The sequence below is a fragment of the Salmonella sp. 741265073_HBA genome (assembly GCF_046569105.1).
Taxonomy (GTDB): domain Bacteria; phylum Pseudomonadota; class Gammaproteobacteria; order Enterobacterales; family Enterobacteriaceae; genus Salmonella; species Salmonella enterica.
This window is the reverse complement of sequence record NZ_JBKFRY010000001.1, coordinates 341260-398930: the sequence shown is the minus strand read 5'-3', so window position 1 is coordinate 398930 and position 57671 is coordinate 341260. Positions and strand designations below refer to the sequence as shown.

The 57671-nt window shown below is 50.5% G+C and carries 54 protein-coding genes, 1 other RNA gene and 1 other annotated feature (2 of these 56 only partly in view); of the genes, 21 read left to right on the top strand and 34 right to left on the bottom strand.

From position 1 onward, the window contains the following. The 9 genes from sseD to spiC form a co-directional block, all read right to left on the bottom strand. Positions 1 to 269 carry the start of an SPI-2 type III secretion system translocon protein SseD gene (sseD, locus tag ACLD3P_RS02020; protein ID WP_411006361.1) on the bottom strand. 319 nt of this gene lie to the left of the window's left edge, so only the first 269 of its 588 coding nucleotides appear in the window; it begins with the start codon at positions 267 to 269; the stop codon falls past the left edge of the window. Positions 270 to 284: 15 nt separating this feature from the next. Beyond that, complete coding sequence (sseC, locus tag ACLD3P_RS02015) at positions 285 to 1739, bottom strand: SPI-2 type III secretion system translocon protein SseC (protein WP_411006360.1); 1455 nt, start codon at positions 1737 to 1739, stop codon at positions 285 to 287. Positions 1740 to 1742: 3 nt separating this feature from the next. Further along, positions 1743 to 2216 (bottom strand): SycD/LcrH family type III secretion system chaperone SscA, encoded by a 474-nt coding sequence (sscA, locus tag ACLD3P_RS02010; protein ID WP_220569225.1) that lies wholly within the window; start codon positions 2214 to 2216, stop codon positions 1743 to 1745. Next, entirely contained in the window at positions 2213 to 2803 is a 591-nt protein-coding gene (gene sseB, locus ACLD3P_RS02005) for an SPI-2 type III secretion system translocon protein SseB (protein ID WP_076935180.1), read from the bottom strand. Before sseB ends, sscA begins: the two co-directional genes overlap by 4 nt. A gap of 6 nt (positions 2804 to 2809) precedes the next feature. Next, positions 2810 to 3136, bottom strand: coding sequence for an SPI-2 type III secretion system chaperone SseA (gene sseA, locus ACLD3P_RS02000; protein WP_411006359.1), 327 nt, complete (start codon positions 3134 to 3136; stop codon positions 2810 to 2812). 210 nt (positions 3137 to 3346) lie between these two features. Beyond that, entirely contained in the window at positions 3347 to 3589 is a 243-nt protein-coding gene (gene ssaE, locus ACLD3P_RS01995; RefSeq protein WP_000210202.1) for a YscE family type III secretion system co-chaperone SsaE, read from the bottom strand. A 7-nt stretch (positions 3590 to 3596) separates the two neighbouring features. Continuing rightward, complete coding sequence (ssaD, locus tag ACLD3P_RS01990) at positions 3597 to 4808, bottom strand: SctD family type III secretion system inner membrane ring subunit SsaD (RefSeq protein WP_411006358.1); 1212 nt, start codon at positions 4806 to 4808, stop codon at positions 3597 to 3599. Then, entirely contained in the window at positions 4789 to 6282 is a 1494-nt protein-coding gene (gene spiA / locus ACLD3P_RS01985; RefSeq protein ID WP_411006357.1) for an SPI-2 type III secretion system protein SpiA, read from the bottom strand. Before spiA ends, ssaD begins: the two co-directional genes overlap by 20 nt. Position 6283: 1 nt before the next feature. Continuing rightward, a complete protein-coding gene (gene spiC / locus ACLD3P_RS01980) occupies positions 6284 to 6685 on the bottom strand; it encodes an SPI-2 type III secretion system protein SpiC (protein ID WP_411006356.1) in 402 nt (133 codons plus the stop codon). Between the two features lie 400 nt (positions 6686 to 7085). Between spiC and ACLD3P_RS01975 the strand changes: the two genes are divergently transcribed. The 4 genes from ACLD3P_RS01975 to mlrB all read left to right on the top strand — a co-directional run bounded on the left by ACLD3P_RS01975 (position 7086) and on the right by mlrB (position 12556). After that, a complete protein-coding gene (locus ACLD3P_RS01975; RefSeq protein ID WP_076935177.1) occupies positions 7086 to 9848 on the top strand; it encodes a two component system sensor kinase in 2763 nt (920 codons plus the stop codon). Between the two features lie 30 nt (positions 9849 to 9878). After that, a complete protein-coding gene (locus ACLD3P_RS01970; RefSeq protein ID WP_000666334.1) occupies positions 9879 to 10517 on the top strand; it encodes a two component system response regulator in 639 nt (212 codons plus the stop codon). Between the two features lie 178 nt (positions 10518 to 10695). Beyond that, a complete protein-coding gene (locus ACLD3P_RS01965; protein WP_000122318.1) occupies positions 10696 to 11424 on the top strand; it encodes a MerR family transcriptional regulator in 729 nt (242 codons plus the stop codon). 172 nt (positions 11425 to 11596) lie between these two features. Next, positions 11597 to 12556: a transcriptional regulator MlrB gene (gene mlrB / locus ACLD3P_RS01960; RefSeq protein WP_114047180.1), complete on the top strand. Its 960-nt coding sequence runs from the start codon at positions 11597 to 11599 to the stop codon at positions 12554 to 12556. A 95-nt stretch (positions 12557 to 12651) separates the two neighbouring features. On the opposite strand, the gene fumD is transcribed toward mlrB, so the two are convergent. The 3 genes from fumD to ttrS form a co-directional block, all read right to left on the bottom strand. Continuing rightward, positions 12652 to 12864: a fumarate hydratase FumD gene (gene fumD, locus ACLD3P_RS01955; RefSeq protein ID WP_411006355.1), complete on the bottom strand. Its 213-nt coding sequence runs from the start codon at positions 12862 to 12864 to the stop codon at positions 12652 to 12654. 97 nt (positions 12865 to 12961) lie between these two features. Further along, positions 12962 to 13582 carry a tetrathionate respiration response regulator TtrR gene (gene ttrR, locus ACLD3P_RS01950; RefSeq protein ID WP_000190927.1) on the bottom strand — a complete coding sequence of 207 codons (621 nt, stop codon included), beginning with the start codon at positions 13580 to 13582 and terminating at the stop codon, positions 12962 to 12964. After that, positions 13557 to 15335, bottom strand: a complete 1779-nt coding sequence (gene ttrS, locus ACLD3P_RS01945) for a sensor histidine kinase (RefSeq protein ID WP_411006354.1) — start codon at positions 15333 to 15335, stop codon at positions 13557 to 13559. Before ttrS ends, ttrR begins: the two co-directional genes overlap by 26 nt. 181 nt (positions 15336 to 15516) lie before the next feature. On the opposite strand from ttrS, the gene ttrB reads away from it, so the two are divergent. The 10 genes from ttrB to ACLD3P_RS01895 all read left to right on the top strand — a co-directional run bounded on the left by ttrB (position 15517) and on the right by ACLD3P_RS01895 (position 27627). Beyond that, positions 15517 to 16251, top strand: coding sequence for a tetrathionate reductase subunit TtrB (gene ttrB / locus ACLD3P_RS01940; RefSeq protein ID WP_001523928.1), 735 nt, complete (start codon positions 15517 to 15519; stop codon positions 16249 to 16251). Then, positions 16252 to 17274 (top strand): tetrathionate reductase subunit TtrC, encoded by a 1023-nt coding sequence (ttrC, locus tag ACLD3P_RS01935; protein WP_000149757.1) that lies wholly within the window; start codon positions 16252 to 16254, stop codon positions 17272 to 17274. Further along, positions 17267 to 20329: a tetrathionate reductase subunit TtrA gene (gene ttrA / locus ACLD3P_RS01930; protein WP_134944828.1), complete on the top strand. Its 3063-nt coding sequence runs from the start codon at positions 17267 to 17269 to the stop codon at positions 20327 to 20329. Before ttrC ends, ttrA begins: the two co-directional genes overlap by 8 nt. A gap of 322 nt (positions 20330 to 20651) precedes the next feature. Beyond that, complete coding sequence (locus tag ACLD3P_RS01925; RefSeq protein WP_000471823.1) at positions 20652 to 21878, top strand: PfkB family carbohydrate kinase; 1227 nt, start codon at positions 20652 to 20654, stop codon at positions 21876 to 21878. An 11-nt stretch (positions 21879 to 21889) separates the two neighbouring features. Further along, positions 21890 to 22627 (top strand): glutamine amidotransferase, encoded by a 738-nt coding sequence (locus tag ACLD3P_RS01920; RefSeq protein ID WP_023238413.1) that lies wholly within the window; start codon positions 21890 to 21892, stop codon positions 22625 to 22627. Between the two features lie 58 nt (positions 22628 to 22685). Further along, positions 22686 to 23579, top strand: a complete 894-nt coding sequence (locus ACLD3P_RS01915; RefSeq protein ID WP_115286070.1) for a proline iminopeptidase-family hydrolase — start codon at positions 22686 to 22688, stop codon at positions 23577 to 23579. Positions 23580 to 23600: 21 nt separating this feature from the next. After that, positions 23601 to 24944, top strand: coding sequence for an APC family permease (locus ACLD3P_RS01910; RefSeq protein ID WP_000756089.1), 1344 nt, complete (start codon positions 23601 to 23603; stop codon positions 24942 to 24944). Between the two features lie 401 nt (positions 24945 to 25345). Beyond that, a complete protein-coding gene (pykF, locus tag ACLD3P_RS01905; protein WP_000751447.1) occupies positions 25346 to 26758 on the top strand; it encodes a pyruvate kinase PykF in 1413 nt (470 codons plus the stop codon). Positions 26759 to 27068: 310 nt separating this feature from the next. Then, positions 27069 to 27305: a murein lipoprotein Lpp gene (lpp, locus tag ACLD3P_RS01900; RefSeq protein WP_001082307.1), complete on the top strand. Its 237-nt coding sequence runs from the start codon at positions 27069 to 27071 to the stop codon at positions 27303 to 27305. 82 nt (positions 27306 to 27387) lie between these two features. After that, positions 27388 to 27627, top strand: a complete 240-nt coding sequence (locus ACLD3P_RS01895) for a major outer membrane lipoprotein (protein ID WP_023136894.1) — start codon at positions 27388 to 27390, stop codon at positions 27625 to 27627. Between the two features lie 66 nt (positions 27628 to 27693). Here the strand turns inward: ACLD3P_RS01895 and ACLD3P_RS01890 are convergent, their stop codons facing one another. The 7 genes from ACLD3P_RS01890 to sufA form a co-directional block, all read right to left on the bottom strand. After that, on the bottom strand, positions 27694 to 28695 hold the full coding sequence (locus ACLD3P_RS01890) for a L,D-transpeptidase family protein (protein WP_183052709.1): 1002 nt from the start codon (positions 28693 to 28695) through the stop codon (positions 27694 to 27696). A 154-nt stretch (positions 28696 to 28849) separates the two neighbouring features. Further along, positions 28850 to 29266 carry a cysteine desulfuration protein SufE gene (gene sufE, locus ACLD3P_RS01885; RefSeq protein ID WP_000729470.1) on the bottom strand — a complete coding sequence of 139 codons (417 nt, stop codon included), beginning with the start codon at positions 29264 to 29266 and terminating at the stop codon, positions 28850 to 28852. A gap of 12 nt (positions 29267 to 29278) precedes the next feature. Next, positions 29279 to 30499 (bottom strand): cysteine desulfurase SufS, encoded by a 1221-nt coding sequence (gene sufS / locus ACLD3P_RS01880; protein ID WP_000143859.1) that lies wholly within the window; start codon positions 30497 to 30499, stop codon positions 29279 to 29281. Beyond that, on the bottom strand, positions 30496 to 31767 hold the full coding sequence (sufD, locus tag ACLD3P_RS01875) for a Fe-S cluster assembly protein SufD (protein WP_024798036.1): 1272 nt from the start codon (positions 31765 to 31767) through the stop codon (positions 30496 to 30498). The genes sufS and sufD overlap by 4 nt, the downstream gene beginning before the upstream one ends. Then, the gene (gene sufC / locus ACLD3P_RS01870) at positions 31742 to 32488 is read right to left on the bottom strand and encodes a Fe-S cluster assembly ATPase SufC (RefSeq protein ID WP_220569236.1); all 747 of its coding nucleotides are present in this window, start codon (positions 32486 to 32488) and stop codon (positions 31742 to 31744) included. The genes sufD and sufC overlap by 26 nt, the downstream gene beginning before the upstream one ends. A gap of 16 nt (positions 32489 to 32504) precedes the next feature. Then, positions 32505 to 33992 carry a Fe-S cluster assembly protein SufB gene (gene sufB / locus ACLD3P_RS01865; RefSeq protein WP_000089383.1) on the bottom strand — a complete coding sequence of 496 codons (1488 nt, stop codon included), beginning with the start codon at positions 33990 to 33992 and terminating at the stop codon, positions 32505 to 32507. Between the two features lie 8 nt (positions 33993 to 34000). Next, positions 34001 to 34369, bottom strand: a complete 369-nt coding sequence (gene sufA, locus ACLD3P_RS01860) for a Fe-S cluster assembly scaffold SufA (RefSeq protein WP_000418969.1) — start codon at positions 34367 to 34369, stop codon at positions 34001 to 34003. 426 nt (positions 34370 to 34795) lie between these two features. On the opposite strand from sufA, the gene ACLD3P_RS01855 reads away from it, so the two are divergent. After that, on the top strand, positions 34796 to 36142 hold the full coding sequence (locus ACLD3P_RS01855; protein ID WP_131046368.1) for an L-cystine transporter: 1347 nt from the start codon (positions 34796 to 34798) through the stop codon (positions 36140 to 36142). A gap of 287 nt (positions 36143 to 36429) precedes the next feature. Here ACLD3P_RS01855 and ACLD3P_RS01850 read toward each other — a convergent pair whose 3' ends face one another. From ACLD3P_RS01850 to ACLD3P_RS01840, 3 genes are all read right to left on the bottom strand, one after another. Then, positions 36430 to 36618, bottom strand: coding sequence for a YdiH family protein (locus ACLD3P_RS01850; protein WP_001537749.1), 189 nt, complete (start codon positions 36616 to 36618; stop codon positions 36430 to 36432). A gap of 98 nt (positions 36619 to 36716) precedes the next feature. After that, the gene (menI, locus tag ACLD3P_RS01845) at positions 36717 to 37127 is read right to left on the bottom strand and encodes a 1,4-dihydroxy-2-naphthoyl-CoA hydrolase (protein ID WP_097362304.1); all 411 of its coding nucleotides are present in this window, start codon (positions 37125 to 37127) and stop codon (positions 36717 to 36719) included. Continuing rightward, entirely contained in the window at positions 37124 to 40180 is a 3057-nt protein-coding gene (locus ACLD3P_RS01840) for an FAD-binding and (Fe-S)-binding domain-containing protein (RefSeq protein WP_076935168.1), read from the bottom strand. The genes menI and ACLD3P_RS01840 overlap by 4 nt, the downstream gene beginning before the upstream one ends. 264 nt (positions 40181 to 40444) lie before the next feature. On the opposite strand from ACLD3P_RS01840, the gene ydiK reads away from it, so the two are divergent. The 3 genes from ydiK to aroD all read left to right on the top strand — a co-directional run bounded on the left by ydiK (position 40445) and on the right by aroD (position 42672). Beyond that, positions 40445 to 41563 (top strand): AI-2E family transporter YdiK, encoded by a 1119-nt coding sequence (ydiK, locus tag ACLD3P_RS01835; RefSeq protein WP_000248615.1) that lies wholly within the window; start codon positions 40445 to 40447, stop codon positions 41561 to 41563. 182 nt (positions 41564 to 41745) lie between these two features. Then, positions 41746 to 41853, top strand: an RNA gene (rprA, locus tag ACLD3P_RS01830) — antisense sRNA RprA. A 60-nt stretch (positions 41854 to 41913) separates the two neighbouring features. Then, positions 41914 to 42672, top strand: coding sequence for a type I 3-dehydroquinate dehydratase (gene aroD / locus ACLD3P_RS01825; protein ID WP_000860215.1), 759 nt, complete (start codon positions 41914 to 41916; stop codon positions 42670 to 42672). 99 nt (positions 42673 to 42771) lie between these two features. Here aroD and ppsA read toward each other — a convergent pair whose 3' ends face one another. Then, positions 42772 to 45150 carry a phosphoenolpyruvate synthase gene (ppsA, locus tag ACLD3P_RS01820; protein ID WP_000069340.1) on the bottom strand — a complete coding sequence of 793 codons (2379 nt, stop codon included), beginning with the start codon at positions 45148 to 45150 and terminating at the stop codon, positions 42772 to 42774. Between the two features lie 336 nt (positions 45151 to 45486). Between ppsA and ppsR the strand changes: the two genes are divergently transcribed. From ppsR to hemP, 3 genes are all read left to right on the top strand, one after another. Beyond that, the gene (ppsR, locus tag ACLD3P_RS01815) at positions 45487 to 46320 is read left to right on the top strand and encodes a posphoenolpyruvate synthetase regulatory kinase/phosphorylase PpsR (RefSeq protein WP_000370992.1); all 834 of its coding nucleotides are present in this window, start codon (positions 45487 to 45489) and stop codon (positions 46318 to 46320) included. Between the two features lie 155 nt (positions 46321 to 46475). Beyond that, positions 46476 to 47522 (top strand): 3-deoxy-7-phosphoheptulonate synthase AroH, encoded by a 1047-nt coding sequence (gene aroH / locus ACLD3P_RS01810; RefSeq protein WP_001082196.1) that lies wholly within the window; start codon positions 46476 to 46478, stop codon positions 47520 to 47522. A gap of 156 nt (positions 47523 to 47678) precedes the next feature. Then, complete coding sequence (hemP, locus tag ACLD3P_RS01805; protein WP_000089115.1) at positions 47679 to 47870, top strand: hemin uptake protein HemP; 192 nt, start codon at positions 47679 to 47681, stop codon at positions 47868 to 47870. 34 nt (positions 47871 to 47904) lie between these two features. Here the strand turns inward: hemP and selO are convergent, their stop codons facing one another. The 11 genes from selO to rplT all read right to left on the bottom strand — a co-directional run. Next, positions 47905 to 49347, bottom strand: a complete 1443-nt coding sequence (gene selO / locus ACLD3P_RS01800) for a protein adenylyltransferase SelO (RefSeq protein ID WP_131046369.1) — start codon at positions 49345 to 49347, stop codon at positions 47905 to 47907. A gap of 61 nt (positions 49348 to 49408) precedes the next feature. Then, on the bottom strand, positions 49409 to 50122 hold the full coding sequence (ydiV, locus tag ACLD3P_RS01795) for an anti-FlhDC factor YdiV (RefSeq protein ID WP_131046370.1): 714 nt from the start codon (positions 50120 to 50122) through the stop codon (positions 49409 to 49411). 313 nt (positions 50123 to 50435) lie between these two features. Further along, positions 50436 to 50900 carry a C40 family peptidase gene (locus ACLD3P_RS01790; protein ID WP_001213256.1) on the bottom strand — a complete coding sequence of 155 codons (465 nt, stop codon included), beginning with the start codon at positions 50898 to 50900 and terminating at the stop codon, positions 50436 to 50438. 76 nt (positions 50901 to 50976) lie between these two features. Beyond that, positions 50977 to 51726 (bottom strand): vitamin B12 ABC transporter ATP-binding protein BtuD, encoded by a 750-nt coding sequence (gene btuD / locus ACLD3P_RS01785; protein ID WP_079846151.1) that lies wholly within the window; start codon positions 51724 to 51726, stop codon positions 50977 to 50979. After that, positions 51726 to 52277 carry a glutathione peroxidase gene (locus ACLD3P_RS01780; RefSeq protein ID WP_076741529.1) on the bottom strand — a complete coding sequence of 184 codons (552 nt, stop codon included), beginning with the start codon at positions 52275 to 52277 and terminating at the stop codon, positions 51726 to 51728. Before ACLD3P_RS01780 ends, btuD begins: the two co-directional genes overlap by 1 nt. Positions 52278 to 52368: 91 nt before the next feature. Beyond that, positions 52369 to 53349: a vitamin B12 ABC transporter permease BtuC gene (btuC, locus tag ACLD3P_RS01775; protein ID WP_000954977.1), complete on the bottom strand. Its 981-nt coding sequence runs from the start codon at positions 53347 to 53349 to the stop codon at positions 52369 to 52371. Between the two features lie 202 nt (positions 53350 to 53551). Further along, positions 53552 to 53851 (bottom strand): integration host factor subunit alpha, encoded by a 300-nt coding sequence (gene ihfA, locus ACLD3P_RS01770; RefSeq protein WP_001229266.1) that lies wholly within the window; start codon positions 53849 to 53851, stop codon positions 53552 to 53554. Between the two features lie 4 nt (positions 53852 to 53855). Next, positions 53856 to 56243 carry a phenylalanine--tRNA ligase subunit beta gene (pheT, locus tag ACLD3P_RS01765; protein ID WP_131046372.1) on the bottom strand — a complete coding sequence of 796 codons (2388 nt, stop codon included), beginning with the start codon at positions 56241 to 56243 and terminating at the stop codon, positions 53856 to 53858. A gap of 15 nt (positions 56244 to 56258) precedes the next feature. After that, a complete protein-coding gene (gene pheS, locus ACLD3P_RS01760) occupies positions 56259 to 57242 on the bottom strand; it encodes a phenylalanine--tRNA ligase subunit alpha (protein ID WP_000018570.1) in 984 nt (327 codons plus the stop codon). Positions 57243 to 57304: 62 nt separating this feature from the next. Further along, positions 57305 to 57428 (bottom strand) — a sequence feature (Phe leader region). Continuing rightward, entirely contained in the window at positions 57379 to 57423 is a 45-nt protein-coding gene (gene pheM / locus ACLD3P_RS01755) for a pheST operon leader peptide PheM (protein WP_001386830.1), read from the bottom strand. Its footprint overlaps the feature before it by 45 nt. A gap of 115 nt (positions 57429 to 57543) precedes the next feature. Beyond that, on the bottom strand, positions 57544 to 57671 hold the end of the coding sequence (gene rplT / locus ACLD3P_RS01750) for a 50S ribosomal protein L20 (protein ID WP_000124850.1). It continues 229 nt past the right edge of the window; the window shows 128 of its 357 coding nt (coding positions 230-357); its start codon lies beyond the right edge, outside the window — the gene reads right to left on this strand; the stop codon is at positions 57544 to 57546.

Genomic DNA, 57671 nt, shown 5'->3' with positions numbered 1-57671 from the left:
ATTGATGCTTTAAACGCTTCATCAATTGTTTTCATTTGCGTCTGTAAAACATTGACTTGTAGTTCCCAGCCCAGCCGTTGTTTTACTACGTTATAGCTGCGCATGATATCGCGCAACTTTTTGGCAAGCTCCATTAGCTTCATCCAGATATCATCAAATAACAGAAGCATTGATTCAGTACCCATTCCCTCCCCGGAGGGAGATTGAGTGGAAGAAGACGTTACCAAGGAAGGCGCTGGTAATACCAGTGCTACATTACTCGCTTCCATATTTTTATCCTCAGATTAAGCGCGACAGCCAGCTATTCTCGCCTGAACGCTACTATAGTGATCAATGGTATCTAATACATCTCTAAGCGCTGTACCGCTCCCCTTATAAAGCTCCTCTAAGCGTTTTTGTTCCATCTTTTTTTGGTTTTCCGTTTGTTGCATTATGAAATCCAGAAACCGTTGCTGAGTTATTAATTGCTCTATTTTCTTTTCGAGCTTCGTTTTCTCTGCGTTAATCACGCCAGTATTCGTCTGACTGGCGCCCTCGGTTGCACATCTGATAGCCTGTAAGCCTTTAAATGAACAATCCCTCAGTAAGGCATACAGGATTTTTTTGAACATATTCCAGAGAACTTTCTTACGAAAATTTTTTAACAGAAATTTTTCCCCTTCTTGCGCATATTTTTCCAGGGCTTCTTTTGCCGCTTCTTTTGCCATGGCTTTCACCCCCTCTTTCGTAAAGCTTTTTCCCGCGCTTCGCGTCATATTATTTTCTACCTCACGAGAAAACTCGGCAGACTCCTCTGCCATCTCATTCGCCATAGCCATTTCACGTTCAAGCGGCTCAAATTGTTTGGAAAAACTTTCGCTCACTTCTTCGCCAAACTTTTCAGCCAACTCCTCTATTTCTGCTTCCCCTGCACCAACCATACGCTCAACCACTTCCTCGCCAAAACCGGAGTCAAGCACTTTTGCAGCTGCGCCAGATAAACCTCTCGTCGCCATAAAAGCACGGCCAATCTGGAAAACATCCAGTGCCAGCGCGACGGCTTCACAACCAAATTGAATCTTACTTGTCACGTCAATAATTGCCTGACAGGTATCGTGGTCAGCACCGCACATCATTGCCGTTTCGGCTCCGGCTTTAACCATTCCTGCACAACCTGCGGCTATATAAGCTACGCCGCTAGCCATTTCTGCGGGATTACCGGACAGAAAACCCTCCACAACTTTTAAGGCGCCAATCACAGTTTCAAATATGCCGGTAATCCAGTCAAAAATAGCGCCAAAAATGCCCGCTTTACGCGCTTTATCCTCCTGCTCTATCGCTTTCTGGATCTGCTCCTGATACTCCTTTACCTGCTTATCACGTAATGCATTTTGCACCTCAGTTGCCCGCTCAAGCTGTTGGCATAACGATTGAGCGTTATTACCAAAGACGCTGAGTATTAATGTCGTCATCAACATTGATAAAACCGCGGGATTGGTCTGCAAAAAGTCAGGCAATGATGGACGCTTATGATTTCCGGGTACGGCATCAAGCAGTTGCTTCAACGCATTGCTTGCCTCCTGAAGACTAATTTTCCCTGATAACAGGCACGCGGCGTTGCCATCGCCAAAAGTAGAATTCACGCGATGCTGGCGCTTTCCCAGCGAACCCGAGGAAACGCAACTGACATTGCTTAAGTGATGATGTGTTAAGGCGGTTACTCCCGCGGCGCTATCGCTATTACTGGGAATTCGATTCATTTTTTAGCTCCTGTCAGAAAGTTGCTGTAACATCTTTTCTGCACGCAGTCGGAGGATTTGATGTTCACTGACCTCGCCGCAAATACGCACCACGGCCTTTAACGCTTTTATTGCATAACAAACGTTATCACACGCGAGGTAGCATTCCGCTGCGGCCCACGGCGCCTGCGGCGCATCGAGCTTAATCTGCGCCGCGCGTCCATAGGCGTATATCGCTTCCCCCCAATGTTTTTGAGCCTGGCAGCATTCCCCTAACCGAAACCAGTAGTCAAATGACCAGGCATCATATATCGTCAGTAATTGAAAAAGTCGCGCTGCGCCGGCGAACTCTTTTACATCCATAAGCTGCATGGCATAGCGATACAGAGTATTAAGCGGCTGTGTAACATCGTCATCCAACAACATACGCAGCGAGCCGCCACGCCGGAAAAACCGCATCGTTTCATGTGCCTGTTGTAGGGTCGGGTCTTTTTTCATGAGTACGTTTTCTGCGCTATCATACTGGAAATTTCCCCCCACTTACTGATAAGCCCTGTCAGTTGGGTAAGGACAGCGTTAAGCTCCTGAGACATTTTTTGAATTGTTATCTGCCCCTGACTCATAAGATCGGTATTCCGGTTGGCATCGTTATCCAAAGCCGCTTTGACCGCCTGTAGACCACCTTTATCCAGCTTCCCATGATCGCCATATTTAGCCATATATTCATCAATGGTCAGACCATCGATGAGTATACCGTGTTCACGCATGTATTTAATTACGTCATCAGGCACTTCCTCTTTGGTTTTAGCATCTCCCTTGGCTGCTTTAGCAATCACTTCATCCATCTCATTTGATTTTTCCTGGGTATTTCTGGCACGTTCAGCGTTCTTCTGGACTTCAATAAATTTATCGTTTGCGATAGCCTGAATAACCATAAGAAGAATAAGCAAAACACCATACCCTTCGGCAAACGGATTTTGCTGGGATAAGTCATCCTGACTCCCGGTATCAGCGTTGCTGACGCCGAAGCTATTTTTAAACACAATAGGGTTTTGACTTCCCCATAAGATGTTTCCTGAAGACATTATGCTTTACCTTTTTGTTTTTCCTGACGGTATCTCCACCGGGGCTTGAGCATTCAGTTGTTTCAGTCGTACTTCAAGTTGTTTAAACAAACTTACTATTTTCTTTAAATCCTTCTCGGCCTCCTGGTTAACCCCGGCAACGCCTTGTGGAAATAGGTTATGAAGAATACTCTCTGTCTCTCTGCTCTTTTTGGGGCTCACTGCTCTTTCAGCAAGCTGTTGACTCACCTTAGCCCGAATTTGGTGAAACTTTTTAAGACTGTGATTTAGCTGCATGTAACTTTGCTCTAAATCACGATATTCACTAAACGCAGCCTTTTTCTTTATCATCATTCCCCTCCATATACACGATAGATAATTAACGTGCTAACTAAGAGCCTATCCCACTATCCCATTAGGGCTATTTTACTTGCCATTTTGGACCTGGGCAGTGCTCAAAATCCTCACGTACTACGTGTACGCTCCGGTTTTTGCGCGCTATCCGTGTCCAAACTGGCTGCGCCAATTAACGCCTGGTGGGATAGGCTCTAAGATATTTTTACTTTACTCTTGCTCACTCACTACAAGTGCGCTGTTATGGTAACGATAATAAATAATGTTGATGATATTTTCGGCCTGCTCGATCGCTTCAAGCAATAAGGTGTTTTGCTGATATTGCTGCGGATCCTGTAACTTGCCGTTGTTCTCTTCTAACTGTTTCCGGGCAGCCCTTAATTGTAAAATTATGCCTTTGGCCTCTTCACGCGAATGAAGCAGCAAATCTTCTAACCGGGTCAAAGTTGTCATTTTCCACTCACTTAAAATCTAATGGATAGTTAATCAAAGTATCATAATGTTTAATCGTTACCACATCGGCACTCAGATGGACAATTTCTCCCCCATTGGGTAACAATGCCCCTACACGTAAACGCTCTTTATTCGTCAGTAATAAGTAATTACCATGGCGACTCTGTACAAAGCCAGCCACTGGCGCAGGCAGATACTTGCTTTCATCATGGGAAGGCGCAATATCCTGATAAATTAAAGAAAGAGCGGGATCCTTTTTCTTTAATGCTGCTAACGTTTCTTGCAAAATGCGTTGATGAGATTCATCCAGTACACCACTGATAACAAAAGAGCGCCGCATTGGCGTAACATTGACAAGCCCCACTAAACCGTTCTCTATTATCGCAGAAATAATATCATCCCCCTGAGACTGATGAGAGTGACTAATCTGCCAGTGCAATAACCCGGGAATATCTGCAAGTAATGGTTGAACCTTACGCCATTGCTGATCCATTTGTATATCATCATGAATTAACACGCTCCCCGGCCCTTCGCTGGATACTTCAGCATGCGGGTAACCCATTTTTATCAAAACATCCTGCACTTCTCGTACCAATAAGTCATCACAGATTACACCATCCCGATACATGACCCCCCATGATTCGAGAGTCGCTCTCACCTTTTGCATCTGTTCGCTTGACGAGCAATAACCGGACAACTGCAGGCTGCCATCTTCTTTCCATTGCGCCCGCACATAATGAATATTGCTTTTGTCTAATAAAAACTTAACCCGCAAAGGTAAGTCATTTACCGTTTCAGGCTGACCACTAATACTTAACAGGATCCCCATTCCACCGATAAAAATCAAGAATACGCCAGCCAACCACCAGTAGCCTGATCTGGAAACGGGTATTTGATAATCAGCAAGTTCACAATCCTGTTTACCAAACGCGATAGCCACTCCCGCAACCTGCAAAACCCCACTGGATGGTAGCGGCTTATTTGGATTAAATCTGCGACCGTTAACTTTAACTCTGGCTTTCCCGGCATCAACAAATAAACTATCTGCCTGTTCTCTCAGAATAATTTTTTCATTTATAGTAAGCGGAATACAAATATCGCATCCTTTCTCCCCCAGTGACAGGTTACCTTCATTCAGCCATACTTCCCGGCCTTGTAAAACGTGACCTAAAAAACGTATTTTCCAGGAGCTCTTTGGATTAACCATGAGATATGCCATTATTTACTACTGAGGCTTTAATCAAAAAAAGCCTGATTACACTATGTACTTGAGTCGTATCATTGCGAAACAAATGACCTACGACAGGAATATCGCCCAATAAAGGGATTTTGTTTTGCGAGTGGATTTGTTTACCTTGTTTAAACCCTCCCAGCAATAGACTTTGTCCGGCCAATAATGTGGCTTGCGAAGCAATTTCAGAATTTTGCACTTCGGGTAGCGGATCTGTTTCGCTTTGCGTATCACTTTGTTGTCCATCCTGAATATTAAGATTAAGCATTATTTTTTGCGTGCCATTGTCATTTAACAAGCGAGGTGTAACGCGCAACAAAGAACCCGTAGTGATGGATTCAAGTTTAGCCACTTTTTCTCCCTGCAGTTTGGTATAGAAAGTAATATTTTTATCCAGCACAGCCTGGATATTATTTAAAGTCACCACAGATGGCTGGGAAAGTACATAAGCCTGAGAGCTTTTTTCCAGGGCATTCAAACGCACCATAAAGTTTGAGGTATCGCTGATTACCGTTGAAAAACCGCTAGCACCACTGTCATTCAAACCTGTATTGAACGCAATTTTCTTGCCACCCAGCGACACTGCCGTTCCCCAGTCGATGCCTAACTGGTTAATATCTCCAGCATTAACATCGATAATTTTCACCGAAATCTCTATCATCTGCTGGCGTTGATCTAATTCTGTGATGAGTTTCCGATACCCGGCCATATTGGCCGCATAATCACGAACGATCACTGCATTCTGGCGTGGGTCGGCAGCAAACATGGGCAATGCCTGTGTAGCGGGTGAACCATTGGTCGTCGATGACGCCGGTACGCTGGTTTTACTCATCTCACGCAATACACTCACGACCCCTGGAACCACGACGGACTGATCGCGATATTGGTATTGGGTATCCATCGCAGTGGCATACTTAAGCGTGTATATACTTACACTCACCGCACTGTCTTTTCGTTTGATTAACGCATTATCCAACACCGAAGCTAATTGACTAATACGAGTCAGGCAACTGGGAACACCGCTCACCTCCACAGCTCTGGTACCGGTAATTTCTTTAACCTCGCATCCCGGTGATGAAAGGATATTCTGGCTGCGTAAGTAATGAATGAACCGTCCAGTAGATAAAATATTGAAAGTGATAACCTGATGTTTTAATAACGATGCAGGATATACATATAACATGCTGCCATCAAACCAGGTAAGCAAATCATATTGTGCTGCCAGGTTATTCAAAATATCGACCGGTGGTCCAGGCGGAATTTTCCCACTAAATGTAGCGGTTATCAATGGGCTAATAGTAATAGCCGTATCATAGTTCTCTGAGAGCAGATGTAAAACCTCTGCTAATGGCATTTGTCTGGCATAAAGGGTGAAGTCATTACCTTTCCATGATAACTCATCACTCTTTGCCGTATTGAGTATAAATAGTAAAATTAAGATTAAATGTTTATTTACTACCATTTTATACCCCACCCGAATAAAGTTTATGGTGATTGCGTATTACATTTTTTAAAATGCAAGTTAAAGCCAGGTGTTTTTCTATCTCAATAGCAATAAGCTCAGAGCTACTACTTGTGGTATAATAACCGTTTAACCATCCCCCATCCGCTGTGAGCTGTATAGCATAATCATGGGCATCCGGGTGTGCTGCAAGCAGTAGTGTCACATAGGCAAGACAAGGCTTAGGTAAGCTTTCCAGGTCATTTAAGAACAAAGAAATAGAAAATGCTTCTGAGAAAATTTCTCCTCTGGCAGGATGCCCATCAATAGTCATTATCCAGGATCGGCTATTACCTTCGGCCTTGATATCCTGAATTAATGGAATGCCTTTTAAAACTGCCAGCATGAATCCCTCCTCAGACATAAATGGGAGTTTCTATCAAATTCGCTCACAACCACATCCGTAAAAAGCCTGATTCACATTTATTTCGACTATACTCTTCTTGTACAATATCAGGATGCTGTCTACATATACCTTGTCACAGGCGATTCTATCATTCGGATTTTCCGATAAATTCACAATTACACTTTCAGTATTGACACAAAAAATTACAATTTGAAAAATTATTTATTAAATAAACTGTTACGATGTTTTTACATCACCGCCTTATTAAAAATTAATTGTAGTCATCGACTGGGTTATATATGAAGAAATTTATCTTCCTAATGATAACACCATCGATTAATCTTCTGATGAAACTATATGTACTGCGATAGTGATCAAGTACCAAAGATTTTGCAACAGGCAACAGAAGGAAAGCATTATGAATTTGCTGAATCCCAAGAATACGCTGCAAACATCTTTAGTAATCAGGCTAACATTTTTATTTTTATTAACAACAATAATTATTTGGCTGCTATCTGTGCTTACTGCAGCTTATATATCAATGGTTCAGAAACGGCAGCATATAATAGAGGACTTATCCGCTCTATCCGAGATGAATATTGTACTAAGCAATCAACGATTTGAAGAGGCTGAGCGTGACGCTAAAAATTTAATGTATCAATGCTCATTAGCGACTGAGATTCATCATAACGATATTTTCCCTGAGGTGAGCCGGCATCTGTCTGTCGGTCCTTCAAATTGCACGCCGACGCTAAACGGAGAGAAGCACCGTCTCTTTCTGCAGTCCGCTGATATCGATGAAAAAAGCTTTCGTCGCGATAGTTTTATTCTTAACCATAAAAATGAGATTTCGGTATTATCTACTGATAACTCTTCAGATTATTCAACTCTACAGCCTTTAACGCGAAAAAGCTTTCCTTTATACCCAACCCATGCCGGGTTTTACTGGAGTGAACCAGAATACATAAACGGCAAAGGATGGCACGCTTCCGTTGCGGTTGCCGATCAGCAAGGCGTATTTTTTGGGGTGATGGTTAAACTTCCTGATCTCATTACTAAGAGCCACCTGTCATTAGATGATAGTATTCGAGTATGGCTGGATCAAAACAACCACTTATTGCCGTTTTCATACATCCCGCAAAAAATACGTACACAGTTAGAAAATGTAACGCTGCATGATGGATGGCAGCAAATTCCTGGATTTCTGATATTACGCACAACTTTGCATGGCCCCGGCTGGAGTCTGATTACGCTGTACCCATACGGTAATCTACATAATCGCATCTTAAAAACTATCCTTCAACAAATCCCCTTTACATTAACAGCATTGGTGTTGATGACGTCGGCTTTTTGTTGGTTACTACATCGCTCACTGGCCAAACCGTTATGGCGTTTTGTCGATATCATTAATAAAACCGCAACTGCACCGCTGAGCACACGTTTACCAGCACAACGACTGGATGAATTAGATAGTATTGCCGGTGCTTTTAACCAACTGCTTGATACTCTACAAGTCCAATACGACAATCTGGAAAACAAAGTTGCAGAGCGCACCCAGGCGCTAAATGAAGCAAAAAAACGCGCTGAGCAAGCTAACAAACGTAAAAGCATTCATCTTACGGTAATAAGCCATGAGTTACGTACTCCGATGAATGGCGTACTCGGTGCGATTGAATTATTACAAACCACCCCTTTAAACATAGAGCAGCAAGGATTAGCTGATACCGCCAGGAATTGTACACTGTCTTTGTTAGCTATTATTAATAATCTGCTGGATTTTTCACGCATCGAGTCTGGTCATTTCACATTACATATGGAAGAAACAGCGTTACTGCCGTTACTGGACCAGGCAATGCAAACCATCCAGGGGCCAGCGCAAAGCAAAAAACTGTCATTACGTACTTTTGTCGGTCAACATGTCCCTCTCTATTTTCATACCGACAGTATCCGTTTACGGCAAATTTTGGTTAATTTACTCGGGAACGCGGTAAAATTTACTGAAACAGGAGGGATACGTCTGACGGTCAAGCGTCATGAGGAACAATTAATATTTCTGGTTAGCGATAGCGGTAAAGGGATTGAAATACAGCAGCAGTCTCAAATCTTTACTGCTTTTTATCAAGCAGACACAAATTCGCAAGGTACAGGAATTGGACTGACTATTGCGTCAAGCCTGGCTAAAATGATGGGCGGTAACCTGACACTAAAAAGTGTCCCCGGGGTTGGAACCTGTTTCTCGCTAGTATTACCCTTACAAGAATACCAACCGCCTCAACCAATTAAAGGGACGCTGTCAGCGCCTTTCTGCCTGCATCGGCAACTGGCTTGCTGGGGAATACGCGGCGAACCACCCCACCAGCAAAATGCGCTTCTCAACGCTGAGCTTTTGTATTTCCCCGGAAAACTCTACGACCTGGCGCAACAGTTAATATTGTGTACACCAAATATGCCAGTAATAAATAATTTGTTACCACCCTGGCAGTTGCAGATTCTTTTGGTTGATGATGCCGATATTAATCGGGATATCATCGGCAAAATGCTTGTCAGCCTGGGCCAACACGTCACTATTGCCGCCAGTAGTAACGAGGCTCTGACTTTATCACAACAGCAGCGATTCGATTTAGTACTGATTGACATTAGAATGCCAGAAATAGATGGTATTGAATGTGTACAATTATGGCACGATGAGCCGAATAATTTAGATCCTGACTGCATGTTTGTGGCGCTATCCGCTAGCGTAGCGACAGAAGATATTCATCGTTGTAAAAAAAATGGGATTCATCATTACATTACCAAACCAGTGACATTGGCTACCTTAGCTCGCTATATCAGTATTGCCGCAGAATATCAACTTTTGCGAAATATAGAGCTACAGGAGCAGGATCCGAGTCGCTGCTCAGCGCTACTGGCGACAGATGATATGGTCATTAATAGCAAGATTTTCCAATCACTGGACCTCTTGCTGGCTGATATTGAAAATGCCATATCGGCTGGAAAAAAAATCGATCAGTTAATTCACACATTAAAAGGCTGTTTAGGTCAAATAGGGCAGACTGAATTGGTATGTTATGTCATAGACATTGAGAATCGCGTAAAAATGGGGAAAATCATCGCGCTGGAGGAACTAACCGACTTACGCCAGAAAATACGTATGATCTTCAAAAACTACACCATTACTTAATATTATCTTAATTTTCGCGAGGGCAGCAAAATGAAAGAATATAAGATCTTATTAGTAGACGATCATGAAATCATCATTAACGGCATTATGAATGCCTTACTACCCTGGCCTCATTTTAAAATTGTAGAACATGTTAAAAATGGTCTTGAGGTTTATAATGCCTGTTGCGCATACGAGCCTGACATACTTATCCTTGATCTTAGCTTACCTGGCATCAATGGCCTGGATATCATTCCCCAATTACATCAGCGTTGGCCAGCAATGAATATTCTGGTTTACACAGCATACCAACAAGAGTATATGACCATTAAAACTTTAGCCGCAGGTGCTAATGGCTATGTTTTAAAAAGCAGTAGTCAGCAAGTTCTGTTAGCGGCATTGCAAACAGTCGCAGTAAACAAGCGTTACATTGACCCGACGTTGAATCGGGAAGCTATCCTGGCTGAATTAAAGGCTGACACGACCAATCATCAACTGCTTACTTTGCGCGAGCGTCAGGTTCTTAAACTTATTGACGAGGGGTATACCAATCATGGGATCAGCGAAAAACTACATATCAGTATAAAAACCGTCGAAACACATCGGATGAATATGATGAGAAAGCTACAGGTTCATAAAGTGACAGAGTTACTTAACTGCGCCCGAAGAATGAGGTTAATAGAGTATTAACCAGGGGCATCCGATGGTATTAAGCATTGGTCATATTTTGATGAGCCTTACGCCACGCAGTATTGCTCATCATCGACAAAATCCATACGGATGCCCTGGTATGCCGCACCATTTATCACTACCTTAGTCTTCATTTAATCATGATATAGTAGAATCCCCTTATTTAACGGGCTTTACCATGTCGTATTCTATCGGCGAATTTGCCAGACTATGCGGTATCAATGCCGCCACGCTAAGGGCATGGCAGCGACGCTATGGTTTATTGAAACCGCAGCGTACTGATGGCGGACATCGCTTATACAGCGATGACGATATTCGACAAGCGCTTAGCATCCTCGACTGGGTGAGAAAAGGCGTACCGATAAGCCAGGTCAAACCCTTACTGTCGCGTCCGGTCATTCGCCTGGGCGATAACTGGATAACGATCCAGGAGACGATGCTTCAACATCTCCACGAAGGGCGAATTGACGCGCTGCGGCAGTTGATTTATGACTGTGGCCGGGAATATCCCCGCGCAGAACTGGTGACCCATTTATTGCGTCCGTTGCGCAGCAAAGTGTCCGCGCACCTTCCCGCCGTGATGACGCTGCGCGAAATACTGGATGGCATCATTATTGCCTACACCTCTTTTTGCCTTGAAGGCGACAGAAAAGCGCCTGGCAACAATGCATTTATTAGCGGATGGCATCTCTCGGATCACTGTGAAATCTGGCTGGAAGCGTTGACTCGTACCGGACAAGAGCTGCGGCTCAATGTGCTTCCCTCTCCACCAGCCATGCTGGCGCCCGAGCTGTTCGCCCAGAGAAAATGGTTCCTGGTGACCACCGGAAAGCTCACTGCCGGGCAGAAAAAACAGCTTGCCCAGTGGCGCAACGTGGTCGCTTCGCTGGAGGTTATCACACTATAAGCGCTGAAATAGATTTCTTCCCCTCATTCTATCTTATTGATATTTAACTACGTCAAAAAAAATCCCCGCGAAAACTTAGACAAAAAAACAAAGTTGTGTAAGTTTTAAATCAGCGTGAGATAACATTTTGCGCCATTGGCGTCAGTCGTCGTACTTTCAATAAGGGGGAATCATGAATAACAAACCCGTAGTCGGCATTAGCGGATGTCTGACTGGCGCCGCGGTACGCTTTGATGGCGGACATAAGCGTATGGATTTTGTCATGAACTCTCTGGCACCGTGGGTGGACTACAAACCGATCTGCCCGGAGGTGGCAATCGGCCTGCCCGTGCCTCGCCCTGCGCTGCGTCTTATCCAGACGACCTGCGGCGACATTCGGATGCGCTATAGCCATGCCCCGCACGATGACGTCACCGAGCGAATGAATGCCTTTGCCGATCGGTTTCTGCCAACAATAGGCGAACTGGCGGGGTTTATTGTGTGTGCAAAATCGCCCAGTTGCGGAATGGAGCGCGTTCGCCTGTATGATGAAAAGGGTAACAGGGGCCACAAAGCTGGCACGGGGCTGTTTACCGCCGCGATGATGGAGAAATATCCCTGGCTGCCGATAGAGGAAGATGGTCGCCTGCACGATCCGGTACTACGCGAGAATTTCATCGCACGTATCTTCGCGCTACATGAATTAAATGCGCTACGCGCGCAGGGCTTGAGTCGTCACAGTTTGCTCGCGTTTCATAGCCGATACAAACTTCAGCTTCTCGCCCACCACCAGGCCGGCTACCGCGAAATTGGCCCTTTCGTCGCGCGTCTGCATGAGTGGGACGATCTGGATGCCTTCTTTGTCCGATACAGAGAAAAACTGATGGCTATCCTGCGACACCCCGCTTCACGTAAAAATCACACCAATGTGCTGATGCATATCCAGGGCTATTTTCACCGCGCGTTGAACAGCAGGCAACGCGCGGAATTACGCGAGGTGATTCTCGGCTACCGGGCGGGCCGACTACCTATCCTGGCACCGTTAACGCTGCTGAAGCACTATCTGGCGGAACATCCAGATGACTATCTACGCAGCCAGAATTATTTTGAGCCGTACCCTGATACATTAGGGCTGCGCTTAGCCATCAACTGATAACCCTGCGCATCGCTAATGGCGGGCAACCCGCCCGCCATGGTGACAATCGCGACAATTCAAAGGCGATTTCGTTATTGCCCCCCTGATAGCGGCTATGACCGCGCCAGAGCGTTAATCGCGGTTTCCATAGCCTGTTTTTCTAACGCGCTACGTTGGATGCGTTGATTCGCCAGCGCGGTTCTTAACACGCCCGCAATAACAATATATTTAGGCTCCTGCCCCAGATCGCGCATTTCCAGCACGACCTTGCCCACCACCCGGCACATCTCGCGGTACAGTTCGTCATCTTTTGTCGGTTTTGTCATACGTTTTACTCGTCGCCAGCTCAAACCAACAGAATATAACAGTCTTCTCTATTAAACAAAATTTGATGCAAATCAAAGAAATAACGCGGTTTATTATTCATGGCTCATACGTTGTTCGTATTCTGGTCTCTGGCGAGGCCATTTTTTCGAAACGCCTAATCAGTTCCGCCAGACTACCGGCCTGCATTTTTTCCATGACTCTGGCGCGGTGCACCTCTACGGTACGCACCGCGATATTCATCGCTTCCGCAATTTCACGGTTCATAAATCCTTTTGCCACCAGGCTGGCCAGCTCACGCTCTTTCGGCGTCAACTGCTGGTAACACAGTATAATCTCACGGCGCGCCACCGCTGCCGATGAAACCGTCAGCGCACGCTCCAGCGCCGCCTGTAGCGGTTTTACCGATACCGGTTTTTGCAGAAAATCGACGGCGCCGCGTTTCATCTGCTCCACGGCCATCGGTACATCGCCATGCCCGGTAAGAAAAACAACCGCCAGGGTACTTCCGCACTGGCGCAACGCATCATGAACGCCCTGCCCATCCAGTACCGGCATTCGCATATCCAGTAATACGACCCCGGCCTGATACAGACTGGCCTGCGCCAAAAAATCCGCCCCCTGCGTCCAGCATTTTACGTCATATCCCAGGCTTTCCAGTAAAAACGCGCACGCGTTAGTGACCGCCGTATCATCATCCAGTAGATGAATTGTCGCCATCCCTGCCCCCATGTTCATGTAAGAAATGTATCGTGACCACCGTTCCCGACAGACCGTCCGGCGCGGTGTGGTTCCTGATGCTGATATCGCCCCGCCCATACCGCACCAGCCGCTGGCAAATCGCCAGCCCTAAGCCCATCCCCTCTTTGCGGGTTGTCATAAACGGCTGAAACGCCTGACGTAATAGCGCCTCATCGATTCCCCCGGCGTTATCCTGTAAAACGATGCTGATGCCGTTTTCAGTATGTTCAGCAACGACCCATAAATGGGTGGCGCCCGCCTGAGCCGCATTAAGAATGATATTCGCCAGCACCTGTTCCAGCAGCATTGACGGCAGCGTTACGCGCAGCGCAGCGCTAACCTCGGTATGCAGAGTCACTGTCGGAAACTGTTGCGCCATACGCAACAATTGCCAGACATGATCAATCGCCTCGCGAATGGCTATGGCCTTCCACGCTTCGGTTAGCACCGGGTTGCCCTGCGCCTGGCTGACCCAGTGACGCAGGTTACGCAGAGTATCCGCACCGCGTTGCGCCTGCTGGTCAATCTGCTCCAGCGCCGGCAGCAAGGGATGCTGTTCATCTGCAACGCGCAGTCGAATCAGGCACCCCTGGGCATAATGTCGAATCGCGGAAAGCGGCTGATTAAGCTCATGGGCAAACCCGGAGGTCATTTCACCCAACACGCTCATTTGCCGGGCGGTTTCCAGCGCCCGCTCATGCTGATGAAGGACTACGCTATTACGTTCCAGTTGCTTTCCACGTCGACGCACCAGCAGCATGACCCAAATATAATTGAGCGTGAGCAACAGGAACGCCAGAATCACGCCGCCGACCATTAGCTGGTGCTGGATTAACCAACTTTTGACATCCAGCCACAGTCGACGCTGCTGAGGGTGCTGACGAACATCACGCAGCAACGCTTCCACCTGACTGGTCGACGCTGGCGCGCCCCAGTGAAATGACGCGGCGGCGGGCGCGTTGAATAGCGCTCGCGTTACGCGATCCGCCAACGCATCGCTTACCGCAGGTAGCGCCGCGAACGACCAGTCAGGATATAACGGCGTACTGGTTAAGCAAGGCAGGGGCGTCGGTCGGGAAAGCAGCGCGATAAAGTCCTTTTTATTAATCAATCCTTCCTGATCCATATTTTCTAACAGGCACACTGGCACAATTGCCGCCTGCACCGCTTTTTCGCGCAGCATATAGACTAAGGCATCGCCAGGAAATCCGGTAAAACGAAGATGAAAATCGCGCTCCGGGCGTAAGCCCGCGTCGCTGAGCGCTTTATAGCCTAATAAATAGCCGCCAAACGCCTGAGCATCAATCGCGCCGACTGTCTTACCGATGAGATCATGCGCCGTGGTGATGCCGCTATCGCGCCGGGTCAAAATCACGCTGCCAATAACATTACTCACCGCTTTCCCATCGCGCGTGGAGCGCAGGGAAGCTAACCAGCGCAGCGGCGCATGGCTGTTCAGTTGGACAAATTGAGCCGGGTTGGTTATCACAAACTGCACGGTTCCCTGGTTAACGGCCTCCTGCATTTGATGCAGATCCAGCGGCTGGATGTGAAAGGTTTCGCCTGGAAGCTGTTGGCTTAATGTCTTTGCCAACGGTTGCCAGTGGCTACGCGTAGACGCCTCGCCGCGCATGGCCAAAATACCGATATTCCACGTCCCTGCCCACGCGCCATGACAAAGTAGCCCTACTGCCGCCAACACCGCCAGGCGCCTTACGGTTTTACCTCTCACCCCAATATCCCTGTCAATTATGTTGTTTTAGATCAACAACAAGCCGGGTATGTGGTTAACCACAATAGAGCGCACCCCGTCTCGATTTTTACACTGTAAATCATCAACATTTTTTATTCATTACACATGAACCAACATCGTGACAAATGTTTCATTGTTGGCAATGTGGACGGGAGTCAATATGGACAGCAGTAAACGGCAATTTCTCCAGCAGCTCGGCGTCCTGACCGCTGGCGCCTCGCTGGTTCCGCTGGCTGAAGCGAAATTTCCTTTTTCGCCGGAGCGGCATGAAGGCTCTCCCCGACACCGTTACGCCATGCTTATCGACCTGCGGCGTTGTATCGGCTGTCAGTCCTGTACCGTAAGTTGCACTATTGAAAACCAAACGCCGCAGGGCGCGTTTCGTACGACCGTGAACCAATACCAGGTCCAGCGTGAAGGTAGTCAGGAAGTCACGAATGTGCTATTGCCGCGTCTGTGCAACCATTGCGATAACCCCCCCTGCGTGCCGGTCTGCCCGGTACAAGCCACCTTTCAGCGGGAAGACGGCATTGTGGTGGTGGATAACAAACGCTGCGTCGGCTGCGCCTATTGTGTCCAGGCGTGTCCTTACGACGCCCGATTTATCAATCATGAAACGCAAACTGCCGATAAATGCACGTTTTGCGTCCATCGTCTGGAAGCCGGACTGTTACCCGCTTGCGTAGAGTCCTGCGTCGGCGGCGCGCGTATTATTGGCGATATCAAAGATCCCCATAGCCGCATCGCCACCATGCTTCATCAACATCGCGACGCTATCAAGGTATTAAAGCCGGAAAACGGCACGTCGCCCCATGTTTTCTACCTGGGTCTGGACGACGCCTTTGTCACCCCATTAATGGGCCGTGCGCAGCCCGCGCTTTGGCAGGAGGTCTGAATGACGCATTCACTCATCATTGAAGAAGTGCTGGCTCACCCGCAGGACATTAGCTGGCTGCCGTGGGCGGTACAATATTTCTTTTTTATTGGTATTGCCGCCTGCGCCGCACTGTTTGCCTGTTATCTTCACTGGCGGAAAAAAGACGCCGCAACAGAAGAAAATCGGGCATTACTGATTGCCATTACCTGTGCGATTACCGCACCGCTGGCGTTGACGGCGGATCTGCACCAGACCGCCCGCGTCTGGCATTTCTATGCCTGGCCGACGCCCTGGTCGTGGATGCCCTGGGGAGCGTTGTTCCTGCCGCTGTTTACCGGGTTTCTCGCTCTGTGGTTCCTGGCGCAGCAGATAAAACGATTATTCAATAAAAGTTACAACGTCACTAAATGGTTGGCGTTAGCCAGCGCACTTTGCGCGGTGGGCCTGTTGATTTATACCGGCCGCGAAGTCTCCGTTGTGCTGGCGCGTCCAATCTGGTTTAGCTACGCCTTCCCCGTGGCGATGTTTCTTAGCGCCTTACAGGCGTTCTTCGCGCTGATGATTGTCGCCGCCCGACGCGACTCGGTAAGGCTGCCAAAAATATTGTGGGGACAAATCTGGACGCTGGCGGCGCTGGGGCTGGTTGTGGCCATGTGGGTTAGCGGCGATACGCTTTCCGGCACGGCAATCCGTCAGTGGATTACTGTCGCCCTGTCAGCCAAATATTACGCTGTCGGCTGGCTAGCGCTGTGGGTATTCACGCTGCTGTTCTGTAGCCTGGCGCTACGTCATCCGTTATCGCAACTAAGACGCGTCCTGCTGGTTCTGAGCGCGCTGGCGCTATGTTGGCTGATGCGCTGGACATTGTTGATTCAGGTACAAACCGTACCCAAGTTCAACGCGCAATTTAACCCTTACTCGTTACCAGGCGGAACGGATGGCTGGCTGGCTATTCTCGGCACCTTCGGCCTGTGGATAGCGCTACTGATTATTATTCGTGAAACGCTGAACGGACTCACCAGGAGATTACAACATGGCTAATTTAACCCGTCGTCAGTGGCTAAAAGTCGGTCTCGCCGTCGGTGGGATGGTCACTTTTGGTCTGAGCTACCGTGATGTGGCGAAACGCGCAATTGATGGCCTGTTAAACGGGACGTCCGGCAAGGTAACGCGCGACCGCATCTTTGGCAATGCGTTAATTCCGGAGGCGCAGGCGCAAACGCACTGGCAGCAAAATCCACAACAAACCATCGCCATGACGCAATGCTTCGGCTGTTGGACACAGTGCGGTATCCGCGCCCGGGTTAATGCCGATGGCAAAGTGATACGCATCGCCGGCAATCCCTATCACCCCTTGTCGCAGGAACACCCGATTGACTCATCCGTGCCTTTTAGCGAAGCCATGGAGCAACTGGCGGGAGAAAGCGGTCTTGACGCCCGCTCAACCGCCTGCGCGCGCGGCGCCACGCTGCTGGAAAGCCTGTACAGTCCGCTGCGACTGCTTGAACCAATGAAACGCGTGGGTAAACGCGGAGAAGGGAAATGGCAACGCATCAGCTTTGAGCAGCTTATTGAAGAAGTCGTGGAAGGCGGCGATCTGTTTGGCGAAGGTCATGTGGACGGACTGCGCGCTATTCATGCGCCGGATACGCCAATTGACGCAAAGCATCCCAGTTTCGGGCCCAAAACCAATCAGTTACTGGTCACGAATACCAGCGACGAAGGCCGCGATGCGTTTCTGCGTCGTTTTGCGCTAAATAGCTTCGGCAGCAAGAATTTCGGCGCGCATGGCGCCTACTGTGGACTAGCTTACCGGGCCGGCTCCGGGGCGCTGATGGGCGATCTGGATAAAAACCCGCATGTCAAACCCGACTGGGAAAACGTGGAGTTTGCGCTCTTTATGGGCACCTCCCCGGCACAGTCCGGTAATCCCTTTAAACGCCAGGCGCGTCAGTTGGCGAGCGCCCGGCTGCGTGAGAATTTTCAATACGTCGTGGTCGCCCCCGCCCTCCCCTTATCAACGGTGCTCGCCGATCCTCGCGGTCGCTGGCAACCGGTCATGCCCGGCAGCGATTCGGCGCTGGCAATGGGAATGATCCGCTGGATCATGGATAATCAACGTTATAATGCTGATTATCTGGCGATTCCCGGCGTACAGGCGATGCAGCAGGCCGGCGAGCAAAGTTGGACCAACGCCACGCACCTGGTCATTGCGGATGAACTGCCGACGCTTGCCGGACAACACCTGACGCTACGCCATCTTACGCCCGATGGCGAAGAGACCCCTGTCGTACTGAATACCGACGGCGAGTTGGTCGATGCCTCCACTTGCCGACAGGCACGGCTTTTCGTGACGCAGTACGTTACGCTCGCCGACGGCCAACGGGTCACGGTGAAGAGCGGGTTGCAACGCCTGAAAGAGGCGGCAGAAAAGCTCTCGTTGGCGCAATACAGCGAACAGTGCGGCGTGCCGGAAGCGCAAATTATCGCGCTGGCGGAAACCTTTACCGGTCACGGACGTAAAGCCGCGGTCATCAGTCACGGCGGCATGATGGCCGGCAATGGGTTTTATAACGCCTGGTCGGTCATGATGCTTAACGCGCTGATCGGCAACCTCAGCTTGTCCGGCGGCGTCTTTGTCGGCGGCGGCAAATTCAACGGCGTTAGCGACGGCCCCCGCTACAACATGAACAGTTTTGCCGGAAAAGTGAAACCGTCCGGGTTAAGTATTGCCCGTAGCAAAACCGCTTATGAAGCATCGGAAGAATACCGCGACAAAATTGCCGGCGGGCAATCCCCTTATCCAGCCAAAGCGCCGTGGTATCCCTTTGTGGCAGGCCAGCTTACCGAACTGTTGACCTCCGCGCTCGAAGGCTATCCTTATCCGCTTAAAGCCTGGATTTCCAATATGAGCAACCCGTTTTACGGTGTTCCCGGTCTACGCGCCGTCGCGGAAGAAAAGCTAAAAGACCCTCGCCGACTGCCGCTCTTTATCGCAATTGACGCCTTTATGAATGAAACGACGGCGCTGGCGGATTACATTGTGCCGGACACGCACAATTTTGAGAGCTGGGGCTTTACGGCGCCCTGGGGCGGCGTAGCCAGTAAAGCCACTACCGCCCGCTGGCCAGTTGTCGCCCCCGCCACTCACCGAACGGCGGACGGGCAACCTGTCTCAATGGAAGCATTTTGTATTGCGGTAGCAAAACGGCTCCATCTGCCCGGCTTCGGCGACCGGGCGATAACCGATCCGCAGGGCAATGCTTTTCCACTGAACCGGGCGGAAGATTTCTATCTGCGCGTAGCCGCTAATATCGCCTTTATGGGCAAGACGCCGGTCGCGCCGGCAAATCAGGAAGATATTTCGCTTACCGGCGTCAGCCGCATTCTGCCAGCAATTCAGCACACGCTTAAAGCTGATGAGGTCGGTCGTGTGGCGTTTATCTACTCGCGTGGCGGCCGGTTTGCGCCCGAGGATAGCGGCTATACGGAGCAACGGTTAGGTAACGCGTGGAAAAAACCCTTACAGATCTGGAATGCAGATGTCGCCGCCCACCGTCACGCCATCACCGGGGAGCGTTTCAGCGGTTGCCCGGTCTGGTATCCGGCGCGTTTGTCAGATGGTCGTGCGATTGACGACCAGTTTCCCATTGGGCAATGGCCGCTGAAACTGATTTCATTTAAATCAAATACCATGTCCAGCTCAACAGCCGTCATCCCGCGCTTACACCATGTGAAGCCAGCAAACCTGGTGGCGCTGAATCCGCAAGACGGCGAGCGTTATGGGCTGCAACATGGCGATCGGGTACGGATCATTACGCCGGGCGGTCAGGTCGTGGCGCAAATCAGTTTGTTAAATGGCGTGATGCCAGGCGTCATCGCCATCGAACACGGATATGGTCACCGCGAGATGGGCGCAACGCAGCACTCTCTGGATGGCGTGCCTATGCCGTATGATCCACAAATCAGGGCAGGCATAAATCTTAACGATCTGGGCTTTGCCGATCCGACAAGAACCATTACCAACACCTGGCTCGACTGGGTTTCTGGCGCGGCGGTACGTCAGGGGCTACCGGCAAAAATCGAGCGTATATAACCCCAGGGCCGGAGAGCGATATCGTCTTATTTCGTCGAGGGTAGCGACTGATAAGCGAACGCTGTCCGGCTGCATATACTCACTGAATCGTGCAAGCCCAACTATTTTACGTTCACCCCGTCATATTACATAGAAAATATATGACAACACTCACAAAACTATTTTCCCCTTCTGTAAGCAATTAATATTTAACACATTGGCTGCGCTTCTGATTATTGACATTCATTTGGGGTTACTTCCGGTTGACCGCATAATCTGTGATTGAATTCACCGCATGACAACATTGCCATAAATACAATTCAACTCACTACCCGGAGGCAATATGTTTAAAGAAGAAAGACGTCATGCCATCATTAATTTACTGATAAAGGATAATAGTGTTAGCGTCAGTAAACTTTCAGACCTTTATAAGGTTAGCCAGGAGACTATTCGTTCCGATCTACGCTATTTCCAGAAATCAGGTATGCTTCAGCGTTGCTATGGCGGAGGGATTTTAAACCGTGACGCGCTGAGTAAGCTTATCACTGAAAATAAGATTGATATCTCCAGCACTATCGCCACGCCAATCCATCAGGATGCAAAACTGCGCCGGGAAAACACAAAAAAAGCAGGCAAGGTGTGTGTTTTAGGCTCATTCAATATTGATGTTTCAGCAACCGTGCCGTGGTTTCCACAAAGCGGAGAATCCATTCTGGCCAGTCAATTTGGATTCTATCCTGGCGGTAAAGGAGCCAACCAGGCTTTAGCGGCAAACAATGCCGGCGCTGCGGCGCATTTTATTTTTAAAGTGGGCAAAGATCAGTTCAGCGCATTTGCTATGAATCATATTATTCAATCAGGCATCACCTCATACAGCGCGTATCAAACAGATAAAGCGCCCACCGGTAGCGCATTGATCTATGTCTCCGCCGTGGATGGCGATAATATTATCGCCATCTACCCTGGCGCCAATATGATGCTCACCACGCAAGAGATTAACGAGCAACACCGTTATATCGCCGAGTCTGACGTTATGTTAATGCAGCTCGAAACGAACATTGAAGCGTTGACTGAATTTATTCGTCTGGGCAAACAAGAAAATAAAATGATCATGCTGAATCCTGCCCCCTATACGAAACAGGTGACGCATTTATTATCTGATATTGACATCATCACGCCGAATGAAACTGAAGCCTCTTTTTTATCCGGCGTAACCATTACTGATATTAATGATGCGAAAAAAGCCGGAAATATTATTCTGCAATCCGGGGTGAAAAAAGTCATCATTACCCTTGGCGCCCGTGGTTCTCTGCTCTGTGAGCACGCCCGCACGTTGTATATTCCTGCGTGGAGCGCCGTGGTAAAAGATGCCGCCGGGGCCGGTGACGCTTTTAATGGCGCCTTAGCCGCCGCGCTGGCGCGACAAGCAGACATGGTCGCAGCCATTCAATATGCCTCCGCTTTCGCTTCTCTGGCGGTGGAACAAGTCGGTGCGTCGAGTATGCCTCAGCACTTGCAGGTTTTACATCGAATGCGTACCCAATCTAATAAAGTCATTAACATTAATTAACAGGTGACATAATGAAAATCTTATTTATTGGCGAATCCTGGCACATTCATATGATTCACTCTAAAGGTTTTGATAGCTTTACATCGAGCAAATACGAAGAAGGCGCAGACTATTTATTATCCTGCTTACGCCAGGGTAATATCGATGTGGACTACATGCCTGCCCATATTGTGCAAACTCATTTTCCACAAACCGCCGAAGCATTAGCCTGCTATGATGCGATCGTCATCAGTGATATCGGTAGCAATACGTTCCTGCTACAAAACAGAACGTTTTATAATATGGACATTATTCCTGATGCATTACAACTTATCGCCGATTATGTTGCTGAGGGCGGCGGTCTGTTAATGATCGGCGGGTATTTATCCTTTACGGGAATAGAAGCAAAAGCCAATTATAAAAATACGGTTCTGGCGGAAGTATTGCCGGTTGATATGCTGGATGTAGATGACCGCGTAGAACTACCGCAAGGATGTAAAGCAGTAAATACTGCGGTAGAGCATGTTATTACCCAGCCATTTAGCGAATGGCCGCCGCTGTTGGGCTATAACAAGCTTATCGCCAAAGAAAATAGTCAAGTCCTTGCTGAAATTAATGGCGATCCACTGTTAGTTATGGGTACTTACCATAAAGGGAAAGTATGTTGCTTTGCCAGTGATTGTTCGCCGCACTGGGGAAGCCCGCAGTTTCTGCAATGGGAACATTACGCCACCTTCTGGTGTAATGTTTTACACACAATAAAAAAATAATATTATCCAGGCGAATATAAATTTCGCCTGCCCTGCCACACACTGAGTCATTAAGAATATGAATGATACTTATCTCTATGGCGAAATGTTTTCTGAAAACATATTGACAAGCTATCGGATTTATGGAGACAGAAAATCATTACTCACGCCGCTCATTATCCTTCACGGCGGCCCTTCTGGCGGCTTTGATTATTTATTAAATTATCGCCGTCTGGCTGATGACGGGCGCATGGTAATATTTTACGATCAATATGGTTGCGGTCGTTCAACGCATTTTCCTCATGCCGACGCGTCTTTCTGGACTATTGCGCGTTATCTCCGTCAATTAACCCAATTAATTCATCACCTGGGTATTGGGCACGGGTATTCGATACTGGGACATTCCTGGGGCGGAATGCTTGCCGCAGAGCACGCCTGCTTACAGCCTGCCGGGCTTCGCGGGACGATACTGGCCAGTTCGCCGGCCAGTATCGCCCTGTGGCAACTGGAAGCCATACGGCTCTTTAACGCTCTGACGCCAATGTCCGATGACGATATCAAAAACGTCATTATGCCCGCCGTCATTTATCAAAACCCACCGGAACAGCTGGTCGCTTATTATGCCAGGCACGTTTATACCCTCGCGGAAGAAGCCGTTCATGTTCAGCGATCTAATGCGCAGTTCGCCGCCGACCCTACGGGTTATCACATTTTATGGGGAACCAATGAACTGGCGGCAAATGGCAAACTTGCCGACTGGGATATTACGCCCCATTTGTGCCAGATACGCTGTCCTGTTCTGGTACTGCGCGGCGAAAACGATCAGGCAACCGAGCGCGTCGTCTCTCCGCTTCTCTCTCACATTTCAGACTGCCGCGCGGTCACTATTCCCGGCAGCAGCCATAACCCGCATGAAGAAAATATCGCGCCCTGCCTCGCAGCGGTAAGCGCGTTTTTACGCGATCTGGCATAAAAAGCCATTAAGGTATTTATCATGAAAAAAGTCAAAAAATTGTCTCTTACCGATTTAGTGCTTTATGGTCTGGTGTTTATGGTGCCTATCGCGCCAGTCTCTCTTTATGGCGTCGTTTATAATCTTTCGCACGGTATGGTTGCGCTGGTTTATATTATTGGCGCGATCGCGATGTTTTTTACCGCGTACAGCTACTCTACCTTATCGCAGCATATCTCCTCGTCGGGTTCGGCCTATGCGTATGCTGGCGTATGCATTAATCCCGCCGTAGGGTTTCTGACCGGATGGATATTACTGCTGGATTATCTTTTGTTCCCTACGCTCGTAGCTGTGCTGGGCGGTGTCGCGGTCCACGCTATTTTACCGCAAATCCCGGTCTGGGTCTGGCCGTTGATTTATGTGGCTATTGGCACCGGAGTCAACTATCTCGGGATACAGCAAACGGCGAAATTTGATAAGTTACTGGTCTTTATTCAACTCGGTATTCTGGCGATTTTCGTGCTACTCATTGTCCGTCTGATGCTGCTGGACAGTAGTCAGATAACGCTTTCCTTCCGGCCTTTTTTCGATTCACAGTGGTTCACCCCAGGGCTCATCGCGACGGCGATTTCGGTGGCTGCGCTGAATTTTCTCGGCTTTGACGCTATCAGTACATTAAGTGAAGAAAGCGAAGGCGGGGGACGCGCCGTCAGTAAAGCAACGCTGTTGGCGTTAGTTTTGGCGACGGTATTGTTTATTATCGTTGTAGCGTTTGCGGCGTTCGCCACCGGTAATGTCGACCGCTTCGCGGAAGGTAATGCGACGAATGAAGCATTTTTCACCATTGCCGGCAACGTTGGCGGTATCTGGCTCAAAGTGGCATTTTCCATCATTGTGGCGTTTGTGTGCGCCGTCGGCAACATTATTACCGCGCAAACGGCGGTGTCCAGAGTGCTATTTTCAATGGGGCGCGACCGAATGTTGCCCGCCTTCCTCGCTCACGTCCATACCACGCGTAAAACGCCGGATTATGCCATTCTGTTTACCGGCGGCGTCACCCTGCTGCTCAGCTACCTGTTTTCCGGCAAGATTGAATCTATCTCCACGCTGGTGAACTTTGGCGCGCTTTTCGCTTTTTTTGTCGTGAACCTGTGTGTGTTTATCCTGTTCAATTTCCGGATGAAAGCCCAGCGGCGCATTTTCGCCCATGTCATTTCGCCGATCATGGGGATGATCGTCATCGGCTACGTCTGTTTAAACATGAACATTCACGCTCTGATACTCGGAATTAGCTGGGCGGCGATCGGGATAGCGATACTGTGCTACCGAAAAGCACACAACCAAAACATCGCCATCGACCTGGAAGGCAAAAAGTTGCTCGATTGACATTATGCGCAACAACACCAGCTGTTGCGCAACGCCGCCCCTGTTCGGGCGGCGTCATCGCCAGCGACATCGTAAACAGCGTAATAACAAACCGTTGTGAATCTGCACAGATGTCTTTTGAAACAGGGTTTTCATTTTCCTTTTTTGTAAATTTCAGCGTATAATGCGCGCCAATTGTCTCTTGAATGGTTTCAGCGCATTGGACTGTAAAACTCAACGACTAAAATTATCCCCTTCCCGTTGGGCTGAAACGCGAGCACACATTCCTCTGCACGCTCTTTCGATGTCACCTATCCTTAGAGCGAGGCATCATCACTTTAGCAACACAGGCTTAGCTTCCGGGCCGTGCGCGCCCGAAGCCAGATTTCCATATCCTCCTCAACTTAAAGACTAAGACTGTCATGAAAAAGACGAAAATTGTTTGTACTATCGGTCCGAAAACCGAATCCGAAGAGATGTTAAGCAAAATGCTGGACGCGGGCATGAACGTGATGCGTCTGAACTTCTCTCATGGCGATTATGCAGAACACGGTCAGCGTATCCAGAACTTGCGCAACGTGATGAGCAAAACTGGTAAAAAAGCCGCTATTCTGCTTGATACTAAAGGACCAGAAATCCGCACCATTAAACTGGAAGGCGGTAACGACGTTTCGCTGAAAGCGGGCCAAACCTTTACTTTTACCACCGACAAATCCGTGGTCGGTAATAATGAAATCGTTGCCGTCACCTATGAAGGCTTCACCAGCGACCTGAGCGTTGGCAACACCGTCCTGGTTGACGATGGTCTGATCGGTATGGAAGTGACCGCCATCGAAGGCAATAAAGTCATTTGTAAGGTGCTGAACAACGGCGATCTGGGCGAGAACAAAGGCGTTAACCTGCCGGGCGTTTCTATTGCTCTGCCGGCGCTGGCTGAAAAAGACAAACAGGACCTGATCTTCGGTTGCGAACAGGGCGTTGACTTTGTTGCGGCGTCCTTTATCCGTAAACGTTCTGACGTTGTCGAAATTCGCGAGCATCTGAAAGCCCACGGTGGCGAAAACATCCAGATTATCTCTAAGATCGAAAACCAGGAAGGCCTGAACAACTTCGATGAAATTCTCGAAGCTTCCGACGGCATCATGGTTGCGCGTGGTGACCTGGGCGTAGAAATCCCGGTTGAAGAAGTGATTTTTGCGCAGAAAATGATGATCGAAAAATGTATCCGCGCACGTAAAGTCGTGATCACCGCGACTCAGATGCTGGATTCTATGATCAAAAACCCGCGTCCGACCCGCGCAGAAGCAGGCGACGTTGCGAACGCCATCCTCGACGGTACGGATGCGGTTATGCTGTCCGGCGAATCCGCAAAAGGGAAATACCCGCTGGAAGCCGTTTCTATCATGGCGACCATCTGCGAACGTACCGACCGTGTCATGAACAGCCGTCTGGACTACAACAACGACAGCCGTAAACTGCGCATTACGGAAGCGGTATGCCGCGGTGCGGTAGAAACTGCCGAAAAACTGGAAGCGCCGCTGATCGTGGTAGCGACCCAGGGCGGTAAATCCGCTCGCGCCGTGCGTAAATACTTCCCGGACGCCACCATCCTGGCATTGACCACCAATGAAGTGACCGCCCGTCAGTTAGTACTGAGCAAAGGCGTGGTATCGCAGCTGGTGAAAGAAATCAATTCTACTGATGATTTCTACCGTCTGGGCAAAGATGTCGCCCTGCAAAGCGGCCTCGCCCAGAAAGGCGACGTCGTAGTGATGGTCTCCGGCGCGCTGGTTCCAAGCGGCACCACTAACACCGCCTCTGTTCACGTACTGTAATAATTGTTGTGTGAATTAATTTGTTTAAAAAAGCGCCCTTCCGGCGCTTTTTTTATTTAATCGATAGCCACTATTAATAAAAAAATCAAATCGGATTTTACTATCTAATTGCGGATTATCTAAGAAGAATCCGATGGAAGCCCCCTGTTTTCTTTCGGTTTTTTAGGGACTTTCATGCATTTCGATGCTTCTTTGAGCGAACGATCAAAAATAAGTGCATTCCCATCAAAAAAATATTCTCAACATAAAAAAGTTTGTGTAATACTTGTAACGCTACATGGAGATTAACTCAATCTAGAGGGTATTAATAATGAATCGTACTAAACTGGTACTGGGCGCGGTAATCCTGGGTTCTACTCTGCTGGCTGGTTGCTCCAGCAACGCTAAAATCGATCAGCTGTCTTCTGACGTTCAGACTCTGAACGCTAAAGTTGACCAGCTGAGCAACGACGTGAACGCAATGCGTTCCGACGTTCAGGCTGCTAAAGACGACGCAGCTCGCGCTAACCAGCGTCTGGACAACCAGGCTACTAAATACCGTAAGTAATAGTACCTGCGTAATAAAAATGGCGCACGATGTGCGCCATTTTTTTTACATATATAACCACACAAAATATAATGTTATTATTATGAACCGTACTAACAGGCTGATCTTAGGTGCAGTAGTTCTGGGTTCCACGTTACTGGCAGGTTGTTCCAGCAACGCTAAAATCGATCAGTTGTCTTCCGATGTACAGACGCTGAGCGCTAAAGTTGAGCAACTGAGTAATGACGTAAATGCAATGCGTTCCGACGTTCAGGCTGCTAAAGACGATGCTGCTCGCGCGAACCAACGTCTGGACAACAAAGTATTCCGCATCTGTAAATAATTTGACGCACAATATAAAATGGCGCACATCGTGCGCCATTTTTTTGTCCGTCGTTTGCTGCGAAGACTACTGCGTCGCGCGTGTTTGCCCCTCTTCCCCGACAAAACCGTTCTGAGCGGATTCGACTGCGGTCGTATTTACCGCTGGCGTCTGCCCGGAGCTCACGCTGACTGGATACCCGGCTCGCCGGTATAGCGCCTTATCGACCAGGCGACTATCCACCCCTTGCGCGTTTCTGAACGCGGTAAATTCCGCAGGCAACACGTAAGGCATTGTCTGCACGTTTTGCTCTTCTTCCGGCGATAGCGGCCTGTGTACCTCTACATAACGAATGCCATTCGGCTCGACAGAGAATTTCACCGGCTGGTTAATCACTTTTACCGGCGTCCCCGTTCTGACCTGCGCAAATAACGCTTTGATGTCCGGCGCGTTCATGCGAATGCAACCGGAACTCACGCGCAGACCTACGCTATCCGGCGCGCTGGTACCATGAATGAGATATTCCCCATTACCGTGCGCCAGACGCAGCGCATAGCGTCCCAGCGGGTTATTTGGCCCGGCAGGGATCACCGGCGGCAGCGTGATCCCCCGCTCAAGCGAACGTTGGCGTATGCCCGCCGTCGGCGTCCACGTCGGGTTGGGGATCTTTTGCCCTATCCGGGTGTCCATGACGGGAGTTTCCAGCCCCTGCAAACCGATGCCGATGGGATACACCTGAACGCGGTTTTCTCCCGGCGGGTAATAATACAACCGTAGCTCCGCGAGGTTGACGATGACGCCTTCCCTGGGCGCATCCGGCAATAGCATCTGCGAGGGAATGGTAATTAGCGTACCGGGCTTAGGCACCGGCGCAATCGTATTGTTCGCTTCAAGAATGAGCATCGCCGCCGTATCAAAACGCCGGGCGATAGCCTGCAGGTTTTTATCACCTTCCTGTACGGTATAGGTTTGATTCTGACCAATAAGACGGCTGCCTTCTGGCGGTAATGGATAATCAACCGCCCAGGCTGCCTGTAACGCGCTATACGCGCCGATAATAGTTAGCGTAATGAAAGACGCACGTTTCATACCAAACCTCCTGTATTCCTGGTGCTGCCCTCTGCGACGACTGGTAGCGCTTCGCTTATCAGAATAACAAAATACACGCTCTATCCACTCTGGATAAAGCGACGTCGCCGTCCGACAAAGGATTTGACATCAGGTAGAACGCTGTCTGTACAGTTTAGCTAAGAGTGGCGGCCTTAGCGCGAATTGCGCGAATCATTGCTTCCAGCCCCTGAGAACGAGAAGGCGTGAGGTGCTGTGTAAGCGCCATTTTTTCGAACCATGGCCGGACATCAAAATGCACAATATCCTGCGCCGTCATTTGGTGGTACAAAATAAATACCACCGCCATAAGGCCTTTAACGATCGCCGCGTCGCTGTCGCCCTGCAATTCGATAATGCCGTTGGCGTTTCGCCGCATCACGATCCACACCTGGCTCTGACAGCCATGAATCGTATTTTGCGGATTGCGATCCTGCGGATTTAACTCCGCCAGGCGCTGCCCCAACTCAATAATATATAAATATTTCTCTTCCCAATTAGCGCAACGCGTAAAGTTACGCAGCAATTTTTCTTTATCCGGTAGCGCAGCCATAAAACCTCACTGTTATCCCAATAAGCGGTGGATACGCGTTAATCCTGCCACCAGTCGGTCCACTTCTTCATGGGTGTTATACATCGCCAGCGAAGCCCGGCACATTGCTGGCACGCCATACCAGGCCATGAGCGGCATCGCGCAGTGATGCCCCGTTCGTACCGCGATACCGTAATTATCAAGAAAGCTGCCAACGTCGTAAGCATGGTGTTTACCCAGATTAAACGCGATGACGCCCAACCGCTGCGCCGGGCCATATAGCGTGATATCAGGCACCTGCGCCAGTTGCTCCAGCGCATAGCGCATCAGCATCTGCTCATAATCGCCAATCTTATCCAGTCCCAGCGACGTCACATAGTCAATTGCCGCGCCCAGACCGATGATGCCGCCAGTATTCGGCGTTCCCGCCTCAAAACGCCAGGGCGCTTTCGCCCATGTCGTTCCCTGCGTCAGGCTGACGGTCGAAATCATCGACCCGCCCCCTTCCCACGGCGGCATTTCTTGCAGCAACGCCTCTTTAACATACAGAATGCCGATGCCGGTCGGCCCGTAAAGTTTATGGCCGGAGAAAACGTAAAAATCGCAGTCCAGCGCCTGGACGTCAACAGCATGGTGCATCACGGCCTGGGCGCCATCCACCAGCACTTTCGCTCCATGCTGGCGCGCCAGCGCAATCATGTCCGGCAGTGGGTTTTCCGTCCCCAGCACATTGGAAACATGGGTAATGGCCAGCAGTCGGGTCCGGTCATCGAACAGCGCAGCTAAGGTCTCCAGCCGCAGCGTACCGTCAGGATGCAATGGGATCACGCGCAGTTCAGCGCCTTTGCGCTCACACAGCATCTGCCAGGGAACGATGTTAGCGTGATGCTCCATCTCGCTGATGATAATGTTATCCCCGGCGCGAATATTTTCCGTTCCCCAACTGTTGGCGACAAGGTTAATGCCCTCCGTCGTACCGCGCACGAACACCAGTTCTTCTGCGGAGCGGGCGTTAATAAACCGCGACGCCTGCTTACGCACATTCTCCATGCTTTCGGTCGCCTGTGCGCTTAACGTATGGATACCTCGATGTACCGCAGCATAGCCGTGACGGTAGAAGGCAGATTCAGCGTCAATCACCTGATTGGGTTTTTGAGCGCTGGCTGCACTGTCCAGGTAAGCCAGCGGCAGGCCGTTAACTTCACGCTGCAGTATGGGAAAATCCGCCCGTACTTTTTCTACAGGAAATGTCATACCAGGCCTCCGGGCAGTCGCTGGCCGATTCGCGCCAGCACCTGCTGTTTAAGGGCGCTATCATGGATAGCTTCCGTTAACTCTGCGGCAAACGCGTAAAGAATCATGTGCCGCGCCTCCTGCTGTCTGATGCCGCGTGATTGCAGATAAAACATCTGCTCATCGTCAATACGCCCGATCGTCGCGCCGTGGCTGCACTTCACGTCATCGGCATAGATCTCTAATTGCGGTTTGGTATCGACTTCGGCCAGTTTCCCCAACAACAGGTTATTATTGGTCATCTGGCCGTCGGTTTTAATGGCGTGTTGCGCCACGTTGATCAGGCCATTAAAGACCGCGCGTCCTTTGTCGCTGACGATGGTCTTGTGCAACTGGCGGCTGTTACAGTAGCCTTTGTTATGTTCCAGCCATGTCCGCGTATCGCAGACTTCATTTTTCACCGGCATCGCCAGACTATTCAGTCGAAGCGTCGCGTTTTCGCCATTCAGTTGTGAGCTGCTGTGGTGACGTAGTACTGCGGCGCCCAGCAGAAAACTGTGGCTAAACGCCGAGGCGTCAGTCGCCAGCAGAAGATCGTTATGCGCAAAGTGATAGCTGGACGCATTTTCAAACGCCAGTTTGATATGGCGCAGTTGCGCATTGTCTGCAACGTTCATCGTCAGACGCGCGCCGGTAAAATGTTTTGCCGCTGTAAGGCTGACATAATGCTCAATAACCGTCGCTTCCGCGCCTTCCGCCAGCGCCAGATGGTGGCGATAATGCGCGGTATTCAGCTCGTCGCCATCCACGCCCTGCGTGATATGCATTAACAGTAGCGGCCTGGTCGGACGCTGATTTCGCCGTACCTGTATATACGTGACACATTGCGCCAGGCTTTCCGTCAGATGCAGAAAAACCTCAGGCTGTACCGGCGCGGCAAGCGTCTGGCGCTCATCCCTGACGCTAACGTCAAATCCGCTGTTTTGCGTGCTATCACTGAGCTCTGGCATAAACCGACCATCGACAAACACCAGCCGCACGGCATCGATTTGCAGCGCCAGCGCATCACGCTGTGCGGCGCTGATAGTCGCACACTGCTGGATAAACTGGCTATGGGTTAAGCCCTCCAGCGGCGTGTATTTCCAGTCTTCATGTTTACGCGTCGGCAATCCCAGACGTAACATCTGTTGTAAATGTTCTCTTGCCTGCTCAGTTCGACTTTCTCCTTTTTCTTCAAAGAGATGCTGCCATTGCTGTAGCGCTTTACTGCTGTTCGGTAAGCCAGCCATAACCCTGCTCCTCCAGTTGTTTGACCAGAGTAAAATCGCCGGATCGGACAATTCGCCCCTGATAGAGGACATGGACGTAATCAGGCTTGATGTAGTCCAGTATGCGCTGATAGTGGGTCACGATAATAAAAGCGCGTTTATCGTCGCGTAACGCGTTGACGCCTTCCGCCACAATTTTTAACGCATCAATATCCAGTCCGGAGTCCGACTCATCAAGGATGCACAGTTCCGGCTCCAGCACCGCCATTTGCAAAATATCATTGCGCTTTTTCTCCCCGCCGGAAAAACCGACGTTTACCGAACGGGTCAGCAAATCTTCCGGCATTTTCAGCAATGCGATCTTTTCTTCCATCAGATCCTGAAAATCAAAGCGATCCAATGACGCCTGCCCGCGGTAGGCGCGCACGGCATTCAGCGCGGTTTGCAGGAAAAACTGGTTACTGACGCCGGGGATTTCTACCGGGTACTGGAAGGCCATAAAAATCCCTTCACCCGCCCGTTCCTCCGGCGACAGTTCAAGCAGATCTTTACCTTTGAACGTAACCGAGCCGCCGGTGACCTCGTAATCTTCACGTCCCGCCAGGGTGGCGGAGAGCGTGCTTTTCCCGGAACCGTTCGGCCCCATAATGGCGTGAACTTCGCCGGGGTGAATCTCCAGATTCAGGCCACGCAAAATCGCTTTTTCTTCCACACTGACCTGTAAATCTTTAATGCTTAACATGGGTTTTCCTTCATCATTAACCGACGCTGTGCTCAAGGCTAATCGCCAGCAGTTTTTGCGCTTCAACGGCAAACTCCAGCGGCAGTTCCGAGAAAACGTCTTTACAGAACCCGTTGACGATCATCGAAATAGCGTCTTCTTCACTGATGCCGCGTTGCAAACAATAGAAAAGCTGATCTTCACCGATACGTGATGTTGTCGCTTCGTGCTCCAGCTGCGCGCTGTTATTGCGGCATTCAACATACGGGAACGTATGCGCGCCGCAGTCCGCGCCAATCAACATGGAGTCGCATTGGGTGAAATTTCGGGCGTTGGTCGCCGTCGGCATAATTTTTACCAGCCCACGGTAGCTGTTCTGGCTGTGGCCGGCGGAAATGCCTTTTGAAATAATGGTTGAGCGTGTGTTTTTACCGATATGGATCATTTTGGTGCCGGTGTCAGCCTGCTGATGTCCACTGGTCAGCGCAACGGAATAGAACTCGCCGATAGAATTATCACCGCGCAAAATACAGCTCGGGTATTTCCAGGTAATCGCCGAACCGGTTTCCGACTGGGTCCACGACATCTTGCTGTTTTCCCCTTCGCACAACGCACGCTTGGTCACAAAGTTCAGAATACCGCCCGTGTTGTTGTCGCCCGGGAACCAGTTTTGTACGGTGGAATATTTTACTTCAGCATCTTTATGGATGATGACTTCCACTACCGCGGCGTGGAGCTGATAACTGTCGCGTACGGGCGCGGAGCAGCCTTCGATATAACTCACATAGCTGCCTTCATCCGCCACCAGAATCGTGCGCTCAAACTGACCGGTTTTCTCAGCGTTAATGCGAAAATAGGTGGATAACTCCATCGGGCAACGCACGCCTTTGGGAACATAGATAAATGTCCCATCGGAAGCGACTGCCGCATTCAGCGCGGCAAAAAAGTTATCGTTCCCCGGCACGACGGTGCCAAGATATTTCCTGACCAGGTCAGGGTGATCGTGTATCGCTTCGCCAAAAGAACAGAAAATAATGCCCTGTTCCGCCAGTTTTTCACGGTATGTGGTCGCTACGGAGACCGAGTCAAAAATCGCATCGACGGCGACCTCTTTCCCTTCGCGAACCGGAACGCCAAGTTGCTCGAAGGCGTCTTCAACCTCTTTACTCAAAAAGGTATTCGCGCCCGTTTGCTGTACGGCTCCCGGTTGGGAAACGCAGCTATCGTCGCAGTTTCCGCATGATGGCGCAGAGTAATAGCTGTAGTCCTGATAGTTCAGTTTATCGTAGTGCGCCTTCAGCCAGTGCGGTTCATCCATGTCCAGCCAGGCTCTATAGGCATTGAGACGAAATTCCAGCATCCACTCAGGTTCGTTACGCTTTGCGGAAATCGCGCGCACCACCTCTTCGCTGATGCCTTTTGCCAGTTCATCAGTGGGTAGTTGCGTGAAAAATCCTTCTTTGTAATTAAGGCGTCCGCCTGTCCAGATGCCGACCTCTTCCGTTGCTTCAGTATTACGAGACATAGTACCGCCTATACCCCAAAACTTTCGCCGCAGCCGCATTCATTCTGGGCTTTGGGGTTATGAAATTTAAATAACTGGTTCAGCCCTTCCTGTACGTAATCCACTTCTGTTCCGTCAATAAAAGGCATCGCCTGTAACGGTGCGAAAAGCTTTGCGCCTTCGGCTTCAAAAACCAGATCGTCTTTATCCGGCTCCCGAACGGTATCCAGAACATAGCCAAATCCGGCACATCCCGTCTGTTTTACGCTTAACCGCACGCCCAACATGCCCGGCTGCTTTGCTGCCAGTTCACGTATGTGCGCAGCCGCCGCTGGCGTTAGCGTCAGCCCTTGCCAGGGGAAGTCCTCCGGGTTAAACGTGTCTGAATGCAATTCCATAGAGTTACCTCGCGTTCTAAATCACCAGGATATAACAGCATGTTAGTGATAATGATTATCACTTCAACCCCTTAACCGCAGGGGCTTTCCAACAAATGGTCATATTGAGCGCCTTTTATTAAGCATAGACCCTGTCCGCCAGGTCATACGACAGACAAAAAATCGCTTAACATTTTGATAAGTAATGATTTATAAGACATTAACCGTTCTGGCAGGTCAAAAACGAAAAGATGTATAGAAAATGACTATTTAATTAATAGGCTGTCGACATTGCCGGGCGGCGAGGTCAGAACCCCATTTTTTGTATGGATACCTGGCGTTGCGCTCTTTATAATCCGCTGCGGTTCTATAACTCAGTTTGAGCTATAGGTTTATGTAAACTCTTTCCGGCATTTCAGGTGCTGAATGAGGCAAGAGGCTTAAAATATGGTTGTTACGCTCGCGTATATCGCACTTTTTTTGGTTTTCTCGTGGGTCATCTTGAGAATTAATCAAAAAAGCGATTCCCTGTCGAAAAGCGTTTTTATCGCTATCTTTTTAGGGGCTGTTATTGGTTTATCCCTGCATTTTATTTCAGCAAATCACACTAAAACCATTATCGAATGGTACAGCATCGTCGGCAATGGTTACGTCCATCTGTTGAAACTGGTCGCTATACCGCTAATTTTTATTTCTATTCTTTCCGCCATCAATAAACTGGAAAATAGCGCCGGCATCGGAAAAATGTCGCTGACGATCGTCGGATGCATGTTATGCCTGGTGATGGTTGCCGGTTTTATCGGATTACTGACCGCTCATATACTGGGGCTTGACGCCAGCGCTTTTGTGCACATGCCGTCAATGTTAACTACAGAAGAAGTCAATAAGACTGCCGCGGTGTCGATTCCCCAGTTAGTGACATCGCTGATCCCGACTAATATTTTTCTTGATCTTACGGGAGCCAGAAGTGTTTCCGTTATCGGCATCGTTATCTTCACGCTAATAGCGGGGATCGCTCTGTTAAAGGTCAAAAAAGAGGCACCGGAAGAAGGTCAGAAATTAAGCGCAGGCATTAACGCTATTCAGATCTGGGTCATGAAGATGGTACGTATCGTTATTGCATTAACGCCCTATGGCGTCATGGCATTAATGACTACCGTATTTTCATCATACCACCTTGAACAATTCGCCAGCTTACTTGGTTTTATCGGCGCCTGTTACATCGCGATTTTCATGATGTTTATCGTGCACGCCATTTTGCTGATCCTCAGCGGTAATAATCCAGCGCGTTATTTCAGAATGGTCTGGCCCGTCTTAACCTTTGCGTTTGTTTCCCGCAGCAGCGCAGCCTCTATCCCGCTGGCCATTTCCGCCCAGGAAAAATTTGGCGTACAAAGCACCATTGCCAATATTTCCGCCTCGTTTGGCTCCAGTATGGGGCAAAATGGCTGCGCCGGGATTTATCCGGCTATTATGGTAGCGATGATTGCGCCCACCATCGGCATTGATCCGCTCTCGCTGCATTTTCTGGCCGCGATGTTACCTGCCATTGCGCTAGGGTCTATTGGCGTAGCCGGCGTCGGCGGCGGTGGTACGTTCGCGGCGCTGATTGTCCTGTCGACGTTGAATTTTCCCGTTGCGCTGGTCGGTATTTTTATTGCCATCGAACCTATCGTTGATATGGCCCGCACGGCACTGAACGTTAACGGATCGATGATGTCAGGTGTGCTGGCTAACCGTATTTTGAATAATCATACGGCTGACGACATGCCAGCGGTTATTGACAGACCTTAGTTTTTTACGCGCCCGGAAAAGAAAAACCCTTAAGTCTGTTCAATACAGGCTTAAGGGTTCCGGCCCCATCCGGCGCTTATCTCCGGCACTCTTAATGGCTTAGCTCTTGAAGGGGCATAAGAATAATCTCATAAAGAGAGCGCGCCTTTTTAGCACAAATGGCGATCTGTATTTTTTTTAAACAAAATCAAGAGGATTATCTATTACCTGGGGACAGGGTCTGGTGAGATTGCCTGGTAACATAGCCGGATGGCGGCTAACGCCTTATCCGGCCTACACAGACTTTATTAATGCACGCCCAACCGCCAGGCGAAATAGATCTCTTCTTTCAGTTCGGTTGCAGAGAGGGTGAGGAGATCGGCAAACTCTAACTCCAGCTGTTTTAAACGCTTTAAATACTGCGCGGGAGAAAGTTCGGTTTTATCACGGCGTAAAAATTCAATCGCCAGTTGGGTTGGGTCTAAATCAGTAGACATATCATCCTCGCTTATGTGTAAACGTGCACAGTATATCACCTTTTTCTGCGCACATTTTGACCAAAAGCAATATGCATCACACTTTTATGGTGACAACGTCACACAATCGCCGTAGTAAGACGCGAAGAACAGCACAGACGTCCCTGTTCATCAAAGATCTCTATCTGCCAGACCTGATGGCGAGCCCCGGTATGCAACGCTTTACAGACGCCCCGTACACGCCCCTGACGCACCGACCGTACATGGTTGGCATTCACCTCCAGCCCCACCACCTTTTGCTCCCCCTGCGTACACAGATAGCCTGCGACCGAGCCGATACTTTCCGCCAGCACCACAGACGCTCCGCCATGCAGCAAGCCGAACGGCTGTTTGGTGCGATGATCGACGGGCATTGTCGCTTCCAGCGTATCGTCCCCAATACGCTCAAAGCGGATATCAAGCAGGCCAACCATATTCCCTTCCCCCATCGCATTAAGCGCATCGAGGGTCACTTCACGTTTCCAGATCAACCTATAATCTCCAGTAATGCCTGCAACGGGTGACGCACGCCCGTACCTTCAATGCGTTTAACCTGGCTTCGGCAGGAATAGCCGGTTGCCAGGCAGCGGTTTCGCGGTAGACGTTGCATCGCCTGATGCCAGGATAGCTCATAAATTCCCAGCGAATTTTTATGATTGGTGAGTTCATGTCCATAAGTGCCCGCCATACCGCAGCAGCCTACGCTGACATTTTCCAGCTTCGCGCCAAAATGGGCAAAGATGGCGGCCCACTGCGCAGGCGCGCCGGGTAACGCCGTGACTTCCGTACAATGACCAAAAAAGTACCACGGTTCGCCGCTCACCTCGACGGACAGTCTTGCATTTATTTCCTGCGCCAGCCATTCATTCACCAGCAACACATGAAAATCGCCGCGCTGTTCGCCCAGCGCCAGTTTGTATTCGTCGCGATAACACAGCACCAGCGCCGGATCGACACCCACCATCGGCATCCCCAACGCGGCGATCCGATTAAGGAACTCAGAGGTTTTTTTCGCCGTTTTCGCAAAGCGATTAAGAAAACCTTTAATATGCTGCGCCTTACCATTCGGCGAGAACGGTAACAATACCGGCCTCCTGCCCAGCTTTTCCGCCAGGCGGATAAAGTCCGCCACGACCCGGGCGTCGTAGTAGCTGGTAAACGGATCCTGAACCACCAGTACCGTTTTCGCTTTTTGCTCGGCGCTCATGCGCTCCAGTTGCTCAAGCGTCATATTGGCAGACGGATGGCCCACCAGTTGCTGTTGCAATGAAGGGGCAGAAAGCAGAGGTAAATCCACCATACCGATATGTTTTTTCGCCAGATTACGAACCACCGGTTGGTTAATAAAAAAGTTAAAGGTCTTTGGCGCACGCGCCATCAGCGGCGCGTAGGTCTCGACCGTCGCCACCAGATGATCGCGTGCCGGACGCAGATAACGCGTATGGTAAAGCTGTAAGAAACGCGAACGAAACTCCGGAACATCGATTTTAATCGGACACTGGGTCGTACAGGCTTTACACGCCAGACAGCCGGACATGGCCTCTTTAACTTCATGGGAAAAGTCATACTCGCCTTTGCGTTTGTGCCAACTATTCCGGGTGCGGGCAATCAGCGTGCGTAAGCTGGCGCGTTTTTCTGGCAGCTCCTTTTCCAGCTTCAACGGATCGACGCCGCGATCGGCCAATAGACGGAGCCATTCCCGCACCAGCGTCGCCCGCCCTTTCGGCGAGTGGATCCGGTTAAGGCTAATTTTCATCGACGGGCACATCGGGCTTTTCGCATCGAAATTAAAGCACAGGCCGTTACCATTACACTCCATAGCGCCGCGCCAGGTCTGCCGTACCGCCAACGGGATTTGCCGATCCCAGGTGCCGCGTTTTACCGCATCCACCTTCATCATCGGCGCCTCTATCCCTTGCGGCGGACAGATTTTACCCGGGTTAAGTCGATTATGCGGATCAAAAGCCGCTTTTATTTTGCGCAGCTCGCCATACAGGACTTCGCCGAAAAAGGCCGGGCTGTATTCCGCACGAAAACCTTTTCCATGCTCGCCCCACAACAGCCCGCCGTATCTGGCGGTCAGCGCGACGACCTCATCGGAGATCTGTTTCATCAACAGTTCCTGCTGCGGATCGCACATATCCAGCGCCGGACGCACATGCAGCACCCCGGCATCCACGTGGCCGAACATGCCGTAACTTAAGCCATGACCATCCAGCAGGGCGCGAAATTCGGCGATGTAATCGGCCAGATGTTCAGGCGGCACGCAGGTATCTTCCGCAAAAGGAATCGGTTTGGCAGCGCCTTTCGCGTTACCTAGCAGCCCTACCGCTTTTTTACGCATCGCGTAAATACGCTCAATACCCGTCAAATCGGTACAAAGTTGCCAGCCGATCACGCCCGCTTCCGCTCGCGCCATCAGGCCATCCAACCGGTGGCACAGCGCCTCGACCTGTCCGTCAATAAGCGCTTCATCGTCACCCGCGAATTCCACGATATTCAGGCCAAGCATCTCTTTATCCGGCACATCGGTAATCAATTCGCTAACGGAGTGCCAGACAATATCTTCCCGCGCGAGGTTAAGGACTTTGGAATCGACCGTCTCGACGGATAAGGCGCGCGCATCAACCATAAAAGGGGCGTTACGCAGCGCGGAATCAAAGGAGTCGTATTTTACATTCACCAGACGGCGGACTTTGGGTATAGGGGTAATATCCAGCCGGGCTTCAGTAATAAACGCCAGCGTCCCTTCCGACCCCGTTAAGATGCGGGTAAGATCGAAGCGGGTCATGTCATCGTTAAAGACGTGGCGTAAATCGTAGCCTGTCAGGAAGCGATTGAGCTTTGGAAAGCTATCGAGGATAAGTTGACGGTTTTCCAGGCAGGACTGATAGACGGTCTGATAGATGCGGCCTGGTGTCGTCGTGTTTTCACCCAGCGTCCGGGCAAGCTCTACGGGCATTGATTGCGTGTCAAGGATATCGCCCCCCAACAATACGGCCCGTATGCCTAAGACGTGATCTGACGTTTTTCCATAGACCAGCGAACCCTGACCAGAGGCATCGGTATTAATCATACCGCCAAGCGTTGCGCGATTACTGGTGGAAAGTTCCGGCGCAAAAAAATAGCCATACGGTTTTAGCGCTTGATTAAGTTGATCTTTTATCACTCCCGCCTCTACCCGCACCCATCCCTCTTCAGGATTAATTTCAATAATGCGGTTCATATAACGGGACATATCAACAATAATGCCCTGGTTTAGCGCCTGGCCATTCGTACCAGTACCGCCGCCTCGCGGGGTAAATATCAGCGACGTAAAGCGCGGCTCCGCCGCCAGACGGGCAAGAAGCGCGACATCCGCCGTAGAACGGGGAAACACAACAGCATCGGGAAGAAGCTGGTAGATACTGTTATCGGTCGACATTGTCAGACGGTCGGCATAGCTGGTTGCCGTATCGCCCGTAAACCCTTGCTGCTCCAGCGCCTGCAAAAAATTGAGCACCAGCTGAACGACGCCGGGTGCCTGAGAAATTTGTGGAATCATTATATTGACCTTTTCCTGCGGTCTATGTTGTGAACGGTGGCGCCCAACCCGGCGAGCGCGAGCGGTCTACGCACAGGAAGGGATGCTTAATCGTTTGCGTGTTGCGTTATTTGTTGTATCACATTTTTTTCCTGTGCGCCCAACAGAATTACATGCAGAATCGGCCTGTTAAAAACCGCTGAAATTGCTCATCATTATAGGGTGTGGTTTGCATGTTCACGTCGCGCCAACGTTCTGGCGCAAAGACAAAGGTGAAAAGTATTTATGGTAAATGTTCGTCAGCCCAGGGATATTGCGCAAGTGCTGCTATCGGTGCTGTTTTTAGCCATCATGATTGTGGCCTGTTTGTGGATAGTACAGCCTTTTATTTTGGGGTTTGCATGGGCAGGTACGATTGTTATCGCGACCTGGCCCGTTTTGCTGAAATTACAAAAAATATTGTGGGGCCGCCGCTCGCTTGCCGTACTGGTCATGACGCTGCTGTTAGTGCTGCTCTTCGTTATTCCCGTCGCCTTGCTGGTGAACAGCATTGTCGACGGTAGCGGCCCGCTCATCCATGCAGTGACTGGCGGCGATATGACGCTACCCGATCTGGCATGGTTAAATAATATTCCGTTAGTTGGCGCCAAACTGTATGCCGGATGGCATAGCCTGCTGGATATGGGCGGTAGCGCTATTATGGCGAAAGTGCGGCCTTATATCGGCACAACCACGACCTGGTTTGTCGGTCAGGCGGCGCATATCGGACGCTTTATGATGCACTGCGCCCTGATGCTGTTGTTTAGCGCCCTGCTTTACTGGCGCGGCGAACAAGTGGCGATGGGTATACGCCATTTTGCCTGTCGTCTCGCGGCTAAACGCGGCGATGCGGCGGTTCTGCTGGCTGCCCAGGCGATCCGCGCCGTGGCGCTTGGCGTGGTGGTCACCGCGCTGGTACAGGCGGTACTTGGCGGCGTCGGGCTGGCGATTTCCGGCGTGCCTTACGCTACCCTGTTGACGGTAGTGATGATCCTTTCGTGTCTGGTTCAGTTGGGGCCGTTGCCGGTATTGATTCCAGCCATTATCTGGCTTTACTGGACAGGCGACACCACCTGGGGCACCGTGCTGCTGGTTTGGAGCGCCGTCGTCGGCACGCTGGATAACGTGATTCGCCCGGTGCTCATCCGCATGGGCGCCGATTTACCGCTGCTTCTGATCCTTTCCGGGGTAATCGGCGGACTGATTGCATTCGGTATGATTGGTCTGTTTATTGGACCGGTGCTTCTGGCCGTGACCTGGCGTTTGTTCTCCGCATGGGTACATGAAGTTCCGGCGCCGACGAATGAACCAGAGGAGATCCTTGAAGAGCTGGATGACATCGAGGAAGCCAACAAGCAGTCATAATCCCGTCGGGCGGCATTGCTGCCCGATGCTTTAGCGACGTTTATCAATTCAACGCACACCCCATTTTGATTCGCCCGTCTGTTCCCCGCCGCATCTCATTTCTGTCGCAAATCCGTTACAGTTTTTAAACTATTGAGACGAATCTGATCGACGCAAAAAGTGCTCATGCCTACTATTAGCACACGGTTATAAATCAACACATTGATTTATAAGCATGGAAATCCCCTGAGTGAAACAACGAATTGCTGTGTGTAGTCTTTGCCCGTCTCCTACGATGGGCTTTTTTTTACTTCAAGCGGCCAGCCTCACCGTTCATAATGGCAAGAAGAAAAAAAACTGACAGGACACGCATGAAAACCGTCACCGTAAAAAATCTTATCATTGGCGAAGGGATGCCCAAAATTATCGTGTCGTTGATGGGAAGAGACATCAATAGCGTGAAAGCAGAGGCGCTAGCCTACCGCGAAGCTACATTCGATATTCTGGAGTGGCGCGTGGATCACTTTATGGATATCGCATCGACTCAATCCGTTCTTACCGCTGCGCGTGTTATCCGCGATGCGATGCCTGACATTCCGTTACTGTTTACTTTCCGCAGCGCCAAAGAAGGCGGCGAGCAGACAATAACCACTCAGCATTATCTCACGCTTAATCGTGCCGCAATCGACAGCGGCCTGGTCGATATGATCGATCTTGAGCTATTTACCGGTGATGCTGACGTTAAAGCCACTGTCGATTATGCCCATGCGCATAATGTTTATGTCGTGATGTCTAACCACGATTTTCACCAGACGCCGTCCGCAGAGGAAATGGTTCTGCGGCTACGTAAAATGCAAGCGCTCGGCGCGGATATTCCCAAGATTGCCGTTATGCCGCAAAGCAAGCATGATGTATTAACGTTACTCACTGCCACGCTGGAGATGCAGCAACATTACGCCGACCGTCCGGTAATTACTATGTCAATGGCGAAAGAGGGGGTCATTTCACGTCTGGCAGGGGAAGTGTTTGGCTCTGCCGCCACGTTTGGCGCGGTGAAGCAGGCTTCAGCGCCGGGGCAAATCGCCGTAAATGATCTACGCAGTGTATTAATGATTCTGCACAACGCCTGACCCGGCATTATGCAGGCGTCGGGCAACTTACGCCCTATCCGGCCTACACAACATGTTTCTTGTGCAGGCCGGATAAGCATAGCGTTATCTGGTCGCGGTTTACTTCTTCAGTTCCGCCAGACTCAGCCAGGTCTGAACCACGGTGTCCGGGTTCAGCGACAGGCTGTCGATCCCCTCTTCCATCAGCCAGGCGGCAAAGTCTTCATGGTCGGACGGACCCTGACCACAAATTCCAACATATTTGCCCTGTTTTTTCGCCGCGCGGATCGCCATAGACAGCAGCGCTTTCACCGCGTCGTTACGCTCGTCAAACAGTTCAGACACCACGCCGGAATCGCGATCCAGCCCCAGCGCCAGCTGCGTCATGTCGTTAGAACCAATCGAGAAGCCATCAAAATACTCGAGGAACTGTTCAGCCAGCAAGGCATTGGACGGGATCTCGCACATCATGATGATCTTCAGCCCGTTCTCGCCGCGTTTAAGCCCCTGGCGCGCCAGCTCTTCGATGACCGCTTTCGCCTGGTCGACCGTCCGCACGAACGGGATCATGATTTCGACGTTGGTAAGGCCCATATCGTTGCGCACGCGTTTCACCGCTTCGCATTCCAGCGCAAAACAATCGCGGAAACTTTCTGCGACGTAACGACCCGCGCCGCGGAAGCCCAGCATCGGGTTTTCTTCATGCGGCTCATAGCGTTCGCCGCCGACCAGGTTGGCGTATTCGTTGGACTTAAAGTCAGACAGGCGAACGATAACGCGTTTCGGGTAGAAGGCGGCGCCTAACGTCGCGATCCCTTCCGTCAGTCGACCAACGTAAAATTCACGCGGCGAGTCAAACCCTTTCATCATCTCACGAATGTCGTTTTGCAGCGCGGCATCCTGGTCGTCAAACTCCAGCAGCGCACGCGGGTGAACGCCAATCATACGGTTAATGATGAATTCCAGTCGCGCCAGACCTACGCCTTCATTCGGCAGGCAGGCAAAGTCAAATGCCCTGTCCGGGTTGCCGACGTTCATCATGACCTTCAGCGGTAGCTCTGGCATGGTATCTACGCTGGAGCTTTTTACGCTGAAATCCAGCATGTCGGCATACACATAACCGGTATCACCTTCTGCGCAGGAGACGGTTACTTTTTCGCCATCTTTCATGCGTTCGGTGGCGTCGCCGCAGCCGACTACCGCCGGAATACCCAATTCGCGGGCGATAATTGCCGCATGACAGGTGCGCCCGCCACGGTTAGTGACAATCGCCGCCGCTTTTTTCATGATCGGTTCCCAGTCCGGGTCGGTCATATCGGTGACAAGCACATCGCCAGGCTCAATACGGTTCATTTCGCCGATATCATGAATAACTTTTACCGTACCCGCGCCGATACGATGCCCAATGGCGCGACCTTCGGCAATGATTTTCCCCTGCGCATGTAGCGTATAACGCTCCATCACCTGGCCACGGGAGCGCACGGTTTCCGGACGTGCCTGCACAATAAAGAGCTTACCGGTATGACCGTCTTTCGCCCATTCGATATCCATCGGACGACCATAGTGCTGCTCAATCTGCACCGCTTGTTTCGCCAGCTCCTGCACTTCTTCGTTGGTGAGCGAGAAAATGTCGCGCTGTTCCTGCGGCACATCCTCAATCTTCACTTGCTTGCCGTGCTCCTGGGTGGCGGCGTAAACCATGCGGATTTTTTTCGACCCCATGGTGCGGCGTACGATGGCCGGACGGCCTGCCGCCAGGGTTGGCTTATGGACATAAAATTCATCCGGGTTAACCGCGCCCTGCACCACCATTTCACCCAGTCCCCATGCCGAGGTGATAAAGACCACCTGGTCAAAGCCGGATTCGGTATCGATAGAGAACATCACCCCTGACGAGGCGAGATCGGAGCGAACCATCCGCTGCACGCCAGCGGAAAGCGCTACGCCGCGATGATCATATCCCTGGTGAACGCGATAAGAGATGGCACGATCGTTAAACAGAGAAGCAAATACGTGTTTCACTGCCACCAGTACCGCATCGAAGCCCTGAACGTTAAGAAACGTTTCCTGTTGGCCCGCAAACGAAGCATCTGGCATATCTTCCGCCGTGGCGGAGGAACGCACGGCAAAAGAGGCATTTTCATCATCCGACGAAAGCTGCGCATAGGCATCGCGGATGGCGTTTTCCAGCTCCGGCTGGAAAGGAGTGTCGATAATCCACTGGCGGATCTGCGCGCCCGCTTTCGCCAGCTGGGAGACATCATCAATATCTGTCTTATCCAGCAGCTCATAAATGCGCTGGTTTACGCCGCTTTGATCCAAAAACTGGTTAAACGCATCGGCAGTGGTTGCAAAACCATTCGGAACGGATACGCCCATGCCGGAAAGGTTAGTAATCATTTCACCCAGGGAGGCATTTTTGCCCCCAACTCTGTCTACATCATTCATGCCGAGTTGGTTATACCAAAGCACCAGCGGTGACGAGCCATTGTTGGACATCGAACAATCCTTTTGTGATAAATGAACGAATTTAAGAAACACATAGTTGCGTATTTATCCTGGCATACTTAAACCCGCGAAAAAAACGGTGAATCGTTCAAGCAAATTTATTTTTTCATTTTTTCAGATTGTTTACGTAGTTGCGCAAACCCGCGCATAGCACGGCATTCCCTTAATAACCCTCGGTATAAACTGCGTTTCCAGGAAATGAAACACACTTTTCATTAATTATAAAAAGTGTCTGTCATTTTATAAAATAAGCGACAAGTTATACGTTTCCCGTTACTTTTAATTTATGCTTTCAGATAATTATGTTTACTCTTCAGGATGAACAGAATGGATAATGTTGTTGATCGCCATGTTTTCTATATTTCTGATGGTACCGCCATCACCGCCGAGGTCCTGGGTCACGCGGTTATGTCGCAGTTTCCGGTGACGATCAGCAGCATCACGCTGCCATTCGTGGAAAACGAAAGTCGCGCCCGCGCCGTCAAAGACCAAATTGACGCCATTTATCAGCAAACCGGCGTTCGCCCGCTGGTGTTTTACTCGATTGTTTTGCCTGAAATTCGCGCCATCATCTTACAGAGCGAAGGTTTCTGCCAGGATATCGTCCAGGCGCTGGTGGCGCCGCTTCAGCAGGAGATGAAACTGGATCCGACGCCGATCGCTCATCGTACTCATGGGCTTAATCCGGGTAACCTGAACAAGTATGACGCCCGTATTGCCGCTATCGATTATACCCTGGCGCATGATGATGGCATTTCATTGCGCAACCTCGATCAGGCTCAGGTCATTTTACTTGGCGTTTCGCGCTGTGGAAAAACGCCCACCAGCCTCTATCTGGCGATGCAATTCGGTATTCGTGCGGCTAACTACCCTTTCATCGCCGATGATATGGATAATTTGACGCTGCCCACATCGTTAAAACCGCTACAACATAAACTGTTCGGCCTGACAATTGACCCTGAACGCCTGGCGGCAATTCGCGAAGAACGCCGTGAAAACAGTCGCTATGCCTCGTTGCGTCAGTGCCGCATGGAAGTGGCGGAGGTCGAAGCGCTGTATCGTAAGAATCAGATCCCCTGCCTGAACAGCACCAATTATTCCGTTGAAGAGATAGCCACCAAAATTCTCGACATTATGGGGCTTAACCGCAGGATGTACTAGCAAACTAGTTTAATGGGTTGGTTTTTGTTATCATGCCGTTCTGCCTGCGAGGTGTGACACGCCTCGCACTTGAAATCAGCAGGGATTGGTTTATCGTGATGCCCATCACTTCCCGGTAGTCCTGCCGTTGAAGCAACAAATTTCTGAGACTTGTAATGAACAGAACCGACGAACTCCGTACTGCGCGTATCGACAGCCTGGTAACACCGACCGAACTCGCGCAGCGGTATCCTGTATCGTCCTCCGTCGCCAGTCACGTTACCGACTCCCGACGCCGGATAGAAAAGATTTTAAATGGTGAAGATCCACGGCTACTGGTCGTCATTGGCCCCTGTTCGATTCACGATCTGAATGCTGCTATGGAATACGCGACGCAGCTCCAGGCACAACGCCAAAAGCATCAGGCGCGTCTGGAAATCGTCATGCGCACCTATTTTGAAAAACCGCGCACCGTTGTGGGATGGAAAGGCCTGATTTCCGATCCTGACTTGAATGGAAGTTACCGCGTCAATTATGGGCTTGAACTGGCGCGTCGCTTGCTATTGCAGGTGAACGAACTGGGAGTACCGACCGCCACAGAGTTTCTTGATATGGTCACCGGCCAGTTTATTGCCGATCTGATCAGTTGGGGAGCGATTGGCGCGCGTACCACCGAAAGCCAAATCCATCGGGAAATGGCTTCCGCACTCTCTTGTCCGGTCGGCTTTAAAAATGGTACGGATGGCAATACTCGCATTGCCGTTGACGCTATTCGCGCCTCCCGCGCCAGCCATATGTTTCTCTCGCCGGATAAAGACGGACAGATGACCATCTACCAGACGAGTGGCAACCCGTATGGGCACATCATCATGCGCGGCGGTAAAAAACCGAACTACCACGCTGAAGATATTGCCGCCGCCTGCGACACGTTGCATGAATTTGATCTGCCGGAACATCTGGTCGTCGACTTCAGCCACGGCAACTGTCAAAAACAGCATCGCCGCCAGTTGGAGGTATGTGATGATATTTGCCAGCAGATTCGTAATGGCTCCACGGCAATTGCCGGGATTATGGCCGAGAGTTTTTTACGGGAAGGCACGCAAAAAATTATCAGCGGTCAACCATTAATCTATGGTCAGTCCATTACCGATCCCTGCCTGAACTGGGAAGATACGGAAGTTCTGTTGGAAAAACTTGCCGCGGCGGTAGACAGCCGCTTTTAATAGCTCGCCCATCCTGCCGGGATGGGCGTTTCTTCGATGCTTTACCCGCCCTTTTCTCTCCGCGCGCGTATATCACTCCACAGAATTAGCACTTGCTGTTATCGCATTAATTATTGATAATAATAATCATTGTGAGTTTGATTATTAATAAATAACATGTCGCGTATGGATAACACCGAGCTGCCTCACCCTAAGGAAATAGACAATGAAACGCTTCTCCCTGCCGCTGAACGGCGCGTCAACAGTCAGGCGCTATTAGGTCCGGACGGCAAAGTCATTATCGATCACAATGGTCAGGAGTATCTGTTGCGTAAAACTCAGGCTGGTAAGCTACTGTTAACCAAATAACGCTCCGCCAGCAGACGATGCTGCTGGCATCTGGCTAACTTGAACAACTGACCTCCAGCCGTTTTCCCCACTCCGGCGGTCGGCTGGCATAGTCATCATCTCGATCGGTAAAAGGTTGACGTAAAACTTCATGCAACCGATGCAGTTCCGCCATATCTCCTTGTTCAGCCGCATCTATCGCGCGTTGCGCCAGCCAGTTGCGCAACACAACCGCAGGATTCACGCGTTGCATCTGCTGCTGGCGCAGCGCGTCATCCACCGCCTCTGTGCGCAATCGCGCCCGGTAGCGGTCGAACCAGGCATCGAACGCCGTGCGATCGATAAACGTATCCCGCAACGGCGAGGAAGCGTTCTGTTGCTCCGTATGGCTTAACATCCGAAATGTACGGGTATAATCACTCCCTTCGCGCGCCATCAGACTAAACAATTCATTCAGTAAAGCGTTATCGTCTTTTTGCTCGGTAAAGAAGCCCAGCTTCTGGCGCATTCGCTGCCCATAGTGCGTTAACAACGCGTCCTGGTAACGATCCAGCGCTCTGTTTAACGCGTCGATCTCAATAAAAGGGGTTAGCGTCTGCGCCAGACGTTGTAAATTCCACAGCGCCACCGACGGTTGATTATCGAAGCGGTAACGTCCCTGATGATCGGAATGGTTACCAATGAAGCCGGGATCGTAGTCATCGAGAAAACCAAAGGGGCCATAGTCGATGGTCAGCCCCAGAATCGACATGTTATCCGTATTCATAACGCCGTGCGAAAAACCGACGGTTTGCCACTCGGCGATAAGTCTTCCGGTACGCGCCGCCACCTCTTCAAACCACAAAGCATATTTTTCCGGGACATCCTGCCATTGCGGCCAGTAATGACGAATAGCGAAATCAGCCAGTTGCTGAACTTTTTCCGGCTCACGGCGGTAATAGAAATGTTCGAAATGACCAAAACGCATATGACTTTGTGCCAGACGCATTAACATGGCGCCCGTTTCCTGCGTCTCTCGCTGAACCGGCGTATCGCTGGCTACGATAGATAACGCGCGCGTAGTGGGAATACCCAGATAATGCATGGCTTCGCTGGCAAGACTTTCTCGTATGGTTGAACGCAGGACGGCGCGTCCATCCCCCATTCGCGAATAGGGTGTTAATCCGGCGCCTTTCAGATGCCAGTCGAGGGTCGAGCCATCCGCCAGGAGCTGTTCGCCCAGCAAAATACCGCGTCCGTCGCCGAGTTGTCCCGCCCAGACGCCGAACTGATGCCCGCTATATACCTGCGCGACAGGCGACATACCGGGTAATAAGGTTTCGCCGCCCCAAACGCCAGCGCCATTGGTAACGTCAAATAACGACGCGGGAATGGCTAACTGCTGCGCCAGTTTGTCGTTATACCAAATCAGTCGCGCATTTTTTAACGGTGTGGGTAAAAGCGCGGTATACGTTGCTGGCAGTTCATCGCGCCAACGGGCTGTAAAAGACAGGGTCATAGGGCCTCCTGTCTTCAGTGTAGACGGTTAATCACCGGTTAAACACCGGCAAACAGAAAGGTTATCGCTGAGCGAGTTTAATGAGCTGGTTTACCGGCACCGGAGGCCATAGTCCGCCCTGGAATGCGCTAAACCCCAATGGCGCTGCGCGCGCAAACATCGCCTCAGTATCAATACCGGCAATCATCAGCGACTCGCAGCTGGAGGAGATCTGGGCAACGATAGCGTGCATGAATGGTTCGAATGAGATCATTTCAGCACGCTGCTGAATAAAGTTTTTATCCAACATGACTCGTTTGAAAAGTCCATCGAAAATAGCTTTAGTCGACGCCTCGCCTGCCCCAAAATTTGCCAGCATTAATGGGAAATGCATTGCCAGATTAGCTAACGTTTCATTGTTTTTGCCCTGGTTTAACCCAGGATAATTCTCATTTATAGCTAATTCAAGAAACGGAAAGCGCGCTGCCCGGGAAAAAAGTTCGCTATCTAATAATAATAAGTCACTAATTGCAGGCGGTAAATTAAGCCATGCAATAAGTTTATGCTGAATAAAAAAGTGCTGACAGGTTTCTAACAACGCCAGTTTTTCAACAAACAGACAGTATTGTTCCTCCACCGAAAGGCGAGGCGCTACCAACTCAGTCGGCATCCGCACGGCGCCGTCTTCAGAGGCAAACGTTGCAATAATCTCCAAACCAACAAGCCGAGCGTTTTCATCCATGACGGGAAGGAAAAAGAGTTCGGAATGGTAAAGCTCATCAAGTGAAGCAATCATTACGCCAGTCCCATGGTTAGGGCGCTATTCGCCATCCAGTCACTACGGACGGAAACAGACGTAACTTCAGATACTAATTGAAGCGTCATCATTTTTCTTGTTTACCGGTAAACCGGTTCCTTTTTTTAACTTACTCTGATTATAAACCAATATCCAATGTTGTACTTTTAACAGGGCGTGAGCACGCCCGTTTTTAATAAAAGTACGTTTGTAAATGCTACGGTTATATCATTATATATGATGACAACAGATGTCATAAGTTCAACCGACGGTATGTTAAAAATAGACTATAAAATTTATATCGTCTGCGAGGTTAAATTCGCCGTGCCTGCCAGAAGTTTTTTCGCCAGTACACATTATCCAGCGATGAACGCATCACGCCACGACTGGTAGAGGCATGAATAAACTCATTATTTGTATCGTAAATACCAACATGTAAACCACTTTCGCCCGAACCGGTTTTAAAGAAAACCAAATCTCCAGGCAGCAATTCATCTTTATCGATTCTGGTGCCGATTTTTGATTGTTCACGCGTATCACGAGGCAACTGCAAATCAAACTTGTCGCGCATAGTGACTACCACAAAGCCGGAACAGTCCACGCCTCTGCGACTCATGCCGCCGTAACGGTATGGCGTACCGCGCCAGGACTGCAACTGATCGTTCAAACCCGCAATGACGGTAATGGAGTCTGATAATCTGGCATTTGGCGCCGGTGCCCGATGAGTACTGCATCCTGCCAGGAACAATGCTGTGATAACAAGAAGCCAAAAACGCATGCCGCAACAATCCTCTGTTTTTATTTTGGTATTAATTTAGCGTCGAAATTACCTGCTTTTCAAGAAACGATTTTACTTAAGTGGCCGAAATGAGCATTGGATGCCCCTCGACGTCGAGTCGTCGAAAGCGCAGACCGTAGGCTTGCGCCAGATAAGAGGGGGTGAGCACCTCTTCCCGGCGGCCACAGGCGATGAGTTTACCGCGCTTTAGTAACCAGGCTTTATGCGCATGGCGCAGCGTGTGGTTCAGATCGTGGCTACTCATCACAATCGCAATTCCTGCCTGACACAAATGATGTAATACCCGATCCAAAGCGTTTTGTTGCGCAACATCGAGACTGTTCATCGGCTCATCAAGCAGCAATAATTGACCGACCGGATTAGCGTCGGGATGAATTTGTAGTACAACGGCAGCAAGGCGAACACGTTGCCACTCGCCACCGGAAAGCTGATTCACGCTTCGCCCCAGTTTGTCGCCCAATCCAAGCATATCGGCCACCTCGCTAAGCTGCCCGGTTCGCGTTTTATCAGGTTGATGCAATGTCAGGTAATGCCAGACCGGCATGGCGAACGGCGGATTTTGCTGTTGCGCAAGATAAGCGCGGTGTTGGGCAAGCTTTGCCGTCGCCCATGCCTCCAGCGGCGCTCCGCCAAACCTGATGCTCCCCTCGCCGGAGGTTAACCCCGCCATACGCGCTAGCAACGTGCTTTTTCCGGCGCCGTTCGGCCCGACAAGGTGAAGGATCTCTCCTGCGCTTACTTCGCCGGAAAGCGGCCCCAGGCGGGTGCTCTCGGCGACGTCCTTTAATTGCATCAATTGAGACATTATTTTGCCAACGCGATTTTTATGCTTTCCATCACAATAGGATCTTCAGGCGTCATATCCGGCGAAAAACGCTGTACCACCTGACCATCCCGGCCTACCAAAAATTTTTCAAAATTCCACAGAATATCATCCGGATAGAGTGGCGTACGCCCTTTGCTTACCATCCGTTCGTAAAAGCCGCTCTTCTCCGGCGCGACTGCCGTTGGCGCAGCGGCTATCAGTTTTTGATACAGCGGATGGCGCGCGTCGCCATTCACATCAATTTTACTGAACATCGGGAACGTGACGCCCCAGGTGCTGGCACAATAGGTTTTAATCTGCTCTTCGCTGCCTGGCTCCTGCCCCATAAACTGGTTGCAGGGAAAACCCAACACGACAACCCCCTGATCTGCCCACGCCTTCTGGATATTTTCCAGCTGTTCATATTGCGGCGTCAGACCACATCTGGAGGCGACGTTTACAATGAGCAGCACTTTTCCGGCGTATTTTTCAAGTGTAGTGACCTCTCCATCAATCGTCGTAACGTGAGTATTAAGAAGCGAGTTTTGCATGGTGTCTCCCTGATGTCGGTAGAATAGCGGGTTTCATCGTTAGCCTTTAATCATAGACTGCGAATGATGAAAGCAGTTGTTTACCGATGCGCTAACGCGCGGATTTGAGCAGCAGCCAGATAAACACTGGCGCCCCCAATGTGGCGGTGACCACCCCGATAGGCAGTTCAGCCGACGCCAGCGCCAGTCGGGCGACCACATCAGCCAATAGCAGGGCGATAGCCCCGGCCAGCGCGCAGCCGGGAAGTAAAACCCGGTGATCGGTTAAACCACATAAGCGCAGGATGTGCGGAATAACCAGACCGATAAAACCAATCGCCCCCGCCATCGCCACGCTGACGCCCACCATCCAGCCGGTGGCGACGACCAACAAATTGCGCCAGAACCACAGCGGCAGGCCAAGCTGCCGCGCCGAGGTTTCCCCTAGCGCCAGCATATTCAGCGGTTGCGACTGGCAACATATCCAGATCAGTACCGGGATGAGCGCAATCATTAGCCAGCTCTGCTGCCAGTCAACGCCGCCGAATCCTCCCATCATCCAGTACATTAATTGCCGCAGATCGAAAGAGGTGGAAAAATAGATAGCCCACGTCATCAGCGCGCTACAGATAATGCCCAGCGCGACGCCCGCCAACAACAAGCGGCTGGTAGAGAGATGGCGACGCGCAAAACGCAGCAGGATTAACGTAATAATGAGCGCGCCGGCTATAGCGCACAGCCCCAGCGCCCATCCTGGCAGTTGCCCCTGCCCCAGTAAGACGGCGGCAATAAGCCCAACACCGGCCCCATTCGAAACGCCGAGCAGGCCCGGTTCAGCAAGTGGGTTTTCAAACAGCGCCTGCATCACAGCGCCCGATAGCGCCAGCGCAGCGCCAACCAGCAATACCGCAAGCGTGCGGGGAAGGCGAATTTGCCAGACAAACAGTTCTCCCCGGGCGCTTAACCAGTCACCGGGGGCAATCCACTGTTCGCCTGCGCATAAGCTCAGAAATGTAGCCAGTAGCACCAGCAGTGACAGGCTCAGAAGCCAGCGAACGTTTCGTCGCTGTTGTTGGCGGGCAAAAGTCAGCATGTTATCCATTCAGCTGAAAAGAGGTAGCGTGATTTTACGGTGGGTATCCTTTACTTGAAAGAAAAAAGGCCGCAATGCGGCCTTTTTAGTTATACGAGTCATCTTTCAGGCTAACAGATACGCTGTCATCCCGCTGATCTACTTTCGGGATGGCAGCGTATCTGCCGCAATACACCCTGATGGATGTTATGCCTGGATCTGATTACTCTTCTTTGGGCGAAGCGTTCTCGACCCGGCTCTTTAACTTCTGCCCGGGTCTGAAGGTCACCACGCGCCGTGCTGTAATAGGAATATCTTCACCCGTTTTCGGGTTACGCCCCGGACGTTGATTTTTATCACGCAGATCGAAGTTACCAAAACCAGAGAGTTTCACCTGCTCACCGTTTTCCAGAGCACGACGGATCTCTTCGAAAAACAGTTCAACCAGTTCTTTGGCATCCCGCTTGCTAAGCCCAAGCTTATCAAACAGATATTCTGACATTTCAGCTTTTGTAAGCGCCATAGGTTCAATCCCTCAATGATGCCTGGAATCGCTCTTTTAATGCCTCTACACATTTGGCGACGGTAGCGGCAATCTCCTCTTCTTCGAGTGTACGGTTGGTATCCTGAAGGATCAGGCTGATAGCGAGGCTCTTATAACCCTCCGCAACACCCTTACCGCGGTACACGTCAAATAAGTTTACGCCAACTACCTGATTTACGCCAACTTTCTTACATTCGGATAAAATATCCGCTGCGGGAACGTTTTCTGCAACAACAACTGCAATATCGCGACGGTTGGCCGGGAAGCGTGAAATCTCCCGCGCCTGCGGCACGATACGGTCTGCGAGCTTATTCCATTCCAGTTCAAACACCAGCGTACGACCATTCAGATCCAGTTTACGTTCCAGTTCAGGGTGAACAACCCCAATAAAACCAATACGTTCATCTTTCAGATAAATCGCCGCAGACTGTCCCGGATGCAGAGCCGGATTCATCTCCGCCTTAAACTGGATATCACCCAGTTTGCCGGTTAAATCCAATACCGCTTCCAGATCGCCTTTCAAATCATAGAAATCAACGGTCTCTTTTGCCAGGTTCCAATGCTCATCATAGCGGTTGCCGCAAATCACGCCAGCCAGCATCAGATCCTGTCGAATACCCAGATTGGCTTGTGTATCCGGAACGAAACGTAAACCGGTTTCAAAAATACGCACGCGATTCTGCTGGCGGTTTTGGTTATAGACCACCGTCGTCAGCAATCCGCTCCACAGAGACAGACGCATCGCCGACATCTCAACGGAGATAGGGTTTGGCAGCAGCAGCGCTTCTGCGCCTGGATGGATAAGCTGTTGTACTTTAGGATCGACAAAGCTATAGGTAATCACTTCCTGATAGCCTTTGTCGTTCAGCATGGTTTTAACCCGCTTCAACGACAGATCGGCTTCACGGTGCGTCCCCATGATTAAACCGGCCTGGATTGGCTCGTCCGGAATATTGTTATAACCGTAAACGCGGGCCACCTCTTCCACCAGATCTTCTTCAATCTCCATATCGAAACGCCAGGTCGGCGCCACGGCTTTCCACTCGTCCTGCCCTTCGGTCACTTCACAGCCCAGACGACGCAGAATATCACTGACCTGCTCATCCGCAATATGATGCCCGATCAGGCGATCCAGTTTACTGCGACGCAGCGTAATGGTGGCGGGTTTCGGCAACGTTGCTTCGTTGCTCACATCAATTATCGGACCCGCATCACCGCCACAGATATCAAGAAGCAGACGAGTAGCGCGCTCTATCGCTTTATATTGCAGCGCCGGGTCCACCCCGCGCTCGTAGCGGTGAGACGCATCGGTATGCAGACCGTGGCGGCGAGCGCGACCGGTGATAGACAGCGGATTAAAGTACGCACACTCCAGCAGCACATTTTGCGTTTCGCCGTTCACGCCGGAATGTTCGCCGCCAAAAATACCGGCTATCCCCAGCGCCTTATGGTGATCGGCGATCACCAGCGTGTCCGCATTTAACGTCGCTTCGCTACCGTCCAGCAGGACGACGGTTTCACCCTCTTTTGCCATCCGCACGACAATACCGCCATCAATGCGATCTTTATCGAAAGCATGCATTGGCTGACCCAGTTCGAGCAGCACATAGTTCGTGACATCAACCACCGCATCGATGGAGCGAATACCGCAGCGACGCAGTTTCTCTTTCATCCACAGCGGCGTCGGCGCGTTAACATTGATGCCTTTTACCACCCGGCCAAGATAGCGTGGACACGCATCAGCGGCCTCTACCGTAATCGGCAGCGTATCGCTGATGGTTGCCGCAACCGGCGCCATTTCAGGCTCCTGGAGCGGCGCTTTGTTCAGTACCGCCACATCACGCGCAACGCCGATGATACCTAAGCAATCCGCACGGTTCGGCGTGACGCTAATTTCGATGGTATTGTCGTCGAGCTTCAGGTATTCACGGATATCAGTACCCAGCGGCGCATCCGCCGGCAGTTCGATAATGCCGCTGTGATCGTCGGAAATCCCCAGTTCGGAGAAGGAGCACAGCATCCCTTCAGACGGTTCACCGCGCAGTTTTGCCGCTTTAATTTTGAAATCGCCCGGCAGGATAGCGCCAATGGTGGCCACCGCTACTTTCAGCCCCTGACGACAGTTTGGCGCGCCGCAGACGATATCCAACAGGCGTTCTCCGCCAACGTTGACTTTCGTTACACGCAATTTGTCAGCGTTCGGATGCTGGGCGCACTCAACCACTTCCCCAACCACAACGCCATTGAAGCTTCCCGCGACCGGCTCAACGCCGTCTACTTCCAGGCCAGCCATCGTAATCTGGTTAGCCAACGCATCGCTATCAATTGCCGGGTTAACCCACTCGCGTAACCACAGTTCGCTGAATTTCATTGTTTTATCCTGCCTTTATTTAAACTGTTTGAGGAAACGCAGATCGTTTTCGAAGAATGAACGCAGGTCGGTGACGCCGTAACGCAACATGGTCAGACGTTCCATCCCCATACCAAAAGCGAAGCCAGAATAGATTTCCGGATCGATACCGACATTACGCAGCACATTCGGATGCACCATCCCGCAGCCCAGCACTTCCAGCCATTTGCCGTTTTTACCCATCACATCCACTTCTGCAGAAGGTTCGGTAAACGGAAAATAAGAAGGACGGAAGCGAATCTGCAGATCCTCCTCAAAGAAATTGCGCAGGAAGTCGTGCAGCGTACCTTTGAGGTTGGTGAAGCTGATGTTGGTATCAACAATCAGACCTTCCATCTGATGGAACATCGGAGTATGCGTCTGGTCGTAGTCATTACGGTATACACGGCCCGGCGCAATAATGCGGATCGGCGGTTGCTGCGCTTTCATCGTCCGGATCTGGACGCCAGACGTCTGGGTCCGCAGCAGACGGGTCGCGTCAAACCAGAAGGTATCATGATCGGCGCGGGCCGGATGATGACCCGGAATGTTTAACGCGTCGAAGTTATGGTAGTCATCTTCGATTTCCGGGCCAGTCGCCACGGTAAAACCAAGCTCGCCGAAGAAACTTTCAATACGGTCAATGGTACGCGTGACCGGATGCAGACCGCCGTTCTCAATACGGCGCCCCGGCAGGGAGATATCGATGGTTTCAGCGGCCAGACGGGCGTTAAGCGCTGCGCTTTCCAGCTCGGCTTTACGCGCGTTAAGAGCCTGTTGTACCTGCTCTTTCGCGGCGTTAATGACTGCCCCGGCTGCCGGACGCTCTTCCGGCGGCAGATCGCGTAGGGTCGTCATCTGAAGGGTTAAATGCCCTTTCTTGCCCAAATATTCGACGCGTACATTGTCTAACGCGGCAACATCTGACGCCTGGTTAATAGCGGCCGCTGCATTGGCAACCAGCTCTGCGAGATGTGACATGGTTTTCCTCATTGTGTCGGTGAAGACACCGGTTCATTGGACGTAATCTCTCGATTTCAGATACAAAAAAAGCCTCCATCAGGAGGCTTTTTTGCGCTGTTTTTCGTTTCGTTTTTCACGCGCTAGCCTCCTGGGATCAGGTGCTAAAGTAAAAAAAGAAACGGAAAATAGCAGCGTTCATGCTTGCGTTACCTTATGTGGTAAAACCGAATATCCTTTATTGAAAAGGGTTACAGGTCAATTGTCAACTCACTGAACAGTAAATAAAAGAGAGGGAGCCAGGCTCCCTCTTTTCACTGGCTTATGCCAGAGCTGCTTTCGCTTTTTCAACCAGCGCGGTGAACGCGACTTTGTCGAATACGGCGATATCAGCCAGGATCTTACGGTCGATTTCAACAGAGGCTTTTTTCAGGCCGTTGATGAATTTGC

Bases quoted from the DNA above. Each gene is read 5' to 3' on its own strand.
- ACLD3P_RS01910 (WP_000756089.1), top strand. From the start codon at position 23,601: ATGAAAAAAGTCAAAAAATTGTCTCTTACCGATTTAGTGCTTTATGGT.
- sufS (WP_000143859.1), bottom strand. From the start codon at position 30,499: ATGACATTTCCTGTAGAAAAAGTACGGGCGGATTTTCCCATACTGCAG.
- btuD (WP_079846151.1), bottom strand. From the start codon at position 51,726: ATGTCTCAATTGATGCAATTAAAGGACGTCGCCGAGAGCACCCGCCTG.
- ttrR (WP_000190927.1), bottom strand. From the start codon at position 13,582: ATGGCGACAATTCATCTACTGGATGATGATACGGCGGTCACTAACGCG.
- ACLD3P_RS01970 (WP_000666334.1), top strand. From the start codon at position 9,879: ATGAAAGAATATAAGATCTTATTAGTAGACGATCATGAAATCATCATT.
- lpp (WP_001082307.1), top strand. From the start codon at position 27,069: ATGAATCGTACTAAACTGGTACTGGGCGCGGTAATCCTGGGTTCTACT.
- sscA (WP_220569225.1), bottom strand. From the start codon at position 2,216: ATGAAAAAAGACCCGACCCTACAACAGGCACATGAAACGATGCGGTTT.
- sufB (WP_000089383.1), bottom strand. From the start codon at position 33,992: ATGTCTCGTAATACTGAAGCAACGGAAGAGGTCGGCATCTGGACAGGC.
- ydiV (WP_131046370.1), bottom strand. From the start codon at position 50,122: ATGATTGCTTCACTTGATGAGCTTTACCATTCCGAACTCTTTTTCCTT.
- ACLD3P_RS01780 (WP_076741529.1), bottom strand. From the start codon at position 52,277: ATGCAAAACTCGCTTCTTAATACTCACGTTACGACGATTGATGGAGAG.
- ACLD3P_RS01915 (WP_115286070.1), top strand. From the start codon at position 22,686: ATGAATGATACTTATCTCTATGGCGAAATGTTTTCTGAAAACATATTG.
- ACLD3P_RS01965 (WP_000122318.1), top strand. From the start codon at position 10,696: ATGTCGTATTCTATCGGCGAATTTGCCAGACTATGCGGTATCAATGCC.
- mlrB (WP_114047180.1), top strand. From the start codon at position 11,597: ATGAATAACAAACCCGTAGTCGGCATTAGCGGATGTCTGACTGGCGCC.
- ppsR (WP_000370992.1), top strand. From the start codon at position 45,487: ATGGATAATGTTGTTGATCGCCATGTTTTCTATATTTCTGATGGTACC.
- ACLD3P_RS01920 (WP_023238413.1), top strand. From the start codon at position 21,890: ATGAAAATCTTATTTATTGGCGAATCCTGGCACATTCATATGATTCAC.
- sufC (WP_220569236.1), bottom strand. From the start codon at position 32,488: ATGTTAAGCATTAAAGATTTACAGGTCAGTGTGGAAGAAAAAGCGATT.
- ACLD3P_RS01890 (WP_183052709.1), bottom strand. From the start codon at position 28,695: ATGAAACGTGCGTCTTTCATTACGCTAACTATTATCGGCGCGTATAGC.
- btuC (WP_000954977.1), bottom strand. From the start codon at position 53,349: ATGCTGACTTTTGCCCGCCAACAACAGCGACGAAACGTTCGCTGGCTT.
- ttrB (WP_001523928.1), top strand. From the start codon at position 15,517: ATGGACAGCAGTAAACGGCAATTTCTCCAGCAGCTCGGCGTCCTGACC.
- ssaD (WP_411006358.1), bottom strand. From the start codon at position 4,808: ATGGCATATCTCATGGTTAATCCAAAGAGCTCCTGGAAAATACGTTTT.
- ydiK (WP_000248615.1), top strand. From the start codon at position 40,445: ATGGTAAATGTTCGTCAGCCCAGGGATATTGCGCAAGTGCTGCTATCG.
- aroD (WP_000860215.1), top strand. From the start codon at position 41,914: ATGAAAACCGTCACCGTAAAAAATCTTATCATTGGCGAAGGGATGCCC.
- ACLD3P_RS01790 (WP_001213256.1), bottom strand. From the start codon at position 50,900: ATGCGTTTTTGGCTTCTTGTTATCACAGCATTGTTCCTGGCAGGATGC.
- ttrC (WP_000149757.1), top strand. From the start codon at position 16,252: ATGACGCATTCACTCATCATTGAAGAAGTGCTGGCTCACCCGCAGGAC.
- sseA (WP_411006359.1), bottom strand. From the start codon at position 3,136: ATGATGATAAAGAAAAAGGCTGCGTTTAGTGAATATCGTGATTTAGAG.
- ACLD3P_RS01895 (WP_023136894.1), top strand. From the start codon at position 27,388: ATGAACCGTACTAACAGGCTGATCTTAGGTGCAGTAGTTCTGGGTTCC.
- sufD (WP_024798036.1), bottom strand. From the start codon at position 31,767: ATGGCTGGCTTACCGAACAGCAGTAAAGCGCTACAGCAATGGCAGCAT.
- spiA (WP_411006357.1), bottom strand. From the start codon at position 6,282: ATGGTAGTAAATAAACATTTAATCTTAATTTTACTATTTATACTCAAT.
- sufA (WP_000418969.1), bottom strand. From the start codon at position 34,369: ATGGAATTGCATTCAGACACGTTTAACCCGGAGGACTTCCCCTGGCAA.
- aroH (WP_001082196.1), top strand. From the start codon at position 46,476: ATGAACAGAACCGACGAACTCCGTACTGCGCGTATCGACAGCCTGGTA.
- ACLD3P_RS01975 (WP_076935177.1), top strand. From the start codon at position 7,086: ATGAATTTGCTGAATCCCAAGAATACGCTGCAAACATCTTTAGTAATC.
- pheT (WP_131046372.1), bottom strand. From the start codon at position 56,243: ATGAAATTCAGCGAACTGTGGTTACGCGAGTGGGTTAACCCGGCAATT.
- pheS (WP_000018570.1), bottom strand. From the start codon at position 57,242: ATGTCACATCTCGCAGAGCTGGTTGCCAATGCAGCGGCCGCTATTAAC.
- hemP (WP_000089115.1), top strand. From the start codon at position 47,679: ATGTCGCGTATGGATAACACCGAGCTGCCTCACCCTAAGGAAATAGAC.
- fumD (WP_411006355.1), bottom strand. From the start codon at position 12,864: ATGACAAAACCGACAAAAGATGACGAACTGTACCGCGAGATGTGCCGG.
- ttrA (WP_134944828.1), top strand. From the start codon at position 17,267: ATGGCTAATTTAACCCGTCGTCAGTGGCTAAAAGTCGGTCTCGCCGTC.
- ACLD3P_RS01855 (WP_131046368.1), top strand. From the start codon at position 34,796: ATGGTTGTTACGCTCGCGTATATCGCACTTTTTTTGGTTTTCTCGTGG.
- sseB (WP_076935180.1), bottom strand. From the start codon at position 2,803: ATGTCTTCAGGAAACATCTTATGGGGAAGTCAAAACCCTATTGTGTTT.
- sufE (WP_000729470.1), bottom strand. From the start codon at position 29,266: ATGGCTGCGCTACCGGATAAAGAAAAATTGCTGCGTAACTTTACGCGT.
- spiC (WP_411006356.1), bottom strand. From the start codon at position 6,685: ATGTCTGAGGAGGGATTCATGCTGGCAGTTTTAAAAGGCATTCCATTA.
- pykF (WP_000751447.1), top strand. From the start codon at position 25,346: ATGAAAAAGACGAAAATTGTTTGTACTATCGGTCCGAAAACCGAATCC.
- ACLD3P_RS01925 (WP_000471823.1), top strand. From the start codon at position 20,652: ATGTTTAAAGAAGAAAGACGTCATGCCATCATTAATTTACTGATAAAG.
- sseC (WP_411006360.1), bottom strand. From the start codon at position 1,739: ATGAATCGAATTCCCAGTAATAGCGATAGCGCCGCGGGAGTAACCGCC.
- ssaE (WP_000210202.1), bottom strand. From the start codon at position 3,589: ATGACAACTTTGACCCGGTTAGAAGATTTGCTGCTTCATTCGCGTGAA.
- ACLD3P_RS01840 (WP_076935168.1), bottom strand. From the start codon at position 40,180: ATGATTCCACAAATTTCTCAGGCACCCGGCGTCGTTCAGCTGGTGCTC.
- ihfA (WP_001229266.1), bottom strand. From the start codon at position 53,851: ATGGCGCTTACAAAAGCTGAAATGTCAGAATATCTGTTTGATAAGCTT.
- selO (WP_131046369.1), bottom strand. From the start codon at position 49,347: ATGACCCTGTCTTTTACAGCCCGTTGGCGCGATGAACTGCCAGCAACG.
- ppsA (WP_000069340.1), bottom strand. From the start codon at position 45,150: ATGTCCAACAATGGCTCGTCACCGCTGGTGCTTTGGTATAACCAACTC.
- ACLD3P_RS01850 (WP_001537749.1), bottom strand. From the start codon at position 36,618: ATGTCTACTGATTTAGACCCAACCCAACTGGCGATTGAATTTTTACGC.